The sequence below is a fragment of the Nocardia brevicatena NBRC 12119 genome, from assembly GCF_000308495.1.
Lineage (GTDB): Bacteria > Actinomycetota > Actinomycetes > Mycobacteriales > Mycobacteriaceae > Nocardia > Nocardia brevicatena.
Window position 1 is genome coordinate 57,672 of the sequence record NZ_BAFU01000017.1, and the last position, 51,572, is coordinate 109,243.

44 protein-coding genes, 9 pseudogenes and 1 other annotated feature (1 of these 54 only partly in view) are annotated in these 51,572 nt (G+C 65.9%); of the genes and pseudogenes, 29 read left to right on the forward strand and 24 right to left on the reverse strand.

Annotated features, from left to right (window positions below; genetic code table 11):
* On the forward strand, nucleotides 1–284 hold the final stretch of the coding sequence (locus ON20_RS03480; RefSeq protein WP_051161558.1) for a TetR/AcrR family transcriptional regulator. It extends 385 nt beyond the left edge of the window; 284 of the gene's 669 nt are visible here — the last part of the coding sequence; its start codon lies beyond the left edge, outside the window; it ends in the stop codon at nucleotides 282–284.
* A gap of 365 nt (nucleotides 285–649) precedes the next feature.
* On the opposite strand, the gene ON20_RS03485 is transcribed toward ON20_RS03480, so the two are convergent.
* The 4 genes from ON20_RS03485 to ON20_RS03500 form a co-directional block, all read right to left on the reverse strand.
* Entirely contained in the window at nucleotides 650–916 is a 267-nt protein-coding gene (locus ON20_RS03485) for a hypothetical protein (protein WP_040833434.1), read from the reverse strand.
* 499 nt (nucleotides 917–1,415) lie between these two features.
* The gene (locus ON20_RS03490; protein ID WP_040833436.1) at nucleotides 1,416–3,812 is read right to left on the reverse strand and encodes an ATP-binding cassette domain-containing protein; all 2,397 of its coding nucleotides are present in this window, start codon (nucleotides 3,810–3,812) and stop codon (nucleotides 1,416–1,418) included.
* A gap of 240 nt (nucleotides 3,813–4,052) precedes the next feature.
* Nucleotides 4,053–4,463, reverse strand: a complete 411-nt coding sequence (locus tag ON20_RS03495; protein WP_040833488.1) for a VOC family protein — start codon at nucleotides 4,461–4,463, stop codon at nucleotides 4,053–4,055.
* Nucleotides 4,464–4,473: 10 nt separating this feature from the next.
* The gene (locus ON20_RS03500; RefSeq protein ID WP_040833438.1) at nucleotides 4,474–4,917 is read right to left on the reverse strand and encodes a helix-turn-helix transcriptional regulator; all 444 of its coding nucleotides are present in this window, start codon (nucleotides 4,915–4,917) and stop codon (nucleotides 4,474–4,476) included.
* A gap of 161 nt (nucleotides 4,918–5,078) precedes the next feature.
* Here ON20_RS03500 and ON20_RS03505 point away from each other — a divergent pair, with 161 nt between their 5' ends.
* Both ON20_RS03505 and ON20_RS03510 read left to right on the forward strand, forming a co-directional pair.
* Nucleotides 5,079–5,426, forward strand: coding sequence for a hypothetical protein (locus ON20_RS03505; RefSeq protein WP_157228671.1), 348 nt, complete (start codon nucleotides 5,079–5,081; stop codon nucleotides 5,424–5,426).
* Between the two features lie 32 nt (nucleotides 5,427–5,458).
* On the forward strand, nucleotides 5,459–6,355 hold the full coding sequence (locus ON20_RS03510) for a sulfurtransferase (RefSeq protein ID WP_040833442.1): 897 nt from the start codon (nucleotides 5,459–5,461) through the stop codon (nucleotides 6,353–6,355).
* 201 nt (nucleotides 6,356–6,556) lie between these two features.
* On the opposite strand, the pseudogene ON20_RS03515 reads toward ON20_RS03510, so the two are convergent.
* A pseudogene (locus ON20_RS03515) lies at nucleotides 6,557–7,183 on the reverse strand (TIGR03619 family F420-dependent LLM class oxidoreductase); the annotation flags it as partial.
* 480 nt (nucleotides 7,184–7,663) lie between these two features.
* Here ON20_RS03515 and cyp51 point away from each other — a divergent pair.
* Nucleotides 7,664–9,019 (forward strand): lanosterol 14-alpha demethylase, encoded by a 1,356-nt coding sequence (cyp51, locus tag ON20_RS03520; RefSeq protein WP_040833444.1) that lies wholly within the window; start codon nucleotides 7,664–7,666, stop codon nucleotides 9,017–9,019.
* Between the two features lie 195 nt (nucleotides 9,020–9,214).
* The gene (locus ON20_RS37765; RefSeq protein ID WP_040833446.1) at nucleotides 9,215–9,430 is read left to right on the forward strand and encodes a hypothetical protein; all 216 of its coding nucleotides are present in this window, start codon (nucleotides 9,215–9,217) and stop codon (nucleotides 9,428–9,430) included.
* 183 nt (nucleotides 9,431–9,613) lie between these two features.
* Here the strand turns inward: ON20_RS37765 and ON20_RS03530 are convergent, their stop codons facing one another.
* Nucleotides 9,614–10,027, reverse strand: a complete 414-nt coding sequence (locus tag ON20_RS03530; RefSeq protein WP_040833447.1) for a hypothetical protein — start codon at nucleotides 10,025–10,027, stop codon at nucleotides 9,614–9,616.
* Nucleotides 10,028–10,063: 36 nt separating this feature from the next.
* The gene (locus ON20_RS03535; RefSeq protein WP_040833448.1) at nucleotides 10,064–10,420 is read right to left on the reverse strand and encodes a nuclear transport factor 2 family protein; all 357 of its coding nucleotides are present in this window, start codon (nucleotides 10,418–10,420) and stop codon (nucleotides 10,064–10,066) included.
* A gap of 156 nt (nucleotides 10,421–10,576) precedes the next feature.
* Between ON20_RS03535 and ON20_RS03540 the strand changes: the two genes are divergently transcribed.
* The 3 genes from ON20_RS03540 (at nucleotide 10,577) to ON20_RS03550 (ending at nucleotide 14,937) form a co-directional block, all read left to right on the forward strand.
* Nucleotides 10,577–13,273, forward strand: coding sequence for a helix-turn-helix transcriptional regulator (locus ON20_RS03540; RefSeq protein ID WP_040833449.1), 2,697 nt, complete (start codon nucleotides 10,577–10,579; stop codon nucleotides 13,271–13,273).
* A 277-nt stretch (nucleotides 13,274–13,550) separates the two neighbouring features.
* Nucleotides 13,551–13,991 carry a MarR family winged helix-turn-helix transcriptional regulator gene (locus ON20_RS03545; protein ID WP_040833450.1) on the forward strand — a complete coding sequence of 147 codons (441 nt, stop codon included), beginning with the start codon at nucleotides 13,551–13,553 and terminating at the stop codon, nucleotides 13,989–13,991.
* Nucleotides 13,992–14,058: 67 nt separating this feature from the next.
* On the forward strand, nucleotides 14,059–14,937 hold the full coding sequence (locus ON20_RS03550; RefSeq protein ID WP_157228672.1) for an SDR family NAD(P)-dependent oxidoreductase: 879 nt from the start codon (nucleotides 14,059–14,061) through the stop codon (nucleotides 14,935–14,937).
* A gap of 91 nt (nucleotides 14,938–15,028) precedes the next feature.
* Here the strand turns inward: ON20_RS03550 and ON20_RS38500 are convergent, their stop codons facing one another.
* The 3 genes and pseudogenes from ON20_RS38500 to ON20_RS38515 form a co-directional block, all read right to left on the reverse strand.
* On the reverse strand, nucleotides 15,029–15,370 hold the full coding sequence (locus tag ON20_RS38500; RefSeq protein ID WP_245547015.1) for a site-specific integrase: 342 nt from the start codon (nucleotides 15,368–15,370) through the stop codon (nucleotides 15,029–15,031).
* Nucleotides 15,371–16,179: 809 nt separating this feature from the next.
* Nucleotides 16,180–17,186 (reverse strand): annotated as a pseudogene (locus ON20_RS38510) (NAD(P)H-dependent amine dehydrogenase family protein); the annotation flags it as partial.
* A pseudogene (locus ON20_RS38515) lies at nucleotides 17,187–18,158 on the reverse strand (Rieske 2Fe-2S domain-containing protein); the annotation flags it as partial.
* A 152-nt stretch (nucleotides 18,159–18,310) separates the two neighbouring features.
* On the opposite strand from ON20_RS38515, the gene ON20_RS03570 reads away from it, so the two are divergent.
* Complete coding sequence (locus ON20_RS03570) at nucleotides 18,311–18,928, forward strand: TetR/AcrR family transcriptional regulator (protein WP_040833451.1); 618 nt, start codon at nucleotides 18,311–18,313, stop codon at nucleotides 18,926–18,928.
* A gap of 82 nt (nucleotides 18,929–19,010) precedes the next feature.
* Here the strand turns inward: ON20_RS03570 and ON20_RS03575 are convergent.
* The 4 genes and pseudogenes from ON20_RS03575 to ON20_RS03590 form a co-directional block, all read right to left on the reverse strand.
* Nucleotides 19,011–20,456: pseudogene (locus tag ON20_RS03575) on the reverse strand (Tn3 family transposase); the annotation flags it as partial.
* Nucleotides 20,457–20,546: 90 nt separating this feature from the next.
* Nucleotides 20,547–21,548 (reverse strand): recombinase family protein, encoded by a 1,002-nt coding sequence (locus tag ON20_RS03580; RefSeq protein ID WP_040833453.1) that lies wholly within the window; start codon nucleotides 21,546–21,548, stop codon nucleotides 20,547–20,549.
* 431 nt (nucleotides 21,549–21,979) lie between these two features.
* Nucleotides 21,980–23,206: an MFS transporter gene (locus tag ON20_RS03585; RefSeq protein WP_040833454.1), complete on the reverse strand. Its 1,227-nt coding sequence runs from the start codon at nucleotides 23,204–23,206 to the stop codon at nucleotides 21,980–21,982.
* Between the two features lie 5 nt (nucleotides 23,207–23,211).
* On the reverse strand, nucleotides 23,212–24,012 hold the full coding sequence (locus tag ON20_RS03590) for an alpha/beta fold hydrolase (protein ID WP_040833455.1): 801 nt from the start codon (nucleotides 24,010–24,012) through the stop codon (nucleotides 23,212–23,214).
* 67 nt (nucleotides 24,013–24,079) lie between these two features.
* Between ON20_RS03590 and ON20_RS03595 the strand changes: the two genes are divergently transcribed.
* Nucleotides 24,080–24,442 carry a MerR family transcriptional regulator gene (locus ON20_RS03595; RefSeq protein ID WP_040833456.1) on the forward strand — a complete coding sequence of 121 codons (363 nt, stop codon included), beginning with the start codon at nucleotides 24,080–24,082 and terminating at the stop codon, nucleotides 24,440–24,442.
* Nucleotides 24,443–24,536: 94 nt separating this feature from the next.
* Here ON20_RS03595 and ON20_RS36055 read toward each other — a convergent pair.
* Nucleotides 24,537–25,420 (reverse strand): annotated as a pseudogene (locus tag ON20_RS36055) (IS3 family transposase); the annotation flags it as partial.
* 249 nt (nucleotides 25,421–25,669) lie between these two features.
* Here ON20_RS36055 and ON20_RS03605 point away from each other — a divergent pair.
* A complete protein-coding gene (locus ON20_RS03605; protein WP_040833457.1) occupies nucleotides 25,670–26,722 on the forward strand; it encodes an IS110 family RNA-guided transposase in 1,053 nt (350 codons plus the stop codon).
* On the opposite strand, the gene ON20_RS37770 is transcribed toward ON20_RS03605, so the two are convergent.
* A complete protein-coding gene (locus tag ON20_RS37770; protein WP_051161539.1) occupies nucleotides 26,704–27,033 on the reverse strand; it encodes an IS3 family transposase in 330 nt (109 codons plus the stop codon). The two genes, ON20_RS03605 and ON20_RS37770, sit on opposite strands and share 19 nt — an antisense overlap.
* Nucleotides 27,034–27,183: 150 nt before the next feature.
* A pseudogene (locus tag ON20_RS03615) lies at nucleotides 27,184–30,197 on the reverse strand (Tn3 family transposase).
* Between the two features lie 172 nt (nucleotides 30,198–30,369).
* On the opposite strand from ON20_RS03615, the gene ON20_RS03620 reads away from it, so the two are divergent.
* Both ON20_RS03620 and ON20_RS03625 read left to right on the forward strand, forming a co-directional pair.
* Complete coding sequence (locus ON20_RS03620; RefSeq protein WP_051161541.1) at nucleotides 30,370–30,624, forward strand: DUF4145 domain-containing protein; 255 nt, start codon at nucleotides 30,370–30,372, stop codon at nucleotides 30,622–30,624.
* Between the two features lie 678 nt (nucleotides 30,625–31,302).
* Entirely contained in the window at nucleotides 31,303–32,499 is a 1,197-nt protein-coding gene (locus tag ON20_RS03625; RefSeq protein WP_174361849.1) for a nitric oxide synthase oxygenase, read from the forward strand.
* Between the two features lie 285 nt (nucleotides 32,500–32,784).
* Here ON20_RS03625 and ON20_RS03630 read toward each other — a convergent pair.
* Nucleotides 32,785–33,087 (reverse strand): annotated as a pseudogene (locus ON20_RS03630) (IS30 family transposase); the annotation flags it as partial.
* An 82-nt stretch (nucleotides 33,088–33,169) separates the two neighbouring features.
* Between ON20_RS03630 and ON20_RS03635 the strand changes: the two are divergent.
* The 6 genes and pseudogenes from ON20_RS03635 to ON20_RS03655 all read left to right on the forward strand — a co-directional run bounded on the left by ON20_RS03635 (nucleotide 33,170) and on the right by ON20_RS03655 (nucleotide 35,769).
* On the forward strand, nucleotides 33,170–33,400 hold the full coding sequence (locus tag ON20_RS03635; protein ID WP_051161545.1) for a helix-turn-helix domain-containing protein: 231 nt from the start codon (nucleotides 33,170–33,172) through the stop codon (nucleotides 33,398–33,400).
* A gap of 133 nt (nucleotides 33,401–33,533) precedes the next feature.
* Nucleotides 33,534–33,860: a transposase gene (locus ON20_RS03640; protein WP_051161561.1), complete on the forward strand. Its 327-nt coding sequence runs from the start codon at nucleotides 33,534–33,536 to the stop codon at nucleotides 33,858–33,860.
* Nucleotides 33,820–33,949 (forward strand) — a sequence feature (AL1L pseudoknot). Its footprint overlaps the gene before it by 41 nt.
* Nucleotides 33,857–34,234 carry a hypothetical protein gene (locus ON20_RS32780; RefSeq protein WP_051161547.1) on the forward strand — a complete coding sequence of 126 codons (378 nt, stop codon included), beginning with the start codon at nucleotides 33,857–33,859 and terminating at the stop codon, nucleotides 34,232–34,234. Its footprint overlaps the feature before it by 93 nt. The genes ON20_RS03640 and ON20_RS32780 overlap by 4 nt, the downstream gene beginning before the upstream one ends.
* Nucleotides 34,149–34,499, forward strand: a pseudogene (locus ON20_RS40415) (DDE-type integrase/transposase/recombinase); the annotation flags it as partial. The gene ON20_RS32780 and the pseudogene ON20_RS40415, both read left to right, overlap by 86 nt.
* Nucleotides 34,500–34,528: 29 nt before the next feature.
* Nucleotides 34,529–34,801, forward strand: coding sequence for an integrase core domain-containing protein (locus ON20_RS03650; RefSeq protein ID WP_157228674.1), 273 nt, complete (start codon nucleotides 34,529–34,531; stop codon nucleotides 34,799–34,801).
* A 59-nt stretch (nucleotides 34,802–34,860) separates the two neighbouring features.
* Nucleotides 34,861–35,769 (forward strand): MerR family transcriptional regulator, encoded by a 909-nt coding sequence (locus tag ON20_RS03655; RefSeq protein ID WP_040833459.1) that lies wholly within the window; start codon nucleotides 34,861–34,863, stop codon nucleotides 35,767–35,769.
* Between the two features lie 525 nt (nucleotides 35,770–36,294).
* On the opposite strand, the gene ON20_RS03660 is transcribed toward ON20_RS03655, so the two are convergent.
* The gene (locus ON20_RS03660) at nucleotides 36,295–37,236 is read right to left on the reverse strand and encodes a TIGR01777 family oxidoreductase (RefSeq protein WP_157228675.1); all 942 of its coding nucleotides are present in this window, start codon (nucleotides 37,234–37,236) and stop codon (nucleotides 36,295–36,297) included.
* 81 nt (nucleotides 37,237–37,317) lie between these two features.
* On the opposite strand from ON20_RS03660, the gene ON20_RS03665 reads away from it, so the two are divergent.
* The 6 genes and pseudogenes from ON20_RS03665 to ON20_RS03685 all read left to right on the forward strand — a co-directional run bounded on the left by ON20_RS03665 (nucleotide 37,318) and on the right by ON20_RS03685 (nucleotide 43,183).
* Entirely contained in the window at nucleotides 37,318–38,307 is a 990-nt protein-coding gene (locus ON20_RS03665) for a LysR family transcriptional regulator (RefSeq protein WP_051161552.1), read from the forward strand.
* 108 nt (nucleotides 38,308–38,415) lie between these two features.
* A pseudogene (locus ON20_RS40195) lies at nucleotides 38,416–38,723 on the forward strand (Tn3 family transposase); the annotation flags it as partial.
* A complete protein-coding gene (locus tag ON20_RS03670; RefSeq protein WP_040833460.1) occupies nucleotides 38,708–39,529 on the forward strand; it encodes a helix-turn-helix domain-containing protein in 822 nt (273 codons plus the stop codon). The pseudogene ON20_RS40195 and the gene ON20_RS03670, both read left to right, overlap by 16 nt.
* Nucleotides 39,530–39,585: 56 nt before the next feature.
* Nucleotides 39,586–40,167 carry a dihydrofolate reductase family protein gene (locus ON20_RS03675; protein WP_040833461.1) on the forward strand — a complete coding sequence of 194 codons (582 nt, stop codon included), beginning with the start codon at nucleotides 39,586–39,588 and terminating at the stop codon, nucleotides 40,165–40,167.
* 105 nt (nucleotides 40,168–40,272) lie between these two features.
* Entirely contained in the window at nucleotides 40,273–40,449 is a 177-nt protein-coding gene (locus ON20_RS37775; protein WP_218002425.1) for a hypothetical protein, read from the forward strand.
* 2,194 nt (nucleotides 40,450–42,643) lie between these two features.
* A complete protein-coding gene (locus ON20_RS03685; protein ID WP_245547009.1) occupies nucleotides 42,644–43,183 on the forward strand; it encodes an SDR family NAD(P)-dependent oxidoreductase in 540 nt (179 codons plus the stop codon).
* 401 nt (nucleotides 43,184–43,584) lie between these two features.
* Here the strand turns inward: ON20_RS03685 and ON20_RS03690 are convergent, their stop codons facing one another.
* Nucleotides 43,585–44,490 carry a LysR family transcriptional regulator gene (locus tag ON20_RS03690; RefSeq protein ID WP_040833464.1) on the reverse strand — a complete coding sequence of 302 codons (906 nt, stop codon included), beginning with the start codon at nucleotides 44,488–44,490 and terminating at the stop codon, nucleotides 43,585–43,587.
* A gap of 79 nt (nucleotides 44,491–44,569) precedes the next feature.
* Between ON20_RS03690 and ON20_RS03695 the strand changes: the two genes are divergently transcribed.
* Both ON20_RS03695 and ON20_RS03700 read left to right on the forward strand, forming a co-directional pair.
* Nucleotides 44,570–45,526 (forward strand): EamA family transporter, encoded by a 957-nt coding sequence (locus ON20_RS03695; protein ID WP_083864587.1) that lies wholly within the window; start codon nucleotides 44,570–44,572, stop codon nucleotides 45,524–45,526.
* A complete protein-coding gene (locus ON20_RS03700; protein WP_040833465.1) occupies nucleotides 45,523–46,155 on the forward strand; it encodes an NAD(P)-dependent oxidoreductase in 633 nt (210 codons plus the stop codon). Before ON20_RS03695 ends, ON20_RS03700 begins: the two co-directional genes overlap by 4 nt.
* 258 nt (nucleotides 46,156–46,413) lie before the next feature.
* Here ON20_RS03700 and ON20_RS03705 read toward each other — a convergent pair whose 3' ends face one another.
* The 3 genes from ON20_RS03705 to ON20_RS03715 all read right to left on the reverse strand — a co-directional run bounded on the left by ON20_RS03705 (nucleotide 46,414) and on the right by ON20_RS03715 (nucleotide 49,333).
* Entirely contained in the window at nucleotides 46,414–47,283 is an 870-nt protein-coding gene (locus tag ON20_RS03705; protein ID WP_157228676.1) for a class I SAM-dependent methyltransferase, read from the reverse strand.
* A gap of 405 nt (nucleotides 47,284–47,688) precedes the next feature.
* Nucleotides 47,689–47,883, reverse strand: coding sequence for a hypothetical protein (locus ON20_RS03710; RefSeq protein WP_040833466.1), 195 nt, complete (start codon nucleotides 47,881–47,883; stop codon nucleotides 47,689–47,691).
* Between the two features lie 511 nt (nucleotides 47,884–48,394).
* Nucleotides 48,395–49,333: a tyrosine-type recombinase/integrase gene (locus ON20_RS03715; protein WP_083864590.1), complete on the reverse strand. Its 939-nt coding sequence runs from the start codon at nucleotides 49,331–49,333 to the stop codon at nucleotides 48,395–48,397.
* A gap of 556 nt (nucleotides 49,334–49,889) precedes the next feature.
* On the opposite strand from ON20_RS03715, the gene ON20_RS03720 reads away from it, so the two are divergent.
* Together ON20_RS03720 and ON20_RS03725 are read left to right on the forward strand one after the other, a co-directional pair.
* On the forward strand, nucleotides 49,890–50,393 hold the full coding sequence (locus ON20_RS03720) for a GNAT family N-acetyltransferase (RefSeq protein WP_083864592.1): 504 nt from the start codon (nucleotides 49,890–49,892) through the stop codon (nucleotides 50,391–50,393).
* Nucleotides 50,390–50,956 (forward strand): hypothetical protein, encoded by a 567-nt coding sequence (locus ON20_RS03725; protein WP_040833469.1) that lies wholly within the window; start codon nucleotides 50,390–50,392, stop codon nucleotides 50,954–50,956. Before ON20_RS03720 ends, ON20_RS03725 begins: the two co-directional genes overlap by 4 nt.
* A 215-nt stretch (nucleotides 50,957–51,171) precedes the next feature.
* On the opposite strand, the gene ON20_RS03730 is transcribed toward ON20_RS03725, so the two are convergent.
* A complete protein-coding gene (locus tag ON20_RS03730) occupies nucleotides 51,172–51,471 on the reverse strand; it encodes a hypothetical protein (protein WP_040833470.1) in 300 nt (99 codons plus the stop codon).
* Between the last annotated feature and the right edge of the window lie 101 nt (nucleotides 51,472–51,572).

Here is a 51,572-nt window from a genome sequence, read left to right on the forward strand (position 1 = left end):
ACGACTCCTTTCGCGACGACGTCCTCGACATCGAAGCCCGTCGTGAGGAGATGATTTGGCGGGTGATCTCGCGCTATTGCGAACTCGCCGGCACCGAACCGATTCTGTCGCCTGCCACCGCCTACGTCACCATCGACGGAATCTTCCAGCGCGCGCTGCTGCACCACATCGCCGGCCGAGTAACGGAGACCGATCAGGCACGCAACCAGCTGAACGCGGTGTTCGCGCTGCTGACCACCCCTTCCAGCTCTGCGACCTGCCCTACCAAGCGCAATACCGAGTAGGCGCATCAGCTCCCAGGATCCGCGCGACTTGCTCCCAGCTCAACGCCTTACTGGTGTCCGGCGGCGCGGGCCGTACCCGAAGACGCACCAGCGGGTCACCAGTCGACCAGTTCTGCTCCCGCCAGTGGGGGTCTCCTGGTAATAACCGTCGAAAATCCAACGGATATGCCGTAACTGCTGGTCCGGGTCTGATGTCCGCTAGGTTCGGCTGCGCCGCAGGGCGGTTGGTGATTGGCTTGGCGGCCGGAGGAGTTGTTCCGCTTCGAATTGCTGCTGCTCGACATTCCGGACCTGGACATGGCGAACCGATCCGGATTCCCGCTTTCAGGTTTCGCGCCGTAGGACGAGGGGCACCCGGGGTGCTGTTATGTTGTGCGCCGCCTTCGACTCGTGTTCAGGTATTCCGGCGTGAAGATGGCCGGAGCGGCGGCGCCGGTGCCGGGATCCGCGTCGGCGGGCGGGTCGCTGCGGGCGAATGCGTGTTTCAGCGGTCCGGCTTTCGACGCGTCGATATCGGTGTGTACCCGGCTCGTGTCCCGGAGTTCTTCCGCTCCTATGCCGCCCCGGTAGGTGTCGTTGAGGTACCCAACCGTGCGTGACGCATGGGAGCGCAGTTCATCGGTTAGGTCCAAGAGGGTTCGTATCAGCTTTGTTCCCGGCAACCGACCCCTCCGCGCTTCCGTTGTCTCGTGCGCGACAGTGATGTCGTTGCCATCTCGCTGCACCGATCATTTGCCCGTTCCTCCAGGGTGCCTTGGACATTTTGCTTTCGTTGATGTGGCGATCGATGGTGAGTTGAACTGGCGCTCGGCCAAGGCGACGAAGGTATCGAACAGCCGGCGAATCGTTCCGGTTCTTGGACAACAGGGACATCTCGAACGCACTCTCCCGGGTTGGGAGGTGTTGTACGTGGAGCCCGATACTCGCGCTGCTGTCGCGTGCTCGGTGTGCTCGAGAGTTGTTCGTGCGGAAGAGTTTCCGGTGATCCGCTCACTTCTGCAAAAAGTCGCGCTGAGCAGTTGCCGCAGACAATGGACTATTGGTTTCCCACCGGACTCGTCACGGCAGTCCAGAGCAGGTGACGGCGCCGGAGTCGGGCGTTCTGTCCGAGTGTTGCGGCGTGGAGCGGGGTCAGGCACCGACGTAGGCGGCGAGGTGCTCGCCGGTGAGGGTGGAGCGGGCGGCGATGAGGTCGGCGGGTGTGCCTTCGAAGACGATCCGGCCGCCGTCGTGGCCGGCGCCGGGGCCGAGGTCGATGATCCAGTCGGCGTGCGCCATGACCGCTTGGTGGTGTTCGATGACGATAACTGATTTACCGGAGTCGACCAGGCGGTCGAGCAGGCCGAGTAGGTGCTCGACGTCGGCGAGGTGCAGGCCGGAGGTCGGTTCGTCGAGGACGTAGACACCACCCTTCTCGGCCATGTGGGTGGCCAGTTTGAGTCGCTGTCGCTCGCCGCCGGAGAGCGTGGTGAGGGGTTGGCCGAGTGCGAGGTAGCCGAGTCCGACGTCGGCGAGCCGTTCGAGGATGGCGTGCGCGGCCGGTGTGCGTGCTTCGCCGGCGCCGAAGAACTGTTCGGCCTCGGTCACCGACATCGCGAGGACCTCGCTGATGTCACGGCCCCCGAGGTGGTATTCCAGTACGGCCGCCTGGAACCGCTTTCCTTCGCACTCCTCGCAGGGGGTGACGACACCGGCCATCATCGCCAGGTCGGTGTAGACGACGCCGGCGCCGTTGCAGGTGGGGCAGGCGCCTTCGGAGTTGGCGCTGAACAGGGCCGGTTTCACGCCGTTGGCTTTCGCGAATGCCTTGCGGATGGGGTCGAGCAGGCCGGTGTATGTCGCCGGGTTGCTTCGTCGCGAGCCGCGGGTGGGGGTCTGGTCGACCGTCACCACGCCCGCGGAGGCGGGGATGGAGCCGTGGATCAGTGAGCTTTTGCCGGATCCGGCGACGCCGGTGACGACGCAGAGCACTCCGAGTGGGATGTCGACATCGACGTTCTGCAGGTTGTGGGAGGTGGCGCCGCGGATTTCCAGCGTGCCGGTGGGGGTGCGCGGTGTTTCCGCGAGGGCGGGCCGGTCGTCGAAGTGGCGTCCGGTGACGGTGCCGCCGGCCCGCAGCCCTTCGACGGTGCCTTCGTAGCAGATGACGCCGCCCGCTGTACCGGCGCCGGGGCCGAGGTCGACGATGTGGTCGGCGATCGCGATCGTTTCCGGTTTGTGTTCCACGACGAGCACCGTGTTGCCCTTGTCGCGCAACCGCAGCAGCAGGTTGTTCATCCGCTGGATGTCGTGGGGGTGCAGGCCGGCGGTGGGTTCGTCGAAGACGTAGGTGATGTCGGTGAGTGAGGAGCCGAGGTGGCGGATCATCTTGACGCGCTGCGCCTCACCGCCCGAGAGCGTGCCCGATGAGCGGTCGAGGGAGAGGTAGCCGAGCCCGATCTCCACGAACGAGTCGAGGGTCTGTTGCAGCGCGGTGAGGAGCGGTGCCACTGTCGGCTCGTCGAGGCCGCGGATCCATTCGGCGAGGTCTCTGATTTCCATGGCGCACGCGTCGGCGATATTGATCCCGCGGATGCGGGAGGAGCGGGCTTCTTCGCTGAGCCGGGTGCCGTCGCATTCGGGGCAGGTGGTGAAGGTGACCGCTCGTTCGACGAAGGCCCGGATGTACGGTTGCATCGCCTCGGGATCCTTGCCGAGGAAGGATCTGCGCACTTTGGGGATCAGGCCTTCGTAGGTGAGGTTGACGCCGTCGATTTTCACCTTGACCGGCTCTTTGTGAAGAAAGTCGCGCAGTTCCTTCTTCGTGTACTCCCGGATGGGTTTGTTGGGGTCGACGAAGCCCGATTCGGCGTAGACGCGCACCGTCCAGAAGCTGTCGGATTTCCAGCCGGGGATGGTGAACGCGCCTTCGGCGAGCGATTTGGAGTCGTCGTAGAGCTGGGTGAGGTCGATATCGGTGACGGCGCCCCGGCCTTCGCAGCGGGTGCACATGCCGCCGGTGCGGGAGAAGGTCGCTTTCACGGGTTTGGTTTTGCCCGCGCCGCGTTCCACCGTGATCGCGCCGCTTGCCCGGACCGATGCGGTGTTGAAGGAGAACGCGCTGGGCGGGCCGATATGCGGGTCTCCGAGGCGGCTGAACAGGATGCGCAGCATAGCGTTGGCGTCGGTGGCGGTGCCGACCGTGGAGCGGGGGTCGGCGCCCATCCGCTGTTGGTCGACGATGATGGCGGTGGTCAGCCCGTCGAGGACGTCGACCTCGGGGCGCGCCAGTGTGGGCATGAAGCCTTGGACGAAGGCGCTGTAGGTTTCGTTGATCAGTCGCTGAGATTCCGCGGCGATCGTGCCGAACACCAGTGAGCTCTTGCCCGAGCCGGAGACGCCGGTGAATACCGTCAGCCGGCGTTTGGGGATCTCGAGGCCGATGTCGCGGAGGTTGTTCACGCGCGCGCCGTGGATGCGGATCAGGTCGTGGCTGTCGGCGGCGTGCGGCGCAGGCGATTGCGTGTCCGTCGTGGTGACCGTGGTCATCGTGTCTTCCTCTGGTGCGCGGGGCAGCCGGCGCGGTCCTGGGTCGGGGTTGGTGGGCTCGATCCGATCGACGTCGAGCCGAGGTTGGTCTCGGTATGAGCACGCACGGTGGTGTTTTGTCCGCGCCTTCGCTCGTGGGCAGGTCGCGGGTGCGGCCCGGGTACCGGGCCGCCGTGGGTGTCGCGCTCGGATTCCTTCGCGGGGCCGTCCGTACCGGGTGTGGCCGCGTGTGCCGGTTGCTCAGCGCAGTTCTTGGATGCGGATCAGGTTGCCCGCAGGGTCGCGGAAGGCGCAGTCGCGGATGCCGTACGGTTGCTCGACCGGTTCCTGGACGACTTCGACGTCGCCGGCCTGTAGCCGTTCGAAGGTGCTGTCGAGGTCTTTGGTGGCCAGGTTGATGGCGGCGTAGGTGCCTTTGGCCATCATTTCGGTGATGGTGCGGCGTTCTTCGTCGGTGATACCGGGGTCGGCGCCGGGCGGGTACAGGACGATGGAGGTGCCGGGCTGGCCGAGGGGGCCGACCGTGATCCAGCGCATCCCGTTGTATCCGACGTCGTTGCGGATCTCGAAGCCGAGGGTATCGCGATAGAAGGCCAGGGCGGCCTCCGGGTCGTCATGTGGGAGGTAGGTCTGGTGAATGGTGATGTCCATGGCTGTCACGCTAAAGGTGTCCTCCGGTCGGTGCTTCTCGATTCCTGATCGGTCTGGTTACCTGTTTCGCCACGCATGGCGGCATCCCCACCGTGGCGTTCATCGCTTGGCGTCGGTAGACGCTGGGCGGTACGCCGACCAGTTCGGTGAAGCGGGTGCTGAAGGTGCCCAGTGACGAGCAGCCGACCGTGAAGCAGACCTCGGTGACACTGAGGTCGCCGCGGCGCAGTAGCGTCATCGCGCGCTCGATACGCCGTGTCATCAGGTAGGAGTATGGCGATTCGCCGTAGGCGCGACGGAATTCGCGGCTTAGGTGTCCGGCCGACATGTGCGCGTCGCGGGCGAGTGCTTCGACGTCCAGCGGCTGTGCGTATTCCCGGTCGATCCGGTCGCGGACGCGGCGCAGTCGCGCGAGGTCGCGCAGGTGCTGTGCCGTGGCGGGTTTGCTGGTCACATGCCAGATCGTGCCATGTCGTGCCGGAGTTGCCCAGCGCTGAGGGCCTCGGCTTCACGCCGCGTCCGTTCCGCTCCGGGCCGATGCCCGTTCGAGCGCTCGGGTCGAGGGTCGTTCGGCACTCCCCCGCGGCGCGCCTTGCTCATACCTTATTCGTCACCGTGACCGTTCATTACCTGCGCGGGAGTATCGAGGCGGTGGACCTGGACCCGGTGGCGTTGCCCGCGTCCGCCGCGTCGACGATGAATTTCCCCTCGGCGACCGGGAGCGAGGTGAAGGCCTGGCGCGATATATGGGTACGGCCCGCGGCGGAGGTGATCGATCGTCTCGTCGCGGAGCATCGGAGTGCGCGGGAGCGGCCGGCGGCGCTGCCGTGGGATAGTCGTTGTGCGGAGGGTGCGCCGGTCGGGCAACGGTTGTGGCGTAGGTGTGTGGTCGCTTCCGGGGCGGGGACAGTATTCGAATCAGGCGTGGTTCAACTATTTTCCCGTATGGCGGATATTGCTTGACTGCGAACATGTCCCCCGAGGGAGGTCGCGATATGGCCTATCGAGCGGAGTCGTTCCGTGCCGATACCCTGATCACGGTCGCGGAGCTGGCGGACCGGTTCGCGGCGGCCGAACCGGTGACGATTGTCGATGTCCGGTGGCGGCTCGATTGTCCCGACGGTCGCGCCGATTACGTGCTCGGGCATATCCCGGGCGCCGTGTACGCCGATCTGGAGACCGAGTTGTCGGATCATTCGGTGTCCGGGCATGGTCGGCATCCGCTGCCCAAGGGGGTGGTGGTGCAGGCCGCGGCGCGACGGTGGGGTGCTCGTGCCGGTGTCCCGATCGTGGTGTACGACGACTGGAACCGTGCGGGATCGGCGCGTGCCTGGTGGGTGCTGCGGGCGGCGGGTATCCATCATGTCCGGATTCTCGACGGTGGGCTGGGGGCATGGGTGGCGGCCGGGTACGAGCTCGCCGATGGTGTCGAGCGTCCGGTTCCCGGTGATATCCGGGTCGCGTTCGACGACCTGTACGACGGTGCGCTGACCACTTTGAGCACGGTCGAGACGGCTGCGGTGCCCGGTCGGGGGGTGTTGGTCGATGCCCGGTCGCCGGAACGCTTCCGAGGTGAGATGGAGCCGGTGGATCCGGTGGCGGGGCATATTCCCGGTGCCCGCAATGTGCCCGGCACCGCGCTGCTCGACGGTCGCGGATTTTTCCGTCCGTCGGCGGAACTTGTCGCGCTGTTCGCCGAGGCCGGGGTCGGGGACGCGCCCACGGTCGGCGTCTACTGCGGATCGGGGGTGACGGCGGCCGTCGGTATCGCTGCCCTGAAACTGGTGGGGATCGATGCGGCGCTGTATCCGGGGTCGTGGTCGCAGTGGAGTGCGCATCCGTCGGGTCCGGTCGCCGTGGGGGATGCCGACGAGCCGAGCGGAGCCCGCTGACCGAGCGGATTCCGCGGTTTCGGTGGAGCGGCTCGTCGGCCGGTGATCGGTCAGGGCCGGGTGTGGATGAAGCGTTCGGCGAAGCGTGACAGTTGGTCGCGTTGTTCGGTGGGGTCGGAGGCGGTGGCGCTGACCACGACCCCGGGTGACGCCTTGGGCGGTGAAGGCCTCGAGCCGTTCGTCGGTCAGGTCGAGTCCGCTCCACCGGGTGTATTCGAGGTGGTCCGGGTCGCGCCCGGTTTCGGCGGCGGTCGTGCGCGCGAGTTCCCATTGGGCCGCGCGTTCCTGTGGGAGCAGCGCGCCGCCGGCGAAGTAGCCGTCGCCGCGCAGTCCGGCCCGGCGCGCGGCGGCGCGGCTCGAGCCGCCGACGTGGATGGGCAGTGTCGTGGCCTGGTGGGGTTTGGGGAACTGGACGAGTTCGTCGAAGGAGAAGAATTCGCCTCGGTAGTCGACGCCGTCGTCGCCGCCGGTCCATAGGAGGCGCAAGACGTCGATCGCTTCGTCGGCGCGGCGGCCGCGGGTGCGGTAGTCGACGCCGATGGCCTCGGCTTCTTTCGGGAGGGTGCCCAATCCCACTGTCAGCAGCCGCATCCGACCTTTGGACAGGATGTCGATGGTCGCCAACTGTTTGGCGAGCACCACCGGGTGCCGGTACGGCAGCAGCAGTACCCCGGTGCCCAGCAGGAGTCGTTCGGTGGCCGCGGCGATGAAGGCGAGGGTGTCGAGCGGGTCCGGAACGGCACCGAGGGCGCGATGTCGAAGCTGTGCAGTTGCGCTCCCGGATACAGGACCAGGTGTTCGGGCACGTACAGGGCCTCGAACCCGCATGTCTCGGCGTGTTGCGCGTAGGCGATGATCCGATCCGGGTCCGTGCCGAAACCGGAGCTGCTGTAGCCGACCGCGAACTTCATACCTGATCCCATCCGCCGGGTATCCACCGTCGATACCACCTCGGCTGCTCGGTTCCGAGCTGTTGTCCCGTAGACCAACCGCGTTGCGGTGGCCTGGAATTCCCGGACGGAGGCATCGCCTTTCGCCGTGGCGTGGGCCAGTGGTCAGGCGTGTTTCTGCTCGAGCGAGTCGTGTTCGCGGATCGAGGCACGGCTGCGACGTGTCATGGCGGTGAACATGGCGTGGAACAAGCTTCCGTACAGGCGTCCAGGAAGTATGGCATTCCGGTCGGGTGATGTCAGCGGTTCACGGGAGTGGCCCTGGAACCGCGGGTTGTCCCTGCCCAACATCCCGTAGTACTGTCCAGACAGATGTCCACCATGGATCCTGGACAGCAATCTGGGGAAGGATTTCCACATGGCTCTGGTGAAACCACCGCGGGTGTCCGGAGGCGAGCACGAATACGGTCACCTGGAGGAGTTCCGCACCGACCCGATCGCGCTCATGCGCCGGGTCCGCGAGGAATGCGGCGATGTGGGCATGTTCGAACTCGCCGGACGCCAGGTCATCCTGCTCTCGGGCGCCGAGGCGAACGAATTCTTCTTCCGCGCCGCCGACGAGGACCTCGACCAGGCCGCGGCATACCCGTTCATGAAACCGATCTTCGGTGAGGGCGTCGTCTTCGACGCCGGCCCCGAACGGCGCAAGGAGATGCTGCACAACTCCGCCCTGCGCGCCGAACAGATGCGGGGGCACGCCGGCACCATCGAGAACGAGGTGAACCGGATGCTGGCCTCCTGGGGCGGGGAAGGCGAGATCGATCTGCTCGACTTCTTCGCCGAACTCACCATCTACACCTCCTCGGCGTGCCTGATCGGGGTGAAGTTCCGCAACGAACTCGACAGTCGGTTCGCGCACCTGTACCACGACCTGGAACGCGGCACCGACGCACTGGCGTATGTGGACCCGTACATGCCGATCGACAGTTTCCGACGGCGCGACGAATCCCGGGCCGAACTGGTGGGACTGGTGCAGGAGATCATGAACGGGCGAATCGCGAACCCGCCGAAGAACAAGGAGAACCGCGACCTGCTGGACGTGCTGGTCTCCGTTACCAAGGAGGACGGCAGTCCCCAGTTCAGCGCCAGTGAGATCACCGGCATCTTCATCTCCATGATGTTCGCCGGACACCACACCACCTCCGGGACGGCGGCGTGGACGGTGATCGAACTGCTACGGCATCCGGAGGTCCTGGCCGGTGTCGTCAAGGAACTCGACGAACTCTACGCCGACGGACAGGAAGTGAGTTTCCACGCCCTGCGGCAGATCCCGCAGTTGGAGGCCGTACTGAAGGAGACCCTGCGGCTGCACCCGCCGCTGATCATCCTGATGCGGGTCGCTCAGGGCGAATTCGAGGTCCGCGGGCACACCATCACCCCCGGTGACCATGTGGCCGCCACACCCGCCATCTCCAACCGGATCTCCGAGGACTTCCCCAACCCCGACACCTTCGACCCCGGCCGCTACATCGACCCGAACCAGGAAGATCTCGTCAACCGCTGGACCTGGATCCCGTTCGGCGCCGGCCGGCACCGTTGCGTGGGGGCGGCGTTCGCGCTCATGCAGCTCAAGGCGCTCTTCTCGATCCTGTTGCGGGACTGGGAGTTCGAGATGGCACAGCCGACGGAAACCTACCGCAACGACCATTCGAAGATGGTGGTGCAAATGCAACAGCCGTGCACGGTGCGCTACCGTCGGCGCAGGGACCGCTGACGGCGTACGTGATCACGCAGCGCTGCTGCAACAACGCCTCCTGCGTGACCGGACTCCCCCCGGGCGCGTCGTAAGGATTTGACGCTACTGTCCGCCCACGACAGCGCCGGACCGGCCGCGATATTCATGAGAACGCGCTGAGGCCGGCCGGGTACATGCCGTTGAGCCTGATGCTGTCGCCCGCACCTGCTGCGAGTGCGCCGGTTCCTGCCGATGCTCGCCGCGGTGGAATCGGTCCGCTCCATTCTGTATTTCGGCGGTGACACCGTCGGCGACCATCTGGTCGCCTTCGCGATGCGGGTGCGATCTCCCTGGCGTGCGTACTCGTCGTCGACAGGGTCTGGCCCCTACCGAACAAAGGAGAACACCGTGGCCGCCGACTCGCCGGCCGTCCTCGTCCCCGGTAGCTGAGCGGGACCCGGGATCGTCACCGCCGAACTCGTCGCGACCAGGGAACGTAGTGCGCAAGCCCGGTCCTTCAGGACCGGGTCGGCGAACCGAATCCGTTGTCGCCACTCCGGGCGTTCAAAGCCCTGCCGCGACGACCGCATATGTTGCGGCCGTCGCGGCAGGGCCGACCTCCCCTCGTGTCGGTCAGCGGGCCCGACGCAGCCCGAGATACTGCAGGGTGGCGAATACCCCCACCACAAGGGCCTGCAACACCGCCCACACCACACCGACGGCGGTGAGGCCGAGGCCGCCGGCGGTGGCGATCACACTGCCCACCACCCAGGCGGCGTTGACCGCGATGACGCCCGCCGACGCGCCACCCGATATCCGGGACGGCGCCGCGACCACCGCGACCGCCACGGCGTAGGCGAGGAGGAAGACACCGATGGCGATTCCGATTCCTCGGTCGAGGCCGAGCAGGGATTCGATCGGGCCCGACAGCGCCAGGTAGGCCAGGCCGTTGACGCCGGTGACGACCGCGTCGACACGCAGCGACAGTCGCAGCAGCGCGTCGCCCGGGGCGAGCAGGGAGGTGCGGATATCGAGGGCGGTGGACATGGTGGTGTTTCCTTTCGGTGGTGCGGGGCCGGTGGGTCAGGCGGCGCTGGGGACCCGATCGAGGAAGCCGTAGACGGTGGCGATCCGGTCACCGTCGACCACGGCGACGTCGAAGCCGACCACGACGGCCAGCCCGTCGGCCGGGCCGAGCTCCCAGGTGAAACGGACCTGCTCGTGGTGGCCGTCCACCGGGCCTGCCAACCGGAACACCCAGTCGGGGAACTGGGCTTGGGCGGCGGCGATCCCCGCGTCGATCGCGTCGTGTCCGCGGACCGCCATCAACGGATCGGTGTAGGTGGCATCGGGGGTGAACACCCGGGCCACCGCGGCCTTGCGGGCCGTCGGGTCGATGATGTTCCAAACCTCGAGGTATTGCGCGACGATATCGTTCACAATGTCTCCTTCACAGCCTCGACCAGGGGTTTTCCGGTCGTTGTCGGTACGTGGATCACGGTATGTCCCCGAGTGGAGGCAGCGAATCGGTCGCCTATCAGTACTTTTCCGACCGGCTGCGCCGGCGGTGTAGGTCATGGCGGCTACCGTGGCCGGATGCTGTACGGACGCAAGGCCGAGCAGGCCCGCATCGATGCCCTGCTGGACGCGGCGCGCCAGGGCCGCAGCGGCGCCCTGGTGTTGCGCGGTGAACCCGGTATCGGCAAGACCGCGCTGCTGGATTACGCCGCCGGACAAGGGCTCCGAACCATCCGCGGTGCGGGGATCGAATCGGAGGCCGAACTACCGTTCGCCGGCCTGCACCTGCTGGTGCGCCCGACCCCGGAACTGTTGGACACGCTGCCGCCGCCGCAGCGCGCGGCGCTGCACGGCGCGTTCGGGCTGGCCGAGCAGGACCACGGCGACCGCATGCTGGTGGGGCTGGCGGTACTGTCGCTGGTCGCCGAGGAAGCCGCCCCGGGTCCGTTGGTGTGCCTGATCGATGATGCGCAGTGGCTCGACCGCGCCACCGCCGAGGCCCTGTTGTTCGCCGCGCGCCGGTTGGACGCCGAAGGTGTCGCCATGATCTTCGCGGCCCGCACCGGCGCGAACGATTTCCCCGCACCCGGACTGGAGGAACTGCGTATCACCGGTCTACCGCAATCGGCGGCGGCGGCCCTGCTCGACACCCGATATCCGCAACTGCCGCCGAGCACCCGGTACCGGCTGCTGATCGAAGCGGCGGGAAACCCCCTGGCACTGCTGGAATTACCCGGCGTGCTCGGCGCGGACGCCGCCGGCTTCGGACCGGATCCCCTGCCGCTGACCCAGCGGTTACAGGTCGCCTTCCACGGTCAGGTGGCGCGGCTTCCCGCGCCGACCCGGCGGCTGCTGCTGGTGGCCGCGGCCGCCTACGCGTCCGACCTCGATACCGTATTGCGCGCCGCGGCCGAACTGGACGCCGGACTGTCCGACCTGCGCCCCGCCGAAGAAGCCGGCCTGGTCACCGGCGACGGCCACCGACTGGCGTTCCGGCATCCGCTGCTGCGGTCGGCGATCTACCGGGGAGCCGCCCTGGGCGAGCGACTGTCCGCGCATCGGGCGCTGGCCGCGGCGGCGACCGCACCCGAGGACGCCGATCTGCGGGCCTGGCATCTGGCCGCGGCGGCCACCGGTCCCGACGAGTCCGTCGCGGCTGCGCTCGAACGCACCGCCGACCGCGCACGGCGCCGCAGCGGCCATCACGGCGCGGTCGCCGCCTACTCCCGGGCCGCCGGTCTGAGCACCGACCCCACCGGACGGTTGCGTCGTCTGGTAGCGGGTGCCGAAACAGCTGCCGAGACAGGGCTTTTCGAAATAGCGTGCCGACTGGCCGATCGCGCCGCCGACCACGATACCGACTCGGCCATCGCAGCACGGCTCGATCTGGTGCGCGCGCTGGCGGAGTTCGGCGCGGGTCGGCCGCGGACGGCGCATCCGCTGCTGCTGCACGCCGCCGAGACCGTGCGGGACCGGGAACCGCTGCGGGCCGCGCGCATCCTCACCCAGGCCGTGCACACCGCGTGGTATCTAGGGACCGACGAACTCGCCGGGGTCAGCGCCGGTTTCGAGGAACTGCACCTACCCGCCGACGATCCGATGACCCCCATCGCCGGATACACCCTCGCCGCCATCGAGGGCCGCTACACCGTGGACCTGGCTGCGGCGGCGGCAACGGCCCGAGCGCACGGTGCCGACAGCCCACGCGATCTGGTGCAGCTGTGCGGGGCGGGACTGGTGGTCGGGCAGGACGACCAGGTCGGCGATCTGGCGGCCGAGCTCATAACCGAATGCCGGGACCAGGGCCGGCTCGCGTTGCTGCCGCCACTGCTGTTCTTTCGCGCGGAGGCCGAGGCCGCATCGGGTCGGCCGGGTGAGGCCGAGATCGCCGCCACCGAAGGACTGCGCATCGCCGAGGATATCGGCCTCGGTCAGTGGATCGGCCAGCACAACGCCTACCTCGCATATCTCGCGGCGATCGCCGGGTGCGAGGACGAGTGCCGAGAAAGGGCCGAGCGCGCGACCGCCGAAGAGTTCGGCGGCGCCACCGCACCGGGAGCCGGATGGGCGCATGCGGCGCTGGGCGTGCTCGACCTCGGCTTCGGCCGGGTGGACAGTGCGCTGGCGCGGTTGACGACGCTGAACGACACGCCGCTGCGTCATCATGTCGCCGGGCTGCGTGCTCTGCCGGATCTGATCGAGGCCGCTGTTCGCCTCGGCGCGCCGGAGCGCGCCGAGGATGCGATGAACCGGCTGGCGGCATGGGCGGCGTCCTCCCGGCAGGGGTGGGTGGCGGCGCTGGCGCAGCGCTGTCACGGTCTCCTCACCGCCGGTACCGACCCGGCCGCCGAGAAGTTCTACCGGGAGTCGTTGCGACTCGGCGGCAGGCCGCTGGAGCAGGCACGAAGTCGACTGGTCTATGGGGAATGGTTGCGCCGGGCGCGCCGGAAGACCGAGGCGCGTTCCCAGCTGCAGCAGGCCGCGGAGATCTTCCAGCGGCTCGGTGCCGCCCCGTGGACACGGCGGGCGGCGACCGAACTGGCTGCCCTCGGGGTCGCCGGGCCCGCACCCGCCGCCCCGACCGCGATATCCCAACTGACCCCGCAGGAGTTGCAGATCGTGCGGCTGGCGGCGCGGGGCCTGTCCAACCGGGATATCGCCGCGCAGTTGTTCCTCAGCCCGCGAACGGTGGGACACCACCTGTACAAGGCGTATCCGAAGCTGGGTGTCGCCTCCCGCGGCGAGCTGAGCGATCTCGATCTGGGGCACGAGTAAGTCCGTCACCGGACCGGCCCGCCTACAGCGGTGTTCGGATCGGCGTGCTCGTCCGGCGGGGCGACAGTTCGCCGCAGTCGTGGGTGTAGGGGGTCGAGGAACATCGGCGCGAAATGTTCCGGTAGCACTCAATCGGCCTTCCAAGCGGCCGAGAGTCGCGCTGAGCCCTGAAACCGGCGTGATCGAACATGGAACAACTCGCCGTCCGGGGCCGCCCGCCTACATCCGTACGGACGGTCCGGTTGACCCACCTTGTTGTATATGCAACAATATCGGTGTGAGCATCTCTTCCGTCGACGAGATCGTGGGTGGCTGCATGGCGGTGAGGGCTCGACTGATCAGCCGAGCCCTCACGAGCCTCTACGACGGCGCCCTCGATAGTCATGGTTTGACCATTGCTCAGGTCAATCTCCTGGCCGCCCTGGGCAAGGTCGGTCCGTGTCCCCCATCGAAGCTCGGCGAGGTGCTGCAACTGGATAGATCCACGGTCAGCAGGAACCTGAATCTACTGCTGAAACACGGCTTGATCGAGACCGTGTCGTCCGATGCGAAAGGAATACGGGAGGTTGCACTCAGCCGGGCCGGGCAGGCCAAGATCGAGTCCGTGATGCCCGAGTGGCGACAGGCCCAACGGCAGGCCGCACAGCTTCTCGGGACCACGGGCGTGCTCGCGGTCCAGGGGATCGCGAGCAGCATGGGGTACCCGCCGGACGCCTAGTGAACAGGGATTGGCTCGCGGTCGACCCCACGGCATATGTTGTATATACATCATGAAGGGAAAGCTCATGAACACATATTTCGCGAACAAGGTGGTACTGGTCACGGGCGCATCAGGTGGAATCGGGAAAGCCGTCGCGCTGGCGTTTGCCAAGGAAGGAGCACAGTTGGTTCTCGCAGCCCGATCGGTCGACCGGCTTGCTCAGGTAGAGAAGGAAATTCGCGATCTCGGCTCAGAAGCGCTGACGGTACCGACTGACGTGACCTCCCACGATGGGGTGGCAAACCTGGTAGACGCCGCAGTCAACCGATTCGGAAGGATCGACGTCCTGGTGAACAATGCCGGAATCGGGAAGGTGGGCGTTGTCGAATCGGCGGCGTTCGAAGACAACGTCCACCAAACACTGCAGGCCAGCCTTTTCGGGATGATCAACGTGACGCAACGCGTACTTCCGATATTTCGGCGACAGGGATCAGGCGCGATCGTCAACATGTCCTCGGTGATGGGACGCAAAGCGTTCTCTCGATTCGGCTCATACGCGATCGTGATGCACGCCGTCTCCGCATTCTCCGACAGTCTTCGCCAAGAGGTGGCCGGCGGCGATATCCGGGTCTCGGTGATCTATCCGGCGCTCACCGCCACCGACCTGTTGAGGGAAGCACAGGAAGCCGAGATGCCTCCCCCGTTCCGGCACATGACACCGCTGTCGCCTGAAGCGGTCGCGCGAGCTGTGGTAGCCGCCGTGCGGCGCGGGAAGCGCCGTGTCGTGTTGCCGCGAACGGCAAACATGCTACTGCTCGGCGAAGCTTTCTCACCTCGTATCGGCGATTCGATCGCCACCGCTCTATCGAAGCGGCCCATCACCAGGCTGCTCGGCATGAGCCGCGGAAAAACCTACCACGAAACAATCTCGAATCATCCAAGGCCTCTACACCAACCTGGGTGAGACGACGAGATCGGTGAAACCTGCGCCCGCACCGGCGTCGCGATCAGGGGTCGCCGTAGTATCGGCCGAATTTCGGGCGGATATGGCGTAGCTACTGGTCAGTGGGTGCGGGAAGCGCCGGGGCCGATGAGGCTGTCAGTTCGCGCATCGCCTGGGGTGAGGGTTTGAAGTAGCGGCGCAGGTTCTCGGCCTTGCGGTGCCGCGATTTGGCCATCAGTTCGAGCAGGCTCGCGCCGGATTCGCCGAGGTGGGTCAGGCCGGAGTGCCGGAGTTCGTGCAGGTCCCAGCCGGTGCCGGGCCCACTGGTGGCGGTGGCGGCGTCGAGGAGATCGCGGGCCTGGTCGTAGGACAGCCGTGCAAGCCCGGTGTCGGGGCACAGGTCGCGGTCGGCGAGGTATTTCCCGGACCCGGGACGCCGGTGGGTGACGAACACCGGTCCACGAGTCCGGCCGGGGTAGTAGCCGGGCGGTGCCGGCGTCCCAGTAGACCGCTTCCAGGACGTGTTCGTGGTGGGTGGCGCCGCGGCGGCGGGTGCGGGGTTTGGCCCCCTTGGACTTCACCCGGGCGCACCGGCCCGCCAGGTCGAGGTCTTCGATGTTGAGCTGGAGCAGTTCCTCTGCGCGAGCGCAGGTTTCATACAGCATCCGCCACAGTGTCTTCTCTCGCAGATGGATGTCGCGGCGGGAGATGAGCCGGTCGATCGCGGTCCGCGAGCGCACCGGTGTCTCGGAGTCCGGTGGGGTCGATCGCGCGGCCGTGACCGGGACTTGCGGGGCGCGCCGGCCTTGCTCACGACACCAGGACAGCCATTTCGCGACCGCGGCACGGCGCACGTTCCAGGTGTTGACCGCCGCTTGGCCCCACAGGGATTCGAGTGCTGCGTCGATCTCGTCGTCGGTGACCGAGTCCAGGGCCCGGCTGGGGCCGGGCAGTCCGTCCGGATCGCGGCCGTCGAGCGCATCGACGGTCTTGACGACCGCGATGCCGTAGGCGCGGTGGGTGTTGCCGGGCCCGAGGGTGCCCAGGAACGCCTCGGCGAATCCGCGCAGAGTGCGGGGCGCGGCGGTGTGGATCCGGGTCACGGTCGCGGCCATCGGGTCCGCCTCTCCGCGTTGCCCCGGATAACGGGGGCGCTTCATGTCGTCGCCGTGACAGTGGCGCCGCAGGCCGGATCTGATGCTACCCCGGATAACAGGCCGTTATCCGGGGTAGCGCCGTGGGGGTGGCCGGGGGCCGTGGAGGTCAGATGTTGAAGCGGCCGGCGAAGCCGCGCAGGGGCAGGTCGGCGCTGGTGATGATGCCGGGGCGGGCGGCGACGACGGATTTGATGGAGTTGAGGGCGGGCAGGCCGGTGACGGTCATGCCGATGGCGGCGAAGTTCTCCGGGTTGGACAGGTCGAAGCCTTTACGTGGGAAGATCATGTGCTTGCTGTAGATGTTGGGGCCGCCGGTGACCTGGGTGATGTAGCAGCCCTTGATCTCCCACGACGGGTCGGTGTGCGGGGTCATCTGCCACTCCAGGTGGGTCTCCACGCGCGCGACGCCGTCGACCATGCCCTGGTACTTGATGTAGTTGGCGCCGAGCGAGCCCTTGGGCATGAAGTACCAGCCGAGGTCGATGTCCTTGGTGCAGGCGCCGAGTTCGTAGCTGAATGTCACCTCGTCGAGTTCGAGTCCGAAGGCGTCGGCCATGAGGTAAACCGAGTCGGCGAAGACGGCGGTGTACTTGTAGAGCGAATCGGGAATGGTCGGATCGTCGATCGGGCGGCCGTAGCCGACGGCCTTCCAGGTGTCCACGGAGTGATGGCAGGACACATCCACGGATTCGGTGACGGTGACGTTCTCGATGTCGGCGACGTCGGCGGTGTGCACGATGCCGAGGATCTGGCACAGGCCCGGATTCATGCCGGTGCCGTAGAAGGTGGAACCGCCATGCCCACAGGCGGCCGCGATGACGTCGCTGACCTGCGGCCCGAGGGATGCGGGTGGTTGCGGTCGCGGTGGAAACCGGTGATCCAGTCCGCGGTGGTCACCACATTGATGCCCGCCTCGAGCACTTTTTCGTAGAGTTCCTCGTCCGGGAACACGCCGTGGAAGGTGAGCACGTCGGGCCGCGCGGCGATGATCTCCTCGACCGAGCCCGTAGCGACCACCCCGATCGGGCCGATGCCCACGATCTCCCCAGCGTCGCGGCCGATCTTGTCGGGTGAATAGCAGTGCAGGCCGACGAGTTCGAGATCGGGATGGTTATAGAACTGCACGGCCCATTCGCGCAGCGCCTTGAAGCCCTTGAACTCCTTCTGCGACAGGGCGGGCGGGTCGGAGTAGCGCTGATGCGCCCAGATGTGGAGGTCGGCTTCGAACTGCTCGATCACGAAATCGGCCATGGTCTTGCCGTAGCGGCCGATCTCGGGGCTCTCGTCGCCGGGCTTGCGGCCGATCCACACGGTGAACCGCACATCGGAGGTGTATTCGTCGACCGGTGTCACCGCGGGCATGGTGCGGTTGTCGACCATGCCCCAGCTCTTGGTGATCGAACAGCCCAATCCGGCGTTGATCGATTCCACGCCACTGTTGACCTGGTCCTCGGCGATGCCTTCGTCGAAGGCGATGGTGAAATCGACGTAGGAGACCGGTCCGGAGAAATCGTGACGGGTGAACTCCGGTACGAACGGCGTCTTGTGCACCACCTTGAAATGCGCGAAGTCGACGCCGTTCTCCATGACGTACTGCGGATGCAGTTCCAGGCCCGGCCGGAACAAAGTCGCGGCGGGCACCGGCGGATAGTAGTCCGCGGCGGTCTTGCCGTCACCGAACGCCTCGAACATGTCCGGCACCTCGAAATACGGTGCGCGGTCGGCGGTGTCATACCAGATCCACACCGCCTCGTTGCGCTCGACGACCGGGTAACTGCGGATGCGGCGACCTTTGTTGGGGCGGCTCTCGTAGGGGATGCACACATTTCGGCCCTCGCGATTCCACTCCCACCCATGGAATGGGCATACCAGGTTCTCGCCCTGGACCTGTCCGCCGTAGCCGAGGTGGGCGCCGAGGTGTTCGCAGTAGGCGTCGAAGACCGCGAGGTCGCCGGACGCCGATCGCCACCCCACCATCTCACGCCCGAAGTACTTCATCCGGTGCACCGCGCCGACCTCGATCTCGGTGCTCCACGCGACTTGGAACCATCCCGTCGGTTCCATCGACAGCGGTGGTTTGGCCATCTCGATCCTCCTCGTCTTCGAGGGCTGTCCGTCTCGGCGCGGATCGTCGGCTCCGCGCTCGGCGAACACGACAATAGAATCCTCTTTGAAACAATGCAAGAGGGTTGGTTGAAATTGGATTCCCCAGGTCAATCGGGGTAGTATCGACCCCCGTGACGGAGGTAGCGGTGAACGGGAGACGCGCGAACAAGCGCGGGATCCAATCGCGGGAAGCCATGCTCGAGGCGGCGATCGCCTCGCTGTCGACCGGCGATCGCGCCGCGGTCTCCGGCAACCGGATTGCGCGTGACATCGGCGCGACCTGGGGTGTCGTCAAATACCAGTTCGGCGACATCGACGGCCTGTGGGCCGCGGTCCTGCGCTACACCGCCGACAAGCGCGGGGACCTGCCCGCGGGAGTCAAACCGGACGGCACCCTGCACGAACGGATCACCGCCCTCATCCACGCGATGGCCATCGGACTACGCCGGCCCGAGTCATTGGCCATCGAGACCCTGCGCGCGGCGCTACCCCGCGACCACGCCGAACTCGAACGCGACTACCCGCTCACCGCCGCCGAGCTGGCGTCCTGGAAACCGCACTGGGACGAGGCATGTCAGCGGGCCTTCGCTGATCTGGAACTCGATCCGGTCAAGGTGCGCCGGGTGGCGGCGCTGATCCCGGCCGCCATGCGCGGAATCACCTCCGAGCGAACCCTGGGCACCTACGGCGACCTCGACGACGCTATCGAAGGGCTCATCGGCGGCATGGTCGCCTACCTCGAAAGCTGAGCCGGTCTCGGACCGCGCTCACCTGCCGCAGTCTCCTACTCCGACAAGCCCGGGCCCCGGCGCCCGGCTGCGAAGAGCAGGTTCAGAACAACGTGTCGCGCACTCGCAGCGGCCGGTAGCCGGTCGGCCCGAGCTGGGCCAGCTCGGCGTCTATGTCGACCTCGATCGCGCCGAAGAAGTTGATGTTCTCGCTGTGCGCCGGACTGATGGGCGCCAGGACATCGTCGTCGATACGCCGTCCGGCTCGACGCATCTGACCGACTGCGAGTCCGTAATACTCAGTGGTCCAAGCGATCACGGCGTTGGTGGCCAGGGTCAGGCACCACGCCTGCTCGGTCTGGTCCTCGAGTTGGCGGGCGCGGATCATGCCCTCGTGCGCATACAGCAAGTCCCGCCGCAGCGCGTGCAGCGACTCGCCCTTGTTGAGCTGACGGGAGATCTTGCGCCGATGGTCCGGGTCCGACAGGTAGCGGGCGGCGTAGACGGTGCGCCGCAACGCTCCGTACTCCTTGAGCGCGGTGGCCAGGGTGTTCTGCCGCCCGGACGCGGACAGCTTGCCGACCAGCAGCGAGGCGGTGGCGTGCCCGAACTTCAGCGACCCCGCCAACCGCAGCAGATCGTCCCAGTGCTCGGCGATCAGCTCCAGGTTGGCCCGCCTCGTCATCAACGGTCCGGCGTGCGGGAACCGGGCCTCGGTCTCACGGCGACGGCCGGGCCGGTACAGGGTGATCTTCCCTAGGTCCCGGATCCGGGGTGAGAGCTGCATCCCGAGCAGGTCGAACAGCCCGAAGTTGACCAGGGTCACGCCGTGGGTGTCGGTCGCGTGTTCGGTGATCGGCAGATCCGCTGCGTTGCCGAGGATTTCATCGAGCACGTAGTGTGCTTCGCGTTTCGTGGCGACGATGATCTTTGTGCCGTAGGTGGCGTGCTGATCGGTGACACGGGTATAGGTCGACAGCACCCGGCCGCCGTGGATGACCATCTCCCGCGCCGAGGTCGACTTGCCGCGCACCGGGAACCGCTGACCATCCGAGGACGACAGCGTGCCGACGCCGAACACCGTGGTCAGCGGCAGCCGCTGGTGGTAGTCGATGATCGCCAGGTTCGCCGCGCGCAGGGTCTCTTCCCGCACATACCATTCCGCCGTCCACGCCAGGATGTCGTAGGAGATGCCGCAGGCCTCCGCCATCCGCGTCAAACCGAGGTTCGTCGAGTGCGCCAGCAGCACCGCGATGAGGTTGCGTTTGAGTTCCGGGGTGCGGGTCTGTTTGCCAGAGGCGTGAGTGAAACAGTCCAGGTAGCCGGTGCGTTTGTCCAGCTCGATCAGCAGCGACACGATCGGCGCGAACGGTAGCATCTCGGTCAGCTCCGCCTTGAGCGAAATCGCCTCCGCGGGGACGTCTTCGGCGGTCAACGGCGAGATCACCATGTCCCCGGTCTCGTCCACGCGCACCGGCCCGTCCCCGCCGGCCAGCACCGCCTCCAGCTCACCGACCGCCTCGTCCAACTCGTCGGTCACCGCGGCCAACCCCTCGGGGTTCCGGTAGTACTCGCCGAAAAAACAACGGATATGGCGTAAGCCCCTGGTCAGGCTGGGTGCCGCGCTGAGTTCAGCTCGTCATCGGTCTTCTGGCTGTCCGAGCACCTGGGCCTGGATGCGGTTGCGCAGGTCGATTTCTTCCGGCGTCATCGGGTCGCCGGGGCGGAGGATGCGAGCGGGTTTGGGCCGCAGACCATCGTTGACGGTGGTGCTCTCGGCTTCCGCGAGCGCCCGGTAAAGAGAGGCGACGGACGGGTGCCTGCCCTCATTCTTCCCAGTCTTGATGGTGAGTTTCTTCGCGATGTCTGGGACAGGGACGCCTTTGTGCTTCAGCGCGAGGGCGAAGGTGAGTGAGTCGTCATCGATGACTTTGGGCCGGCCGCCGTGATTGCCTTCGGATGCGGCGATGGCCTGGCCCTCGAGGGTCTTTTCCCGGATGTAGTTGCGTTCGATCTGCCCGGCGACGGCGAGGACCGCGAAGAACATCGCGCCCATGCCGTTGGGGTCGTAGATGCCGGTGAGCGGGCCGGTGAGCAGTTCGAGTGCGATGCCGCCGGTCTGGAGTTCGGCGGACAGCGCCATCAGCTCGGCAGCGTTGCGGGCCAGGCGCTTTAGTTCGTGGACGGTGAACACGACCGGTGTGCCGGGTGCGGCCTCTTTGAACTGGTGGGCCAGCGCCAGCGCTTTCTCCAGTTCGGGCCGGACCTTGACCCGGGTGCTGATCTGCTCGTGAAAAATCTTGTGGCACTGCGCCCTTCGAAGGGCTTCGAGTTGGCTCGACAGCTCTTGGCGAGCGGTCGATGTCCTGGCGTACCCGATCCGCACCGGCCGTTCGGCTGGCGGTGCCGGAACGACGGTAAGCGTGGTGCCTTGGGTCCAAGTTCGGCCGGGACGGCGGTCGGCGGGGGTTGGCACCTCGAGTTCTTCGCGCAGTGCGGGCACCAGTACGAAGCGCGGGGTGTGGTACTTCGCGGCGGTCTTGCCGCTGCGGGTGCGGCAGGCGCTGCCGGCGGGTGCGTCGCAGTTGGGGCAGCCGTGTTGTTCTACCGCGGTGGCGGCCTGCTCGGGGGTCAGGTCCATGGGGGAAGTCTCTCAGAAGTATCTCGCACAAGGGGTAGGTTTCGAGAGGAGTTTTGCGAATGGCGGCCTGCGGGTTTGCGGTCGATCCAGGGTTGTCGCAGAACTCTCGTATCCGATCGTTTGTGAGAATGCGTGTCGCCACCTTGGCTACGGTGGTTGGATCCTGACGTCGGCCGTCGGTGAAGTCTGACGCCATCGGCGAGCGGGTCCGGCGCGCCTGGGTATGTTTGCTCAATTGCCGATTCCAGGACCGATTCCAGGACATTGAATGCTTCGTTGTCTTCGACCTGGCGATCTACCGCAAGATGGTGCATCTGTTCCGGGGGCGTGTCCGTGTGCGAGGTTAAGGCCGTCAGGCCGAACCAACGACCCGCGACTGGGCCGCGCGTACATGCCGAGCACCCAGACTGAAATGCCACAGATCGTGTTGTTCAACAGCGGTTTCTGCTGGCTTGTGTGCTGCCCGGGCTGGGCACCCGATCCGTGCGACAGGGCTGTTGAGGTCCGAAAACGGCTGGTGTAGTGATGATCAGGATGGTTCCGGCGGCCAGCGCGATGCCAGACCACAAGGGCAGGGATGCGGCCGGGGTGTGGCTCAGCAGGGCGGCTCCGAGTGCGGAGCCGCCGGTGATGCCGAGTTGGTAGGACACAACGTAGGCGCCGGACGGGATGTCCGGGGCGTCCGGAGCTGTGCGTAGGACGGCGTGTTGCAGGATTACCGGCAAGGCCGCCGCGGCGGCGCCCCACACCATGACCAGGACGAAGACGATCCAACCGAGGTGCGCGATGCCGAGCGCCGTCACCGCGCATGTCAGCGTCACGGCCACGATGAGAGCAGTGTGACGCGGATGGGTATCGAGTACGCGTCCGACGAGAGTCACACCGAACAATCCCGCAATGCCGTACCCGGCCAGAACGACCATTGGCAGCGATCCACTCAACCCGACCGGCGCAATCAGCAGTGCCAGGTAGGTGTAGCTCACATAGTGGCCGACGACCAGTGCGATCGTGACGAGACAGACTACGAGAACTGGTCCGAGACCGAAGGTGTCACGGGTGCGTACTTCGCGCGGTGGTGGGGGTGTTGCGGGTAACGCGGCTCGCAGCAGGATCGCGGTGGCGCCGGCCGCACCAGCGAGCGCGAGTGAGGCTGCGCGCCAACCCAGTTCGTGTGCCAGGCCGGTAACGATCGGCGCACCAGCGATCAGGCCCAGCGAAGAGCCTGCAAAGATGGCCGCGGTCGCCTGGCCGCGCATTCCGGCCGGTGCGTACCGTGCCGCTACCACGGGGATCTGTGACCACACCAGGCCGTGTGCGATCGCCGCCACGCCGCGTGTCAGTACCGCGACCGTGAAGTTCGGAGCCAGACCGAATGTCGCCTGCGAGAGGGCCAGCAGCACAAGGGATATGGTGAGGGCGCGGCGCCGGTCCAACTGTCGGCAAGCCCACACTGCGGGCAGCGTCGCCGCCCCGGCCGCGATCGCGTACGCGGTGAGCAGGAGGCCAGCCGTGGCGGGGGCCACGTGCAATCCCATGGCGAGATCGTTCAATGCGCCGATCGGGAACAGCTCGGCGGTCAGGTACACGAACAGTGCCAGGCCCAGCACCGCCAATCGTCCGTACAGTGCACCGGCCGTGGTCGTTTGCGCTGTGGCCATGTGTGTCATCGCGGCAGGCGGTCCAGGAAGGCGGACACGTCCGCAACCCACGGCCCAGCTTCCGCGGGGGTGAAAATATGCCCGGCCGAGGGGTATTCGATCAGCTCGGCACCGGCGATGCCGGAAGCCAACTGACGAACGGTATCGGGCAGTACGACCCGGTCCTGGCCACTCACGACGACGAGCGTGGACACCTCGACAGCGGAAAGCAGCGGCCGAATATCGGTGCGGCTCACCAGTTCTACATGGTCGGCGCCGCCGACGGGGTAGCCGGCGCGGATCTGCCGGACCGCCGCCGCGTGCTCGTTTTCGGACATACTTGTGAGTGTTGCGGGTGAGTTGGCGTAGAAGAGCAACTCGGCCAGGGTGTCGAAATCGCCGCGCTCGGCCAGATGCCGCCACACCCGGACCAGTGCACGTGCCTGCGCGTCCGGATACACCAGCCCGACAGTGAGAACCAGCGCGCTGACGTGGTCCGGATGCCGGGTGGCCGCAGTCACGGCGACAGCAGCACCCAGCGAAAGCCCGACGATTGGAAATCGTTCGGCACCAGCCTCCAAGGCGGTCGCGACCACGGTGTCGGCGAGTTCATCGATCGACAGCGGCGCGGTCGCCTGCGGTGTTTTGCCTGCGCCGGGATAGTACGGTCCGACGAAACGCCGATCCGCAATGGTGTCGATGAGTGGTGCGAAGTTCTCGCGGACGCCACCACCGGCGCCGTGGGCGAGGGCGACCACCGGACCGGTACCGCTGTCGACGACGTCTACCTGCTCCAACAACTGCTGACGCTGTGCATCGGAAATCATGCGACGAAGCTAAGCGTTGACGTTGGCGTGAAGGTCAAGACGAACTCCGGACCACGAAGGGCGCGGCATGCGGATCGGTGAGCTCGCCCGCCGCTCGGGCACGACGACGCGCGCATTGCGCTATTACGAGGAGCAAGGCCTGCTCGCGTCCGAACGGACCAGCAATGGCTACCGTGACTACAGCGAGGCGTGTCTGGTGCGAGTCCGCCAGATCCGGGCACTGCTCGACGCCGGATTCAACTCGCATACCGTTGCGCAACTGCTGCCCTGTGCCACCGGCTCGCGCCCACAACTCGAACTGTGCCCCGACATCGTCGCAGCCATACAAACAACCCTGCAGCGAATCGAGTCCAACCTGCAGACCCTCAGCAGCCACCACGCAGCGGTATCCTCGTTTCTCGAGGGTGAGTCATCCTCGGATTCCGCCTGAGAAGACCCACCCCGGCACACGGGTTGGCCCGGCTGCCCACGATTACTACCGGAACCCCGATACCGGGGGCTGCTGCACGATCAGGTGACAGCGGTTATGCAGCCTGTGGTGCTGCTGGAGACATGATGGTTTCGAATTCGATCGGGGTCAATCTGCCGAGCCGTGTCTGGCGACGGCGTCGGTGGTAGGTGCGTTCGATCCAGGTGACGATCGCAATCCGTAACTGCTCACGGGTGTCCCCGGCTGCCGATCCAGCACGTTGCGCTGGAGGAGGCTGAAGAAGCTCTCCATGGCAGCGTTGTCTCCGGCTGCGCCGGCCCGGCCCATCGACCCGGACATGCCGAAACGGTTGAGCGCGTGGACAAATCGCCGCGAACGAAATTGCGACCCGCGGTCGGTGTGCAGGATGCAGCCGGCCACATCACCTCGCCGGGCAACGGCATTGTTCAATGCGGTCACCGCCAGCCGCGACTTCATACGCGAATCGATCGAATAACCGATGATTCGGTTGGAGAACACGTCCTTGACCGCACACAGATACAGCTTTCCTTCACCGGTGCGATGTTCGGTAATATCGCTGAGCCACAAACGATTCGGAGCATCGGCGGCGAAGTTCCGCTGCACCAGATCGTCGTGGACAGGCGGCCCGGGTTTGCCGTTCTTGCCACGACGCCGTTTGCCGAACGCACTCCACCACCGATTGGCCGAACAGATCCGCCACGCGGTCCGCTCGGCCATCGTTTCACCGGCCTCGCGAGCCTCATCGGCCAGGAACCGGTAGCCGAACTCCGGGTCGTCGCGGTGCGCATCGAACAACGCGTTGGCCCGATACGCAGCGGCGACCTCGCCAGCGGTCACCGGTTCGGCCAGCCACCGGTAAAAGGGCTGGCGAGCGAGCTGCAGCACCCGGCACGCCACCGCCACAGGAATCCCGTCGGCGGCAAGCTCTTTCACGAGCGGGTAGAGCTGTAATGGGTGACGGCCGGCCCGTGGCCGGCTGAGAGGCTGGACTCCGGCCGTTGCTCGTGACTCCGGGTAGAACGGACCCACCGTCGGTGGTGTCTTGAAAAGGACATGTCCGGGCAGGGGCCGGGTTCGGCCTCTGCGCCCGGGTGTCCTGATCAGAAGCATGTCCACCCCACCGGTGTGACTCGTTACAGTTGTGACTCCGAGCGACTCCCTCCAGCCGAGCCAGTTGCATCCGCATCGTCTCGACAGGAGCCCCAGATGATCGTCGCCGAGGTGTTCGACCACATCGTCGGTATCGACACCCACGCCCGAACCCACACCTACTGCCTGCTCGACACCCGAACCGGCGCGGTCGTCGCCTCAGCGACGTTCCCGAACACCAAGGCAGGACACCACCGCGCGATCAGCTGGATCGCACGGCATTCCAAGCACACGAAGGTACTCGCCGCCGTCGAGGGCACCGGCTCCTACGGAGCCGGTGTTACCACTGCCCTGACGGACGCCGGAGTCGAGGTCACCGAGGTTCGCCCGACCGGGAGAAATCGGGCACGCACAGGAAAGTCCGACTCGATCGATGCCGAAGCCGCCGCGCGTGCTGTCCTCGGACTCGAGTACCAGCAGCTGACGAAACCCCGCCGGTCCGGCCGGCGAGAAGCACTGCGGATCCTGCTGGCCTCGCGCTCGATACTCGACCAGCAGCGCACCGCCAACCGCAACGCCCTGACCGCGTTGCTGCGCACCATCGACCTCGGCGTTGACGCCCGGAAATCGCTGACCAACGAACAGATCCGTGCCGTCGCCGCCTGGCGGATCGCACGAGCCGACACCACCGTCGCAGACGCTCGGGCGATCGCACGGCGCGAAGCGCGGCGCCTGGCAACCGCAATTCTCGATCACACCGCTCAACTCGAACAGAACCATCGCGAACTTCGCGAACTCTCCGACCAATCAGCACCCGGCCTCCAAGACCTGCCCGGTGTCGGGCCGGTCACCGCGGCAATCATCGTCAGCGCCTACTCCCACCGCGGCCGGATCAGGTCCGAAGCGGCATTCGCCGCCCTCGGCGGTGTCGCACCGATACCGGCGTCATCGGGAAACACCAACCGGCACCGGCTGTCCCGAGCCGGCGACCGCCAACTCAACCGCGCCTTCGACGTCATCGTCCGAACCCGCATGGCCTTCGACCCCCAAACCCGGCAATACGTCACCCGCCGCACCACCGAAGGCATGACCACCCGCGAAATCCGCCGCTGCCTCAAACGCTACGTCTGCCGATCCATCTTCCGGCACCTTCAAACATCCACCGCTTGACACAACCCATAGAAGCGTCCTTTTCCCGGTAGCTGAGCCTGGGACAGATACGCCGCGGCCCGCCGCAGCACCTCGTTTTCCTGCTCCAGCAACCGGATACGACGCCGCGCATCACGCAACTCGGCCGACTCGGTCCGAGTCGTGCCCGGCTTGTTCCCGTCATCGACATCGGATTGGCGCATCCACTTCGACAACGTCACCGGATGCACACCGAAATCGGCCGCGACCTGCTCCAGCGTCACCCCGTCCTCACGGTTACGAGCGACCCGGACCACATCGTCACGGAACTCCTGCGGATACGGCTTGGGCACAGTGACATCCTCTCAGGCCAGCCGCCCGGCCAGCCATCTCAGTTGTCACCAATCCGTGCAGCAGCCCCCCGGGTGTATCCGCTCTGCTGCATGGCGCGTGATTCGAAACGGCCACAGCTGGATGACAAGCAGGACTGTGACCGTCGGATATCAGAACAGACTGTCGCGCATTCGCAGGGGTCGGTACCCGGTCGGGCCGAGCTGAGCCAGCTCGGCGTCGATGTCGACCTCGATGGCGCCGAAGAAGTTGATGTTCTCGCTGTGGGCCGGAGACACATGCGCCAGCACCTCGTCATCGACCCGGCGGCCTTCGCGCCGCATCTGTTCCACCGCGAGACCGAAATATTCTGTCGTCCAGGCGATTACTGCATTCGTGGCTAGGGTCAGGCACCATATTTGTTCGGACTGGTCCTCGAGATGCCGGGCTCGGATCATGCCCTCGTGGGCGTAGAGCAGGTCGCGTTTGAGGGCGTGGACAGACTCGCCTCTGTTGAGCTGGCGGGCGATCTTGCGCCGATAGTCCGGATCCGACAAATAGCGTGTGGCGTAGATCGTACGGCGAAGGGCCCCATACTCTTTCAACGCCGCGGCCAGCGCGTTCTGCCGACTCGACGCCGACAGCTTCCCGACCAGCAGGGACGCGGTCGCGTGCCCGAACTTCAGCGATCCGGTCAGACGAAGCAGATCGTCGTAGTGCTCGGCGATCAGATTGAGATTCAGTTTGCGGGTCAGCAGCGGCCCGGCATACGGGAACCGGGATTCGATGTCGGCCCGTGGCCCTGGCCGGTACAGGGTGATCTTGCCCAGGTCCCGTATGCGGGGCGAGAGCTGCATGCCGAGTTGGTCGAACAACGCGAAGTTGACCAGGGTCACCCCGTGGGTATCGGTCGCGTGCTCGGAGATCGGCAGATCCTTGGCGTTGCCCAGGATCTCGTCCAGCACGTAATGTGCTTCGCGCCGCGTCGTGACGATCACCTTGGTGCCGTAGGTGGTGTGCTGATCGGTGACATGGGTGTAGGTCGAGAGGCCCTGGTCTGCGAAGAAATGCGGGACCGTGCGGGCGGTGGTCGAGCGGCCGCGGGTCGGGAACCGTTGCCCGTCACTGGAAGACAGGGTGCCGCCGCCGAACGTCGCGGTGAGCGGCAGCCTTTGGTGGTAGTCGATGATCGCCAGGTTCGCCGCGCGCAGCGTCTCCTCCCGCACGTACCATTCCTCGGTCCACCGCAGAATGTCGTAGGAGATGCCGCAGGCGTCGGCCATGCTGCGCAACCCGAGGTTGGTCGCATTCGCCAGCAGGACCGCGATCAGGTTGCGTTTCAAATCGGAGCTGCGGGTCTGCTTGCCGGTGGCGTGGGTGAAACAGTCCAGGTAGCCGGTGCGTTTGTCCAGCTCGATCAGCAGCGACACGATGGGTGCGAACGGCAGCATCTCGGTCAGCTCCGCTTTGGGTTCGGCCGCCTCGGCCGGGACATCCTCCGCGGTCAACGGCGAGATCACCAGGTCACCATCGTCATCGAGGCGGACCGGGCCGTCGCCGGTGGCGAGTACCTTCTCCAGCTCGGCGACCGAGGCGTGTAGTTCATCGACCGCGTCAGCCAGCGCGCGGCCCGGATCAGCGGATTTGCCGACCAGGCGGCAGAATTCGGCACGCGCAGGCTCCCACTGCTCGGGCGTGAGCAGGTACGCCGCCGGATCGGTGTACCGGCGCGAACCGGGCACGAACACGTCCCCGCTGCGCAACCCGTCACGCAACCCGAGCAGCACGCACAGCTCCCAATAGTGCCGGTAGGCGGTGGGATTGCCGGACTTGCGGGCCTCCTCGAGGTAGCCGCGCCATTTTGCCGGCACGAATCCGGTCGGAGCTTCGTCGAACACCTTGCGGCGGCTGGTGGCGTTCAGCTCCCGCAGCATGGCCACCGCGATCAGCAACTCTGTCGCCGCAGTACCGCCGGCGAACCCGACGCTCGACAGCACGTGCGGGGTGAACTGCCGCAGATAGCTGTAGGAGGTGTTCAGGGCGGCCAGATGCCCGTGATCACGCGGCAACCGAGGCTTGGCCTGCGCGATCGCAGCCCGCAACCGATCCCACCCGATCGCATCGCCGCGGATCAGACCGCCGATCTCCTCGTCGGTGATCTGCGGATCGGTGACGATGGCCAGCAGCTCATCAAGGAGGGCTTGGCGGTCCTCGCCGAATTTGCCGCGTTCGGCCAGGTCCTGCTGCATGCGCCGCTCTGCCTGGCCGAACTTCGCCGAGATCGCCTGATCGAACAGCGCCACCACCTCATCGAGCACATCCGTCGCGAACTGCGCCAGCACCGTCAGCAGGATCGGATACCGGCGCTGCGGCTCCCGCCGCTCCAAGGCCTGCGGGGTCAGACGGCGGCCCATCGTCGCCAGGAACCGGCGCCGCTCGGCGGGCAACACCGACATATCGAGGTGGTCCGCGCCCATCCCGCGCAGGAAACCCAGCTTGTCGACCTCGGCCTTCACCGCCTGCGCGGACGCCTCCCCGGGCCGGTCGACAGCCACCGCAACCGCGATACCCCGAGCGAGGGATCGGTGACCAGCAGCGCGTCCAGCTCCGTGCACCGCACCGGGGTGAACTCGTGCGCGAGCCGGTCGTAGGCCTCGGTCTGGGCCTGGCGGCGAGCGTGTGCGACCCGTTCCACTACCGTGACCGGGCCCGGCCGGATCACCCGCGCCGAGATCAGATACTCACACCCCAGCCGGAACAGCAGCGTCGGGGAATCGTGTTCCATCGCCCGCGCCAGCAGGAACTCGTCCAGTTCCTTGGACTCCAGCGGCCCGGCCGGCCGCCAGCCCAGATACTGGGCGGCCAGCCGCGCATGCTCGGTGCGGGTCTTGGCGCGCTTGCCGTACGAGCCGATCTGGACCGGATCCACCCCAAGCTGCTCAGCAAGCCGGGCCACGGCCACCGGCGGCGCCGTGGTCAACCGATCCGGAACGAACCCCAGCCACGGCAACGTGCACAACGCGACCGACAGACCCAACCGATCCGCCGGACCCCGGCCACGGCCCGGATCCACGAACGCCACATCCGCCGGAGTCAGCGTGAAATACCGGAACAACTCCTCCCGGCTGATCTCCGGAAACCCCCGCAGACGCTCCAACTCCTCGTCCGCGAACACCCTCATCGCCACGAACCCAACCTCCAACACGCCGCCGATCAACCCTCATCGGCAGCCAAGCCAAGCACCAACCACCCCGCCCCGTACCCAGAACACGAAAACCCTGCTCTACCAGCCCACTACGCCATATCCGCCCGAAATTCGGCCGATACTACGGCGACCCCTGTGACGCCGCGAAAAGGCCTTGGCTTCGAATCTCGCCACCGCGATCGAGCAAATGACCAAGGATGGGGATCTGTACGGCCCCTTCGCCGAATGGGCCACACAGATCCGGACATGGGGAAACGCTGGCGCGCATCAGGAGGCCTACGAACCGGTCGAGCTCGGAGATGCTCAAGATCTGCAGAACCTCACCCTGTCGATGATCAGGTACCTCTACATCGAACCCGCCAACTTCGCACGGAGGCGACAGGCGACGAAACGGGGCAAGACGTCCTGATTCTCCCCTCGATTCCGGCTCCTGGCCGCCGATAATGCCCGGCTTATCGGCGGTCAGAAATCACACGAATGTTCGATCGAAAACGGGCGCGCCAACCCCTGGAATCCGGGTGCCGTCAAGGATCGCACCACCAGGCGACGATAATTCATCGGCGGCGTCTCGCGTCGGGCTGCCGCGTGGTAAACGTTCGAAGGAGCCATGGAAAGTTCTTCGCTCGGAGAAGTACTCACACGCCTCTTGATGTGACGCCAGCTCGAAACCCGGTGGATATGGGCTGGTCAGCGGTACGCACCCACCTGCTCATGGGTGGGAACTCTTGGTCGGGCATTGCGCGTCTGGGCCGGGAGGTCACGGCGAAGGACTACGGCGTAACCGTGGCGAGGCCGCAGGGGTATAGCCGGGTGCCCAACTCGTTTCGCGTCGGCCTATGTAAGGGTTTCGCCGGTGTGGTCGTATGTGTTAGTGTCTGGCTCCGCTCTGAATTTCGATCAAGAAGATCCTCTATAATAAGGGACCTCTAGCGGTGATAGGGGCGGTCCAACAGCCTTTACGGCGTTCGATGTGTTCCGCACGGTCTGGGTGGCGTGGGGACTAGCCCATCAATTTGTTTCGAGCACACCCAGGTTGATCCAGAGGTGTCTCGTGAATTGCCCGGCAACGCAACCGGTATCCACCGCTATCAGCCCTGCTCAATCGAAGCCACAGCCCGGTTGGCAATTGCAGCGTCGATTACGCGAATGCAACGAGTTCTTCCTGCAACCCGAACTCGTCCATATTGCCGAGCAGCGCCGCCACCAGGCTCTGTACCAGCTGCGTGAGCATGGCACCTACCGGCAGACCACCGAGGAGATCCGGATCGGCGCGCAGTTGGCGTGGCGTAACCACGATCGCTGTGTGGGCCGCAAACACTGGCGTTCGCTCGACATCATCGACGCTCGCACGGTACGCGAGGCGGCCGACCTCGCCGAGGCCTGCTGGGAACACCTACGCAGGGCCAGACAAGGTCGTACGCTGCGATGCCTCATCACCGTCGGACCGCCCGCCCAACCCGACAGCCCGCAGTTCCGGATCCTCAGCCCACAGCTGATCCGCTACGCCGGTTACCGCTACCCGGACGGGCGCGTGGTCGGCGACTCGGCGAATATTGCGGTCACCGATCTCGCCCGCGAGTTGGGCTGGCAGGGCCGCGGCACCGCGTTCGACGTGTTGCCGGTGCTGATCTCCACACCGAACGAACCGATGCGCTGGTTCGAGGTGCCACGCGAGCTGGTCGACGAGGTCGAACTCGCGCATCCGGATTACCCGTGGTTCATCGACCTCGGCCTGAAATGGCATACCGTGCCGGCAGTGTCGAACATGGACCTGGAGATCGGCGGGGTCACCTACCCAGCGGCGCCGTTCAATGGGTGGTACGTGTCCACCGAGATCGGCGCTCGAAATCTCGCAGATGCCGACCGCTACAACATGCTGCCCGTGATCGCCGAGCGGATGGGCCTGGACACCAGCCACGAGCGCACGTTGTGGCGGGATCGCGCGCTCGTCGAGCTGAACCGGGCCGTACTGCACAGTTACCGCGTGGCCGGGGTGTACGTCGTCGACCACCACACCGTGGCCCGGCAGTTCATCGACCATGTCGAACGCGAAGAGGCCGCCGGGCGGGTCTGCCCGACCGACTGGTCCTGGATCAACCCGCCGATGTCCGCAGCGCTGACCCCTACCTTCCATCGCTACTACGACCCACCCGATCCCGACATCCGACCCAACTTCGTCCGACGACACGATGGGTGTCAGCCCAGCGCCGACCCCGTGAGCACACCTGACCGCGGCCCCGACGATCCCATCGGTCAGCGCCATGGCCAGTCGGGGCGCCGGTAAGAATCCGACCACCGGTCACATAGGAGGGCTGGCGGGGCCCGTGTCGGGTCCGGTCGACGAAGGTGACCTAATCGCCGAAAAAGCAACGAATATGCCCATTCTCCCTGGTCGGTGCAGATCGCAAAGGAGAGATCGAACGGGCCGGAGCGGGCTCCCTTGCGGTGCCCTCATCAGGAGATACGGCATATCCGCCCGATTTTCGGCGGATACTACGGCGACCCCACCGAGTGCGGGCCATGGCGGCGATAGAGCCGCCCGCTGAATGTTCAATAAATGATGGCGGTCTCAAGGGGTCAGTGCATCACCGCTGTTCAGGTGTTCAGCGTAGACCTCGGCGGGGCTGCGGTATCCGTGGATCCTGCGGGGCCGGTGGTTGAGTTCGCAGGCGATGGCATCGAGGTCGGCCTGGTCGAATCGGCGCAGGTCGGCGTTCTTGGGTAGGTATTGGCGCAGCAGCCGGTCGGTGTTCTCGTTGGTGCCGCGTTGCCATGGACTGCGAGGCCTGCAGAGGTAGATCGGTGTCTGCGTCGCCGCGGTGATCGCCCGGTGGCCGGCGATCTCGCGGCCGCGGTCCCAGGTCAGGGTCCGCCCGGCCGTAGGCCAGCGGACCGGGTAGGGCACACGCACCTATCAGCGGAGTCCGGTCCGACGTAGCCGGACCGCTCGTGAGTTGGCCAAGCAGTTCGGCACCACCGATCGCACGATCCGCCGCATGATCGCCGAGCCGCGCGACGACTACGAGACCCGCGCGAAGGCCAAACGGGACCGTGCCCAGGCGCTGCGGGCCCAAGGGGCGACCTATCGGCAGATCGCCGACGAGCTGGGGATCTCGATCGGGTCGGTGTCGTCGCTGTTGTCCTATCCAGTAAAGCGTCGCCGGCGGGCCGAAACATCGTCCTGACCGGCGATAACAGCCTGTATCGGTGCTAGCGGCAACTTCGTTGGATTTTCCGCCATTGCTACCGAGTCCTGTCGACACATGAACCGTCACGGGTTGGGGGCCGCTTCCTTCGTGGAGGAAGATGGTCACCATCATGTCGAAGCGTTACCCGTCCGAGGTTCGGGAGAAGGCCGTGCGCCTGGCTCTGGAGCGGCTCGATGAGTACGGGTCGGCCTATGCCGCTGCCCGTGCGATCGGCCCGCTGGTCGATGTGCATCACGAGACTTTGAGGTTGTGGATCAAGAAGGCCCTCGAGACGGGATCTCGCTCCGGGGCGCCGGAATCGGCGGGCTTGTCGTCGGTCGAGCGGGACGAGTTGGCGCGATTGCGGAAAGAGAACCGGGAGCTCGAGCAGACCAACGAGATCCTGAAGCTGGCTTCGAGTTTTTTCGCGCGGGAACTCGACCCGCGACACCGTTGATCGTCGGGTTCATCGACGAATACCGCCAGGTCTACGGCGTCGAGTCGATCTGCCGCGCACTTTCGGCGTACGGCGTGCAGATCGCGCCCAGGACCTACCGAAAGGCCCGCCATCGGCCGGCCTCGGACCGTGAGATCACCGACGCCCCGGTCGAGAACGCCCCGCGGGACCTGCAGAACACACCCGAAGCGATGTACGGCCGCCGGAAAATGACCCACTACCTGCGACGCCACGGCCACGAGGTGGCATTCTGCACAGTCGACCGCATTCTGCACAGTCGACCGGTTGATGCGGAAGCTGAGTCTCAATGGCGTGGTCAGAGGCCGCAAACACCGGACCACGATCCCAGCAAAGGACGGGATACGTGTTGGTGACAAGCTCAACCGAGACTTCACCGCCGCTGCCCCGAACCAGGTGTGGGTCGCCGATTTCACCTATGTCTCGACCTGGACCGGGTGGGCGTATGTGGCGTTCGTATTCGACGCCTACTCCCGCGCGATCGTCGGTTGGACCGCGGCGAGCTCGAAGACGACCGCCCTGGTCACCAAGGCGCTCAGTATGGCGGTCTGGCGACGTGATCATTACGGTCATCCGGTCGAGCCCGGCCTCATATTTCACACGGATGCCGGGTCGCAATACACATCCGTGCGGTCACTGAATCACTTGCCGTGCAAGGTCTCTCGGCTTCTATTGGCTCGGTTGGCGATGCCTACGACAACGCCCTGGCCGAGTCGATCATCGGCCTGTTCAAAACCGAGGTCGTCAACCGGCACGGTCCGTTCAAGACGCTCACCGAGGTCGAATTCGCACTCATGGAGTGGTGCGACCGGTACAACAACGCACGTTTGCATTCCCGGCTGGACTACCTCATCCGCCACGCCGACCGGCGCTGGTCTGAAACCGAAGCCGGTCCCCTACCCGTGACGGTTCACTGCTTGTAGCGCCGATGCGGGCAAAATCGCCTTGACTCTCCACCGACTGGAAGGTTGAGGCTGTTCCTGTGAGTGACCGCGACGCACTGTTCACCATCGGCGAGTTGGCCCACCGCACCGGACTGTCGGTGCGGACCATCCGCTTCTGGTCGGACTCCGGAGTCGTGCCGCCGACCGACAGGTCGCCGTCCGGCTACCGGCTCTACGACGTCGAGGCGGTGGCCCGGCTCGATCTGGTGCGCACGCTCCGGGAGCTTGGCCTGGACCTGGTAACTGTCCGGAAGGTCTTGCTGCGGCAGACCACCGTGGCCGATGTCGCCGCCTCGCACGTCCGCGCCCTGGACGCCGAGATACGCACCCTGCGGGTCCGGCGCGCGGTGCTGCGTTCGGTCGCTCATCGCAGAAGTTCGACCGAGGAGATGAGAATCATGCACAAGATGGCCAAACTGTCCGCCGCCGAACGTCAGCGGCTGATCGACGACTTCGTCGATGCCACGTTCGATGGGATACCGGACGACGCGCCGGGAGCGAACATCGCCCAGGGAATGCGGATACTTCCCGCCGAGCTCCCCGACGACCCGAGCCCGGAACAGGTGGATGCCTGGATCGAGCTGGCCGAACTGGTGGCCGACGCCGACTTCCAGGCGCGCTGCCGTCACATGGCGGTGACCGGCGCCGGCGACGCCGAACCCGAGATCACCGTTGACCGGGCCCGCGTTTCCCGGCACGCCGAACTCGCGGTCGCCGAGGGCGTGGCACCCGAATCCAACCGTGGCAAGGCAATCCTGGAACAGATCATCGACGCCGGCCTGCCTGCTGCAGAGCGCCGGCGGCTGGCCGATCAGATAGAGGTATTCACCGACCGCCGGGTCGAGCGGTACTGGGAACTGCTGGCAGTCCTCAACGGCTGGCCGCAGCGTAAGCCGCAAGTTCCGGCGTGGGAATGGTTCATCGAGGCGCTGCGCGCCCACGCCTGACCACAGGGAGAGGGGTCGTTATCCCCTTCGTCGACCCTTGCCGGCACCCCGTGATGCAGCTCTGCGGAATCCGGCGCCAAGCCGGTACCGCAGATAATGAGCCCTTATCTGCGGTAGCGGCTTGACGTGACTTTTCGCGAATCTGGACCCCGTACCCCCCAACCACCTCAACCAACTGAAGGCTCACACTCACCCTCCAGCGGAGTGTCGCAGATCGGTGTTCATCCGCCGCGCGACTGCTGGGGGTCTCACGGACCACACCGCTGATGAGCCCTTGACGCCGACCACCCCAACATCTGAGCCGGAAACCGGATCAGAGCAGGTCGCGGCTATATCCGACCGAAACTTCGTCAGCACTACCGGGACTCGGGCACCGTGGGCCGGAGCTCGGGCCGCTCCTCGAGCTCGCTGCACCGATGGCGTTGCGGACCGTGGTGACCGTGGGCTCACCCGGTCGGCTCCTCGGCGGCGATGCGCCTGTTGACGCTCTCGCTTCGGAGCTCATCAACGATCTGCCCGCTGACGTTATGCGCCACTCTGCGAGTGGGATTCGGGGGTGAGCGAACGGATTGCTGGGTCGAGTGTCGGGTATTGGAAACGGAACTCCATCGCCTGTAGCCGTTCGGGTACGACGCGGCGACCGCGCAGGACGATATCGGCGCCGGCACCCAGAATGACGTGGGCGAGCAGGGAGGGCGTCTTGCGGGGGCGGTTCGCGCCGACGACCGCGGCGAGCGTGCCGGCGAAATCCTCGGCACGTACCGGGGTGGGTGATACGCAGTTGTAGGGACCGGCCATGGTTTCGTCGTCGAGCGCGCAGAGGATGAGAGAGACGAGATCGTCGATGTGGATCCAGGAAGACCACTGGGTCCCCGGCGCGAAATAGGCTTCCTTGCCGGAACGGAATCGCTGGATCTGGTGCGGTAGGCCGCCTCCGTCGCGGGCGAGGACATAGCCCATCCGTATGAGCACGGCGCGGATACCGCTGATTTCGGCGGTTGCTTCCCATGCCGCTGAGCCGCGTGAGTGGACTCCCTCGTAGGCGCTCGTCTGTTCTGTGACGGGCTCGTCGGATAGCGCGCCGAAGCCGTATACGCCGACGGACGACGCTTGCACCAACACCTTCGGCGCCTCGGTGGTACGCGCGATCGCGGCCGCGAGCCGACGACTTCCCTCGATGCGCTGCTGGGTGACGTTGTCCAGATAGCGGCGCCCGGTAAACGGTTTGAAGAGGGTCGCGCCGGCAAGGTTCACTACGGCATCGGCCCCTTCGAGCGCCTCGGTCCAGCTCCCGTCCGAACCGAGGTCGAAGCACACGTAAGTCGGCTCCGGTCCCAGGCTCGCCCGGGCAGCCGTTGTATTGCGGGCGAAGGCCACCACTTGATCGCCCCGGTCGGCCAGTCTGCGGCACAACGCTTTTCCGACGGTTCCGGTGGCTCCGGTGACCACCACTCGTTTGTGTTTCACCACACCGATGATTCGCTGTACCGCAGTAATCTGTCCAACGATATTTTTTGTGCGAATTGATCACTCACAGAGATAACCGGTATGGAGCTACGACACATTCACGTCTTCCTCGCACTGGCCGACGAGTTGCACTTCGGTCGGGCCGCCACCCGGCTGAACGTGGTGCAATCGTCGGTCAGCCAGACGATCAAGGCCCTCGAAGAGGAGATCGGGGCTCCGCTGTTCGCGCGGACCCGCAGAAAGGTCGCGCTGACCCCGGCCGGACAGCAGTTCCTCGAACATGCCCGGCATGCTCTGAAAAGTCTGGACCACGCCGCGAACGCCGCCCGCAAGGCCGCGGACGGCCAGACCGGCCGTCTCGTACTCGGGTTCACACTGTTGACCGCGCTCACCCCCGTTCCCGACGCACTGGCGCTGTTCCACCGCACCTACCCCGGCGTGGAGTTGTCGATCGAACACGGCACCTCGGCCGAGAACATCACCGCTCTCGCCGCCGGCCGCTGCGACCTGGCCTTCGTCACCAGGCGCGACGACACCACCGCATTCGCGTGCGCGGCGGTGACCGAGGAACCGCTGACGGCGCTGGTGGCAGCCGGACACCGGTTCGCCGACCGCCGTTCCCTCACCTTCGCCGACCTCCGCGGCGAACCACGCATCGTGCTCTCCCGCCGCGCCGAGCCAGAACTGCACGCAAAGTACTACGCCGATAACACGAACATCGTGCTGGAAGCCGACCAGATCGACACCATGCTCGCGCTGGTGGCCACCGGAATCGGCATCGCCTGCGCGCCACGGTCGGTCACCCGGCTACAGCTACCGGGAGTCGTCACCGTACCGATCGACCCCCCAGAACTCGCCGGTATCAGTGTCATCTGGGACCCGGCCACCCTCTCCACGCCCGCACAAAGATTCCTCGAAATCCTCCGAAAAGCCGACCACGCCGAGACGACCACCGGTATTCAGGGCGGTCGCGGCCGGAGTCATGGGGATCATCGGTGCGATCTCTCATCCCCGCCCGCGGGATCCGCCAAGGCCGATCCGTTCAGTGTTCGTAAAAAGGGGTCTCTGTAGTAATGGCGCAGAAACAACGGAGTTCGCGTAAACCCTGGTCGGGCCGGGTGTTCCTGAGTCGTGCTGCGGGACGGCGGCCTTGGACACACTGCTGGACGTTGACCAGAGCTGGGTATGTCGCGGCTGCGCTGGTTGTCGACCGGTCCGGTGGAAGCGTCGGCGGTGAAGGCCGAGGCCGCGAAGCTGGAGTTCCTGCGCGGGCTCGGCGCTCACGAGCTGGACATGACCGTGCTGCCCGCGGAGCGGCGCCGGTTCCTGGCCACGATGGGCCGCCGCTTGACCGGCCAAGCTCTGGAGCGGCGGGATCCGCAGCGCCGCTATCCGATCCTGTTGACGGTGCCGGCGCAGTCGGCGACGAGGTGGTCGCGCTGTTCGATCAGGCGATCTCGGCGAATCCAGAGTGCCGCGACCGCCGCTGGACGGGCTGATCGACGACCTTTACTACCTGGAGGGTGCGCCGCCGTACGCCCGGCTGACGCTGCCGCCGATGCCGGCGGCGTTGCTCATCGTCAACCTCGGGGCGCCGTTCCGCATCCGCGCCGGCACCGACATCGAGACGGTCGAGTACGCCGACGGCTGCGTGGTCACCATGCCCACCCGCGCGTTGGAGTTCGGCTACCCACTCCGGACCCGGTCCGTCGGCGTGCACTTCAAGCCGTGGGGGCCGGCGCCGTTCCTGCCGATGCCCGCGGCCGAGCTGCGTGACCGGCCGGTGACGGTAGAGCAGGTTTGGGGCCGGTCCGCCATTGCTGAGCTGCGAGACCGGCTGGCCACGGCGGACGGACCGCACGAGATGTTGACGCTGCTCGAGGAGGAGCTGGTGCGACGGCTGTGCGAGACCGCCGGCCTGGGGCTGGTCCGCCATACGAGCAGCGTCATCGCGGCGACCAGCGGGGCGGTGGCGATCGGCGACCTGAGCGTGGCAGCCGGTGTCAGCAGCACTCATCTGGCACAGCGGTTCAAGGAGCTCATCGGCGTCACGCCGAAGCGGCTGGCCCGCACCTACCGCTTCACCGCCACCGTGTTCGCGATCAACCCCGCCGGACCGATCGACTGGGGCGACCTCGCCGGTGGCGCAGACTACTTCGACCAGGCCCACTTCGGCCACGAGTTCCGGGCGTTCACCGGGCTCACGCCGACCCGATACATCGAAGTCCGGCGGCGGTTCTTGAGCGAACATCCCGGCCGCGCGCTGGACGGCTGGCCGCTGCCGGCCGATTGATTTCTTACAAGAGAGACAGCTCACGACACGCTAATTTGGGGGCAGAGGAGAGCCCCGTGGGCAAGGTGGTCATGTACAGCTCGGTGTCGGTGGACGGCTTCGTCGCGGACGAGAATGACCAGCCCGGGCCGCTGTTCGACTGGTTGTCCAGCGGTGACGTCCCGTTGGACGAGAGCGGCGAGCTGAAGGTGTCACAGACCTCCTACGACTACACCCGGCCGTACTGGGACCAGATCGGGGCGACAATCGTCGGCCGCCACGTCTTCGACATCACGGACGGCTGGGACGGGAAGCCTCCAGGCGGGATCGACCACGTGGTCGTCGTGACCCACCGGCCGGAGCCCGAGGGCTGGGACCCCGAGGCGCCGTTTCACTTCGTCGACGGCGTCGAGGCAGCCGTGGCCAAGGCGCAGGAGCTTGCGGGTGACCGCATGGTCGAGGTCGCCGCCGGCGACGTCGGTGGCCAGGTGCTTGCCGCAGGCCTGATCGACGAGGTGCGCATGGACGTCGTACCCGTCGTGCTCGGGTCCGGCAAGCGCTACTTCGGGTCGGTCCACGCGCAGCACCTGTTGGAGGATCCTGACGTGGTGATTCAGGGCAACCGGGTGCTTCACCTGCGCTATCGGGTGCGCCGTTGACCTCTCTGAGCGGTACGCGAAGAAGTCCACTGCGAACGGTGACACAAGATCGGGCCTCCGGCTGCGTTTGCGCATCGCTGTCGCTGGTCGGGCAGCCGACGCGAGATGCTCACCGGACCTGTCCAGCTGTTCGTCACCCGGTACCCGCACGTTCACCGAGCCGACGCGCACCAGGTGAGCACAATCGTGCTCGCCGGCGTCCGTGCCACCGCCGCCCACGACGGCGCCCCGGTCGAGGGCGAGCACGATGCCGAAGAAGCTCGACACCCCTGGCCCCGCTGAGAGTGTCCTGTCCGCCAACGAACGTTCACGAGACACCACCGGCCGCCCGGTGTTCTCGTAGATCGCTGGTGTTACGCAACCGGTGCCCACGCCAACACCACGCAGTCGGGGGTTTGCGATAGACGACCAGGGCGAGGTCGCGAGTCTCGAGGGGAGCGGCGAGCTCGATGACCGGGCCTTGCTCATGGCCCGCTCCGGCGACCAGCTCGTCATCGCCCGCCTCGATGCCCGGCCTTAACCTGCACCAGCAGGGCATAACGTTGTTTTCTGCACCAGGATTACAAGCGCCGCCAACTACTTCTACGAGCACTTCACCAACCGCGACGAACTCCTCGCCATGGTCGCCGACGAACTGCGCGAGGAACTGCTTTCCATGCTGGTGCAATCCGGGCTCGCCACCGACAGGACCGTCGAGAACAGCAGCCTGTCGACCTGACCAGGGGTCTACGCGAACTTCGTTGGATGTCCGCCATTGCTACCGGGACCCCTTGACGGGCGCGACCGTCCCACGGTCGAGAATCGAGCGGCAACCAGAATCCCGGCCCCGCCGGAGAACCAGAGCACGACCCCGAGCGCGAACAGTGTCGTTGTCATGTCCCAGGTCAGGAGGCAATGCTGCGGACCCAGGTCACATCGCCGACGGTGTCGAAACCCATCGACTCATACAAGGTCGTCCGGCCTCGGTGGCGAGCAAGGTCGTCGGACGGCCCGGGTAAGCCCCTAACGCCGTGCCCATGATACCCCGGGCAATGCCTTGTAACCGTTGCTCAGGAACAGTCGCCACCCAGTAGACACCGATGGCCTCGCCATCATCGTAGGTGCAGGCCGCCCAACCGGCTGACTATCGATGCGTGCCAGCCATATTCGCCATGACGGCGAGTACACCAACGACGGAGGCAGCATCTGTCCGCGCTGGTACGGCTGGAAAGACCGCTGTGGCATTCCGTCCACTATCGTTCGCTCGGCTTCGGCCAGGGTATCCTCACTCATGGCCCGCTCGATGCTGCCTCCCGGTGGGAGCTGCACCTGAGGCAGCGGCATGGCAGGGCGGACCATGCTCGGCATCTGTAGCACCCTGACATGGTCATAGGCAGAGAAATCCAGCTGCCCGAAGCAGTCCTGCAGGACGACGTCATAACCCTTTTCGCGGTTAGCGGTGAAGAGTGCGGCAATCATCTCTGGATCGGCGGCACCTGGAGTGCTCACAGTAACCCGTGTCGTGCGCTGGCCAGGTATCTCGATAACTGACAATCCAGGCGGCATGTTAGGAACAACCCGCGACCCAGGCATGCTCGCCCACATCGCCGCTGTGTTGTCCCCGTACACGCCGGGACCGCTCTTCTTTGTGCTGGAGTCCGACTGTCCATCGGAATGGACATTGAGGAGACCGCCCGTCCCCGTACCCTCCTCGCGGTAGTCAATCTCCCCTACTGCGGATTGTTCGCCATCGCTGTGGTGATGCTTGGCCTCCCGGAGGGTGCTTGCGGTGGCGCGCGGTGGAAGAGATGGCGATCTCCCACAACTCAGTACTCCTCTTGCCAACGCGTCACGGATACTCGATATCATCAATCTGATATGATCTTGTGCCCTCACATCATGAACTCGATCCGCGAGCCGGCGCACTGACGTCGACACTCACGCAATGCAGGCCAGTCGATGCCGGAACCGAGGCTCATCGGAACCAAGAGAACAGCGCCTTCCATGCCGGTCTCACGCCCTGCCCTATCCCGGTGGGCCGTCCCCGATGAATGAGACCGTTTGGTATTAGAGTCCTGTTTGGCCTGGTAAGGGCCGAGAGAGGACACTGAGGATCATGGCAGGACGCAAGCGGCATTCCGCAAAAAAGCAGTGGGTTCACTGTCGCTGAAGGTCTTTCAATGGGGACCCAACGCATTTCGTGTGACACCTGGACTGCGCCGTACATTGCCACCGAAGATGATCAGCGTCTTCAATTCGGTTGCCGGGCCGGGCCGCCGATTCGTCGGCATCAATTGATGAGTTGATGGACAACGGGCTACCGATCGAAACCACCAGCTGACCGGCCAGTTTTCTCACGGCCGGTGTGAGGCACCGGCGTAGTCCGTAAACCTCTCCGGGAAGCGCCGTACATCACATTCCCACATCGTCACAAGGGCACGGTTATCTGCATCTTGTGTTCGTGCAACACTCGATATCACCGAGCGAGGACGAAGCCATGAACACTCGAGAGCACACCGCGAACCAGAAGATCGCACTCGTTACCGGAGCGAACAAGGGAATCGGCCGTGCCGCCGCCGAGCAACTGGCCACACTGGGTATGACGGTCCTGATCGGCGCCAGAGATCTCCGGCGCGGCGAACAGGCCGCCGCGGGGCTGCGTGCCACAGGTGGCGACGCGCACGCGGTCACCCTGGACGTCACCGACGCGACCACCGTCGGGGAGGCCGCGAAACACGTCGAGGAGCGCTTCGGACACCTCGACGTGCTGATCAACAATGCCGGCATCACCGGTTCCGGACAGGTCTCCCCCGAAGACGCCTACGACCAGATACCCAGCACCGTCGATATGGACATGGTGCGAGAAGTGTTCGAAACCAATGTCTTCGGAGTGATCGCGGTGACCAACGCCATGCTGCCGCTGCTGCGACGGTCACCGGCGCCCCGCATCGTCAACGTCAGCAGCCACGCCGCATCGCTGACGCTCACCGGTGACCCGGACGGCCCCTTCGCGTCACTGCTGCCGTCGGCGGCATAGCAGTACGCCAACGAGCTGCGCAAGGACGGCATCCTCGTCAACGCCGTCGCACCCGGCTACGTCGACACCGACAGCAACAACCACACAGGGTTCCTCACGGTCGCACAGGGGGCCGCGGTCTTGGTGCGCCTGGCCACGGCCGGCGCCGATGGGCCGACCGGCGGGTTCTTCGACGAAGACAGTTCTGTGCCCTGGTAACAACTGGGCGGAGGCGGGCCGACCGTCGGCTCGTCTCATCACACCGTGTGATGGGGTGGGAGTGAACAACCCTCACCGCACGTTGATTCCACTGGAGTTAATACACGTCCATCACAATTTCGATCTTGATAATCCAGGCGCGGTGATACTCCCCCGGACGTAATGACCACACCATGGCCAGGTGCCGGGAGCCGTGATCGAGTTCAACTCCGCCGCGCACACGAATCGTGTCGATCAGATACCGCGATATCGAGAACGTCGAGGAAGGCGTTCGCCGCCGGTGTACGGCCGAAAGAACTCCAGATGACATACTCGACGCGGGCCGGCGCGTCGGCGACCTCGATGGTGACCACACCGGCGAGCTGCGGTGCGTAGGCGGAAGGAAGCATTGCCACGCAGAGATCCTGCTCGACGAGCCGGGCAATGTAATCTGCGGTGGTCACCTCGAACGCGACGTCACGGTCGAGCCCGGCGGCAGCAAAGGCCTGATCGGACTGGGCCCGCCCGGCCGTCCCGGCCGGCAGGTCCACGAACACCTCGGAAGAAATCCTGCGCAGGGTGACCGTGGATTCGGCGGCGAGGGGATGATTCGGCGCAACCACGGCGACGAGACGGTCCCGGACCAGTTCGCGGGCGGCGACACCCCGAGGGCGCGTTGTGGTCGGCAGCCCGAGGAAGGCCACGTCGATGGCTCCTTGCTCGACCTGCTCGACGAGGTCCTCGCTCGCACCCACCCGCAGACCGATGCGCACATGCGGGTACAGCCGACGAAAATCTCGCAGCGCACCCGGAAGATCAACCGCGGTGACAGAGGGAATCAAGCCCACGGCGAGCCGACCACGTACCTCTCCGACAGCCGCGGCGACCTCTGCGGCTGCGCGCTCGGCGGCCTCCAGACACTGGCGGGCGGCCGGAAGAAACGCCTCACCGGCCGGTGTCAGCCGCACCCGGCGGCTGGTGCGCTCGAAAAGCCGTGCGCCGAGTTCCTGCTCCAAACGCGCGATTTGGTGGCTGAGGGCGGATTGGACAACCAGACACCGTTTGGCGGCCCGGGTGAAACTACTCGTCTCGGCGACGGCGATCACATAGCGCATCTGCTGAAGCTCCATAGATCAATCTTGAATCCAGATCGTTGGAGTGACAATCATATGTTGGACTCATTGATCACTGCCGGGTGAGACTGCGAGTGTGACAAGCTCAGCAGCACAGCGGATTTCCGGCGAAACCGCCAGAGGCACTCCCCACGGCACTCTGTCCCGCACCGCCCTCACAGCACTGGCCCCCTTCGCATGGGGCACCACCTATATCGTCACCACCGAGCTTCTCCCCCCAGGACATCCCCTGTTCGCGGGACTCCTGCGTGCGTTACCCGCCGGTCTGATCGCGGTGGCGATAACCCGGACGCCGCCACGCGGAACCTGGTGGGCAAAGGCCGCGGTGCTCGGCATCCTGAACATCGGACTGCTCTTCCCCATGCTGTTCATCGCGGCCGAACACCTACCGGGAGGCGTCGCCGCAACCCTGGCGGCAGCCCAGCCCCTCGTCGTCGCCGTCCTGACCGTGACAGTCCTCCACGAAAGCCCCTCCCCATGGCGCCTCTTCTGGGGAGCGGCGGGAGTCATCGGCATCGGCCTGGTGGTGCTCGGCCCCAATGCGGCACTCGACCTCGTCGGAGTCGTGGCGGGCCTCACCGGCGCGGCCACGATGGCACTCGGCGTAACCCTCACCAAACGTTGGGGGCGCCCCGCCGAGGTCGGACCCACCGCCTTCGCCGGCTGGCAACTCACCGCAGGCGGCCTCTTCCTGGTACCCATCACATTCCTTGCCGAGGGAACGCCGCCCGCGCTCGACCCGCCCGCCATCCTCGGCTACCTCTGGCTGGGCTCGATCGGCGGTCTGATCGCCTACGCCCTGTGGTTCCGAGGCGTCACCACCCTGCCCGTCACTTCTGTCGCGATCCTCACCCTGCTCTCGCCGCTGGTCGCCGCCGTTCTCGGCGCCCTCGTGCTCGGTCAGACACTCGGACCGATCCAACTCGTGGGGTTCGGCCTCTCACTCATCGCGATCGTCGCGGGACAACTGCCATCGCTCACCCGGTCACCCAACACTGTTGCGACACCCACACCGAAAGGGACACCTCGATGAAGATCGCCGTCGTCGGAGCCACCGGAATGGTCGGCTCGCGCGTCATCCGCGAAGCCGCCCACCGAGGCCATGACCTCATCGCGATATTCCGGAAAACACGGCCGACCACCCTACCGCCCGCCGCAACCACCGTCGAAGGCGACGCGAACGATCCCGACCATATGAGCAAACTGTTCGACGGCACCGACGCCGTCGTGGCGGCGACCCAACCCGCCCCCGGGCACGAACACGTCGTCGCCGCGACCACAACAGCGCTACTCGAGGCGGTCGCAACAGCGCGGACGCGAATCCTCGTCGTCGGCGGCGCCGCACCCCTGCGGACCCCAGGACACCCCGACCGCCTCGTCCTCGACAACCCGGAATACGTACCGGAAGCGATTCGCACCCTCGCCGCCGCCAGCGCCGCGCAGCTGGACGCCTGCCGAACTCGGCCGGGCAACTGGGTCTATCTCAGCCCGCCCGCCGTCCTCGAACCAGGGCCTCGCACCGGAAAATACCGACGCGGCACCACCACACTCATCACCGACACCAACGGCGCGTCTCGCATCTCGGCCGAAGACCTCGCCGTGGCCATCCTCGACGAGCTCGAGCACCCACGCGAAGACGAACACTTCACCGTCGGCTACTAGACCAAATGAGAACGACAAGACGAAGCGAGCCCTCACCATCTCGGCCACGCTCGCCTGCCTCGGTGTCCCGATGCTCGTACCCACAGACCGGGCGGCGTCGCACCGTCCGGTCTTCCCCGAGACCATCGACCTGCCCGCCGGATTCCAGCCGGAGAGCATTGCGATCGGGCCGCGGCCGGCAGCCTACTTCGGCTCGCGGGTAGACGGCTCCATCTACCGCGCCAATCTTGTGACCGGGCGAGGAGCCATTAGGAACGATCACGGCAGTCGGGCGTGCGCAATCGATGACAGCGAAAGTATCTGCCGCGTGCTGCCGGGAAGGTATTGGCGGGCAAGGACTGCGGGCGTGGCATTGTCAACGAGATGCCAGCCATACTCTGCGAGGTAGTCGGTGAGCGTGGCAGGGTCCAGGCCGGATCGAACCGGTTCTCCACGCGCGGCCAGACCGCGAATGTACTTTTCGCCCTCCGGATATGGGCATGGTTGGTCGAAAGCGTCGCGATGCCAGTAGTCGAAGATAACGCTGGAACCCGACGCAAAACACGCCAGAGCGTCCAATGTCGCGTCGATATCGTCGGAGACGAGGTAAGGCGTCACACCTTCCCAGAGGAACACCGTAGGAACAGTGCGGTCAACGCCGGCTGTGTCGAGCGCGGAGCGGAGCGTACGCATACCGAAATCCGCTGAGACGAAGTGGACGTGGTCGGGAATTCGGCCCAGTAACCGGCCGAGCATGTCCTGCTTCCAGGCCCCGGTCGCCGGGTGGTCCACTTCATAGATCGGAATCGTGGCCAAATCCGCGGTCAATCGGTAGGCGCGGCTATCGGCACCCGCGCCGAGGACCACGACTTGCCTCGCACCGGCGCACACGTCCTCGATCAACAGCCGATCCATGTGTTTGGTTCGCGCAGTGACATAGCCATACAAGCCGGGCATGCGTCGCTCGATACTCCACAACAACATCGCACGAACCGGAGCGATGCGAATACCGAGCCGATATTTCCAGCTGATCAATCCTTCGGCGAGGTGATCGGGGTTACGTAATTCCGGATCGTTTTCGCGGGCAGCGGCAGCTCGCAAGGCAGCCACGCCCTCGGCAGTGCGACTACGGTGAGAGTTCTTGTGCACCAGAAGATTCTAGTGTCGTGGACGGTATTATGCCGCTTGGTCGAGTCATGGATTCACTACCTCTCGAGTACAGTCGTCGGCGAGCACCGCGGTCGGCCCCCGAACAAGCGGGACTTTCACGTCACCGGACCTCATGCGCCGAGAACACGCCGAGGCGCGGTAGAGGGTGGAACGGCCGACCTCGAGTCGTGGGCTTTCGCGACCGCTCGGTGGTCATCCCGGATTCGCCCGATATCGGGACGACCACCCCGCCCGACTAGCCGGGGCTGTCCCGCCCTTCAGCCCGTTGTATAGGTTGCGGATGTGATGAAGATCGACCCGGACCGGTTGCGGGCATGGTTGGCCGAACACTCTGTGGAGCCCAATCGCCGGTGGTTGCTCCGTGACGGGGAGGCAGGAGCGGCGCTACTGGACGATGTGCGGCGGCTGGCCGGCGCTGCGGACCCCGGGATCAGGCGGCAGACCTGGGATGCACTGGATCGGGTTGTCGACGACGGGAATCGCGACAACTTCTTTGCCCTGCTGGTGGACGGTCTCGACATCGAGCAGTTCCGGAGGCTGCTGACCGACACGGATCCGCAGATTCGAAGTCGAGTACATGGGTCCGGGAAAGAACCCTTCGGCATGTTGGCGTTGGATCTGCTGGCAGATGCCCGTTTCGACTATGCCTGGCCGGACTGTATCGACGTGCTACGCCAGTCGTTCACCTTCGACACCCTGGTCGACTTGCTGACGAAAGCACTAAAAGGTGGTGTGGATGAGCGGCTTTGGGTCACGCTCGGTCTTCCGGGAGATACGCACGTGCCCGAGTTTCTGCCCGAGCAATCGCCTGTAGCGTTCGTATCTTGTCAGTTTTCCTGGGATTGCGTCTCCGACGATAGTGATTTGGTTGCCACACACGAGTGTAGGCATTTGCCCTCACCGTGGTCTGGTTCCAGACCGTCTTGGATGTCCCGTCGGGCGAGGACGCCGATTCCGCGCTTCGCAGCATTCGCTGGCAGGAGTTCGCCCAGGACTACGAGCTCTAGCGATGGGTGCCGATCACAGCTAACCGTGCTGGCCGCCGCCTCCGACGCGCGCATCGGGCCTGGTCGCGGATCTCATCCGCTGATCACCGGCCTGCTCGCCGCCGTGCGGCGGGGTCGCTGTCGGCTTGATACCGCCGTAGCCCGTCGTCGGAGACCCGCGCGTATTTGGCGAGGCTGCGCACGGAGGTATGCCCCGACAGTTTCATCAGCACCGGTGTCGAGGCCCCCTCCTCGGCGGCGTGGGTCAGCCGCGAATGCCGCAACTGGTGCAGCGTGTACGGGCCATCGTCGAAACGCTCGGTGTGGGTCTCGAACAACTCCGCCGCACGCCGATACGAAAGGCGCGCCCGCCCGGTCGATGGATCGATATCGTTGCGGGCCACCGAGGGTCGCGCTTTGCGGTCGGTGAGAAACAGCGGACCGGATTTGCGGCCGGCCAGCATCCGCGGTAACAACCGCGCCGCGCCGGTCTGCCACGCGATGACCTCCCGCGCCCCGCCCTTACGGGTCACCACCGCACACCGGTTCGCCGTATCGAGATCCGGCACATCGAGCATCAGCACCTCCTCGGCACGCGCCGAGGACTCGTACAGCATGTGCCACAACACCCGCTCTCGCAGCGCCGCATCCGATCCCAGGACCTCGGCGACCCGCTCACGGCTCAGTGCCTTACTGGTATCCGGTGGTGCAGGCCGGGCCCGCAACCGCACCAACGGATCACCGGCCAGCCACTGCTGTTCCCGCCAATACCCGCACGCCGCCGCGAGCGCGGTCAACCGGATGTTGAACGTCTTGGGAGCCTTGCTGCCCCACACGAAGGTGAACCAGCCAGCGACCCGGTCCGGTTCCCGATCCAGCAGCGCCACATTCGTGTCCGCGCCGAAACCTGCCACCAACTTGTCCAGCGCCGCCGCATAGGTTGCACGCGTGTTGGACACTGCGATCGTGGCCAGGTAAATCCGCACCGCGTCGGCCAATCGCACATCATTCACCGGCGTCGGCAGCATCCGAACCCGTCCCATCGACCGACCTCCCACCACTACAGCAGATAGTTTCCCGAGCCGCCGCCGCGTGAAAGGGACATCACGCAGGGCGACTGCGACGCTACCGCACATAGTGATCGACTATCTGCGGTAACTCCTTAGCGCAACTTTTCGCGGATTTGGACCGAGAACACGAAAACTCGCCCCTTACAACGATTCCCGGAAGCCATCCGGGCAGGGCCGAAACCGTTCTTGGGAGCAGTTCATGCCGAGTCAGGGGGTAGTGCGGTGCCGAAGTCCAAGGGACGCAAGCCGAAGAAGGCCGTCACTCCTCGCCGCACGTCGTCGCGCCGATCCTCGGTGACCGCGACATTCAAAGAGATTGCCGTCGGTGCGTACCGGGTGCGTCCGGCCCGGACCCCGGAGGAACTGAGCGGGTTCGAGCGCTGGGCATCGATGGCCAGTGCCGGCGGGCCCAAGGTGGCGGCGAATCTCGTCCACGCCCACGCTGACGGATTCCTCGGTGCGGCCTTGCGCGATCCGGACAGCAGCCACCGGATGATGGTGGCGGCGGTGACCGGCGGCGACCTCGACGCTGTCGTCTGGGGCCGGACCGAGGCACTGGTCGGCCACCCTGAACGAGGAGGTGGTCGGCGGCGCGCTCGTCGGGCCGGCCGCACAGTTCATCTCAGACCTCGGCGAAGCGCACGACCTCGGTGCCACCCCGGTCATGAGCGCCCTGCTGTTCACCTCCAAGATCCACCTGGTCGCCGTCGACGAGGACCACCGCAAGCACGGCCTCGGCCGCGCACTCGTCAGCACGGCGACCTCACTGGCCTACAAGGGCGGGGTGGAGATCCTGTACGGCCAATTCCTCACCGAAGACCAGGAACTGGCCGACTTCTACGGCCGCCAGGGCTTCATCGTGATGCCACCCACGATGCCGCTGAACTTCTCGAAGTGGCTGGGCGGATTCCCCGGCGGCCCGGCACCACTGGCCGATGAGACCTTCTTCTACCGCGTTCTGACCACCGACAGCTACCGAACTCAGTGGTCCGACTCCGCCATACTCCGCGATGACGAAAGGGAACGGCAGTGACCGAGCCAGAGTGGTTGGAAGAAGCTCGGCGTTCGAGCCGGCAGGCTCGAGCGCAGATAGTCCACCGGTATCTCCACGAGCTGATCTCCTCGCCGGCGGCGCTGGTGGTGTTCGCTCTGGCCGGTGTCAGCATGTACGGTGCGTGCGCGTCGTTCGGGATCACCTGGGCCACGATGTCTGGTGCGTCCGGGCCGGAGGCCGCAGTGTGGCCGATCGCGGTCACCGCGACCACGATGCTGGCCGTCATCTGCCGCATCCGTTTCCAACCGGACTGGTACCCGCCAGCAACCCGGCGAGTGTGCAACGCCGTTGCTTCGGCAGGGTTCTTGCTCGCCATGATCGGGAACGGACTCCACGCCGCTGGCTACCCGCACACGATCAGCCGACCCGTCGCCGTACTCGTGAACGCGACACCTGGGTTCTGCCTGATCTTGTCTACCGCAATGGCCGCGATCTTCCTCCTTGTGATCAGGCCACCGATGCCTGGACCGGTGTGGGGACCGCATCGGCCCAGCCTGCCGCCAGGGCTCATCCCCGATCGGGCAGAAGCCGATCCGAACTGACATCACCAACGCACAGATACACCGGATTTCGCGGACTGGCTGTCTCCATATCCGCCCGATTTTCGGCGGTTACTACCGGGACCCCTGGCCAGGGCGAAGTCTTAGCGCGACTTTTCGCACCACTGGACCCCATGGGCCGTTTTCTGACCGTCGATAAGCGCAGAAGGGCGGCGGTGTAAGCCACCTGCGCGTGAGTCGTAGGAGCGCGGTTGCCGCTACGCGGCTTCTGCTCCCGGACTGCTCTTTGGAGTGCCCGCGTCCGGCCGCCGTCGCGTGCGAGCTGGGAGCAGCGAACGCACGCTGCTGGGTCCGCTCGGCTCCCCGGAGTCTGGGCGGGAACCACGCAGATACTGTGTCGCCGCGAGCACGCGGCGGGCATCGCGCCGGCGAACCTCATCCTTGTGCGCCACAGCAGTCAGTCCGGCCACCAGTCGCGCCGGGCCGTCGTGGTTGATCCATCGCCAGATACCGCGGCCCACCACGGCGAGGCCGCCGCACACAATCAGTTCCACCATCGGCGGATCCTCTCCACTTCGTCAACAAGTGGGAGCACCTTACGAGTGAGGGGTGAAGACTGCCCCGGACCGGCGTACCGCCAGGTCGGTGGGGGTGTATT

Coding starts and splice junctions, on each gene's coding strand:
- cyp51 (WP_040833444.1), top strand. CDS start 7,664: ATGGCTCTGGTGAAACCACCGCGGGTGTCCGGAGGCGAGCACGAATAC.
- ON20_RS03690 (WP_040833464.1), bottom strand. CDS start 44,490: ATGGAGCTTCAGCAGATGCGCTATGTGATCGCCGTCGCCGAGACGAGT.
- ON20_RS03495 (WP_040833488.1), bottom strand. CDS start 4,463: ATGGACATCACCATTCACCAGACCTACCTCCCACATGACGACCCGGAG.
- ON20_RS03715 (WP_083864590.1), bottom strand. CDS start 49,333: ATGGGACGGGTTCGGATGCTGCCGACGCCGGTGAATGATGTGCGATTG.
- ON20_RS03585 (WP_040833454.1), bottom strand. CDS start 23,206: ATGGCCACAGCGCAAACGACCACGGCCGGTGCACTGTACGGACGATTG.
- ON20_RS03700 (WP_040833465.1), top strand. CDS start 45,523: ATGAAGATCGCCGTCGTCGGAGCCACCGGAATGGTCGGCTCGCGCGTC.
- ON20_RS03605 (WP_040833457.1), top strand. CDS start 25,670: ATGATCGTCGCCGAGGTGTTCGACCACATCGTCGGTATCGACACCCAC.
- ON20_RS03540 (WP_040833449.1), top strand. CDS start 10,577: ATGCTGTACGGACGCAAGGCCGAGCAGGCCCGCATCGATGCCCTGCTG.
- ON20_RS03580 (WP_040833453.1), bottom strand. CDS start 21,548: ATGGACCTGACCCCCGAGCAGGCCGCCACCGCGGTAGAACAACACGGC.
- ON20_RS03665 (WP_051161552.1), top strand. CDS start 37,318: ATGGAGCTACGACACATTCACGTCTTCCTCGCACTGGCCGACGAGTTG.
- ON20_RS37775 (WP_218002425.1), top strand. CDS start 40,273: ATGCTCACCGGACCTGTCCAGCTGTTCGTCACCCGGTACCCGCACGTT.
- ON20_RS03510 (WP_040833442.1), top strand. CDS start 5,459: ATGGCCTATCGAGCGGAGTCGTTCCGTGCCGATACCCTGATCACGGTC.
- ON20_RS03730 (WP_040833470.1), bottom strand. CDS start 51,471: ATGGTGGAACTGATTGTGTGCGGCGGCCTCGCCGTGGTGGGCCGCGGT.
- ON20_RS03590 (WP_040833455.1), bottom strand. CDS start 24,012: ATGATTTCCGATGCACAGCGTCAGCAGTTGTTGGAGCAGGTAGACGTC.
- ON20_RS03710 (WP_040833466.1), bottom strand. CDS start 47,883: ATGTACTCGACTTCGAATCTGCGGATCCGTGTCGGTCAGCAGCCTCCG.
- ON20_RS03595 (WP_040833456.1), top strand. CDS start 24,080: ATGCGGATCGGTGAGCTCGCCCGCCGCTCGGGCACGACGACGCGCGCA.
- ON20_RS03550 (WP_157228672.1), top strand. CDS start 14,059: ATGAACACATATTTCGCGAACAAGGTGGTACTGGTCACGGGCGCATCA.
- ON20_RS03530 (WP_040833447.1), bottom strand. CDS start 10,027: ATGTCCACCGCCCTCGATATCCGCACCTCCCTGCTCGCCCCGGGCGAC.
- ON20_RS03490 (WP_040833436.1), bottom strand. CDS start 3,812: ATGACCACGGTCACCACGACGGACACGCAATCGCCTGCGCCGCACGCC.
- ON20_RS03640 (WP_051161561.1), top strand. CDS start 33,534: ATGTCGAAGCGTTACCCGTCCGAGGTTCGGGAGAAGGCCGTGCGCCTG.
- ON20_RS03685 (WP_245547009.1), top strand. CDS start 42,644: ATGAACACTCGAGAGCACACCGCGAACCAGAAGATCGCACTCGTTACC.